This window comes from Shewanella sp. WXL01 (genome assembly GCF_012263345.1).
Lineage (GTDB): Bacteria > Pseudomonadota > Gammaproteobacteria > Enterobacterales > Shewanellaceae > Shewanella > Shewanella maritima.
Map to the genome: position 1 here is coordinate 230686 of NZ_JAAIKQ010000003.1, position 57671 is coordinate 288356.

Genomic DNA, 57671 nt, shown 5'->3' on the forward strand with positions numbered 1-57671 from the left:
GTGAATAGGGATGTAACTGCAAAAAATGGTGCAGCTTGGCGCGCTCAATACTGCTCCAATCGTTACCGTCGTATAGCTTACTTAGGTTAGTTGCTAGCAGCTCTAGACGCTGACGCTCAAGATTGTTGGTATATTCTAAAAAGCCGCGCTCGAAACTCCAGCGAGCCAATGACAGGGTTGCAAGGAGCACAACAAGCGTTAAGCCTAAAAAGGCTAAAATGAGTTTTTTAGACAGATTCACGTCATTGGCTCCATGGGCTTAGTGCTTGACTAAGCTTGCGTATCAATTAAGCCGTTTTCTGGCGCGGCATCAGCAAGAATTTGCTTGATATTCGCCAAAGTTGAGGCCTTGTCTTCATCAGACTGGTTATCGCTATAATACTCATTAATAAGACTATTTAAACTTTCTAACATCTCATCTGTGATATTCATTTCGCTCATGCCACTATCTTTAGGTGGCGGCGGAGGTGGTGTTACTCCAGCAAGATCGCCAATGGCTTTGGCATCAAACCCATATTCTTCCATTGTCGTTGCCAATGCCTTTGATGGGTTAATCCCTGCCTCTTTAAAGGTCTCTGTGATGGCGAGGGCATCATCTTGGCTTAGATTGTCAGCATCGTACTCACTTAGCGTTGCCTCAATGAGAGACTTTTGATCTTCGCTGAGGCTAGCCGTTTGCATGGTTGGCATTGCATAGTTATTACTGGGGAAGTTGACATTCATTGCAGGCTCCTTATTCGCGTAGTGTCAGTGGGGCTATGTTATAAGCTTGAGGGCAAAGCTTGAGAAAGCAGACCAAGATTAGCAGGCAAATGTGGAGTAAATGTGCAGAGAGTGTGTTGAAACTGCAAAGATTATTGCCGTGACAATGAATGTTTGACTGATGTTTGACTAAGGTCTAATCAGAGATTGATCGCATTTTTGATCAAATTTTTATATTTTTATAGACGCACAGTCTAAAATCATTCGAGTTAAGGGGAATGCAGGTTATGTTGAGGTTTAATGATGGCGAAAGTTGATGAACAAGCACAATCTGCAGGGCAATCTAGTTTGGTTAACGATCTGAGCAATAACACTCAGAGCAAGCCTAAGCCACGCAGGGGCAGACCACCAAAGGTTAACCGTGAGCTTGAGGATACCAAGGCTGAATTGATCCGCAGCGGCCTTGCTCAGCTTACCGAAAAGGGCTTCGCACAGTCTGGGATTGACCCGATTTTAAAGCAAGTCGGTGTGCCAAAAGGCTCGTTCTATTACTACTTTGCTAGTAAAGAAGCGTTTGGTCAGGCTGTGCTAGATAGTTATGCCAGTTACTTCGCTTACAAGCTAGATAAGCACTTGCTTGATGATACAAATCCGCCGTTAATGAGAATTTCTCTTTTTGTACACAGTGCGATTGACGGCATGGCAAGGTTTGATTTTAAACGAGGTTGTTTAGTTGGCAACCTAGGGCAAGAGGTCGATCAATTGCCTGAGAGTTTTCGCCCCAAACTTATTGCGATTTTTGAGAGTTGGCAGCAACGCCTGCAAGCTTGTCTTGAACTGGCTAAGCAGCAAGGTGAGATTGCGCCAGCAACCAATTGTAAGCTTTACGCTGAACACTTTTGGGTGGGTTGGGAAGGTGCAGTAAGCCGCGCAAGACTTGTACAACGTGCGCAACCTCTGCGGCATTATCTGGATTGTTTTTTAGCGGGGTTACCTCGCTAAATTTTTTACTATTTTATAGACGCTCAGTCTAAATTGTGTGACTTGAACTCGGGATAAGGGCTCAGGTTATTTAACACCGAGGAGAAGATATGTTTAATGGGCTACTAATTGAAAAAGATGATCAGGGCTATCGCGCTTCATTGCAGCAGCTAGACAAGGCACAGCTACCTGAAGGTGATGTGACGGTTAAAGTGCAATACAGCAGTATTAACTATAAAGATGGCCTGGCGATTACTGGCAAAAGCCCTGTGGTGCGTCAGTTTCCTATGGTACCTGGTATCGACTTTGTTGGTGTTGTTGAGCATAGCGAGTCTGACAAGTGGCAGGTTGGTGACAAGGTATTGCTAAATGGCTTTGGTGTCGGTGAAACCCATTGGGGCGGGCTGGCACAATACGCCAAAGTGAAAAGTGATTGGTTAATTGCACTGCCTGAGTCGATGGATGGTTTCAGTGCAATGGCAGTGGGCACTGCCGGTTACACAGCTATGTTATGTGTGATGGCGTTAGAGAGTAACGGCGTAACCCCAGCAAAAGGGCCTATTCTGGTCACAGGTGCGAATGGCGGTGTTGGCAGCTTTGCCATTGCAATGCTAGCAAAACTCGGTTTTGACGTAGTGGCATCAACCGGACGTGTTGACCAAGCTGCATACCTAAGTGAGCTAGGTGCAAGCGAAGTGATTGACCGCAATACATTGTCAGAGCCAGGTCGACCGCTTGCTAAAGAGCGCTGGGCTGGCGTAGTCGACAGTGTTGGTAGCCATACGCTTGCTAATGCCTGCGCGTCGACACAATACGGCGGAACAGTAGCTGCTTGTGGTTTGGCGCAGGGGTTTGATTTACCAGCGACTGTGATGCCTTTTATTTTGCGCGGTGTGAATCTTGCCGGTGTTGACAGTGTGATGCGCCCAATTGCAGATCGTGAAATTGCCTGGAATCGTATTGCTGACTTAATCGATGCAGAGCTAATCAGCAAAATCGCCACTGAGATCAGCTTAGATAAGGTGATTGAAACTGCAGATGCTTTACTCTCGGGGACAGTACAAGGCCGAGTGGTGGTTAAACTAGATTAGTCACTTTTTTTGCAAAGCGTCAGTATCAAGCTGGCGCTTTTTTCTGCTCGTTTTATTCTCAATCCCGCCAACCTATTGGCTTTATATATAGAACCTAATTAAATCAATTCGATTTTAAGTCTTACCATGAGTATCAATCCAATGAATTAACAGGTAAGAGAGGGTGCTATGTTAAGTCAAAGAAATCGTTTTAAAGTGGCGGCTCTTGTGGCGTTATTAGCGGGGACTTTTGCTTTTGAAGTATTCGCTGATGATGTGCAAGTTGATACCTTGAGCATAGGTAGTTCGATGGTGACTAGTGCTGCAATTGGCGCAAGCGTTGACGGTGATTCTTGCGTGACAATTTCGCAAGCGCAATTGATGGATGCGATGCAGCAGTTTGACAGTCGCGAGCATTTTAATGCAGATGTCGCACTTGCTGAGCAATCAAATACAACTGCGGTTGACTCAGCGTATATTAGCGGTGGCAGCGCGGGTATGAGCTTTACTCAAGTTATGCAGCCACCAATTGCATACTAATGTACTAACTTGTTGGCTAGAACTGATTTGAAAATGCCAGTCGAGGTTGACCCTGTTACAGGGGCGTCTTGGCTGGCATTTTTTGTTTTGCTAGCTATCAGCTAATTGCCTACTTACTGCTAATAGCTTGTTTACAAAGCGCGTCAAGCTTTTCTGCTGCCGCTTCAAAGCTCTTTGCCTTAAAGGTTAATGGGATTTTTGCACCATCGCTTTTAGCAATTGCCAGTTCGCCAGTGTTTGCTATCAATTGTTTTGTGAGCTCAGCTGTTAGTTTGATCCTTGGGCTCGCTTTAACTTTCACGCCTTGCTCGCCAATGAATAATTTGTAGTTACCCGCAACGGCTTTGTGCTTGTGATAGCCATCGTAAGGCCAATTAGCACTTCCTGATTTCATCGCCAGACTAAACTGCGCTTGGTAGTTTTGGCATTGACCTATGATGTCGACATAGGTGTGATCGCTATAACCATCTTCTGACAATAGCATCGACATGCGAGCGCTTTTTACGCCACTACGCTCGCCATATTCCAGTAAATAGTCAGTATAAATTGTGGCATTGTTAACCCCTTGGCCAAAGGTTGCGTGACGTGAATTTGGCGAGTCATAGTTAATGACTTCTGTAGTTGGGTTTTCCATGTAGGCACGAATGTTCTTGTCTGAAGTAATGAAGTACAGTTTGCCATCAAGTTTCCAGCAGTTTTTACGTGCGCCTTTGTAGCCATCAGCTTTACATTGAATGGTGTTTTTGTAATCAAAAGTAAGGTTTAACTCACCGCGAGTATAGATTGCTTTGAAAGCGTCAAAATAGCTTCTAAAGCTGTTACCTTCCTGATTGTATTCAAGGTATTCGTCCCATGCTTGCTCTTTTGCTGTGCGGCCATTTGCGGCGCTAAAGCCAGTGCGCACTTTGTCTGCCGAGTTATCCGGTGTTGTGGCGAATGAGCCTGGGGAGTACAGGCATAGCGAAGCTGTAGCAAGGACGAAGGCAAGATTTACGCGTGTGAGCATGGTGACCTCATGAAATGATTTATGCGGTGATCGACTCCATGATCGCTTTGTTAGCTAAGCAATAAATTAGAAGCTGATTATACAGCTGTGCAATCTAGTGTCAATTTGAGCGTTTAGCTTGTTTACGCGGGGTTATCACTAAGATATAAGGCTGTGAAACCAATTGGTATTAAACCATGATGGAGCCAATAAAAAAATCCACCTTGTTCAAGGTGGATTTTTTGTTGTTTTACTTGCAATTAACCTACTGGTTAGTCAGTTAAGCGATTAAGGCTAACTACCAGATGCGTACGCGCTGATCTTCAGGAAGATATAGCTTATCGCCTGGTTTTACGTCAAACGCCTTGTACCATGCATCGTGGTTACGTGGCGCGAGTGCGCGGTAACGACCAGGTGCGTGAGTACCAGCTCGTAGCTGACTTAGCATGCTTTGCTCGGTGCGCTTTTCTTTCCAAACCTGAGCCCAGGCCAGGAAGAAGCGTTGGTCGCCCGTTAACCCGTCGATGATAGGTGCTTCTTTACCGTTTAGGCTTAACTTGTATGCATGGTAAGCCATTGCTAGACCACCAACGTCACCGATGTTTTCGCCTAAGCTGTTGCGACCATTTACAAAGTTATCTGGAATTGGCTCATATTGGCTGTACTGAGCAGCAAGCATATCAGCTTTAGCTTCAAATGCTGCCCGGTCAGCGTCTGTCCACCAGTTGCGCTGAATACCGTTGGCATCAGACTTAGAGCCTTGATCGTCGAAACCATGGCCCATTTCGTGACCAATTACCGCACCAATGCCGCCGTAGTTAACAGCAGGGTCAGCATTTGGGTCGAAAAACGGAGGTTGTAAAATCGCCGCTGGGAACACAATTTCGTTAAATGAGCTATTGTAGTAAGCGTTGACGCGCTGTGGCGTCATGCCCCAACGGTTACGGTCAGTCTTTTGCAATTCACGCTCGACACTTTGGTCGTGGAAGTATTTACGTAGGTTTTGAATATTACCTACTAAATCATCATTTGAAAGCTCAAGGCCATCAAACTCTTGCCATACATCTGGGTAGCCAATTTTTGGGGTAAACGCTGCCAGTTTAGCGCGGGCGTTTACCTTAGTTTCATCACTCATCCAGTCAAGGCCATCGATACGTTGACCTAGTGCAGTACGTAGGTTTTCAACTAATTCTGCCATCTGCTGTTTAGACGACTCAGGGAAGTAACGCGCAACGTACACTTTACCAATGGCGAATCCAAGAGATTGAGTACCAGACATTTCTGTCACGGCGCGCTTCCAACGTGGGCGAGGCTGTTCTTGACCACTCAGAGTTTTACCAAAGAAGGCAAAGCTTTCGTTATATACATCTTCAGATAATAAGCCCGCGTTGTTGCTTAAGGTATGGAAAGTGAGGTAATCCTGCCAAACGTTTAGCGGCTCGTTATTGATTAAGCTGATCATCGCCTTAATCGGTTCAGGTTGAGCAACATTGACTTGCGGTACTTTATACCCGGTTTGCTCAAAGAACAGATCCCAGTTAAAGCCAGCGTATTGTGTATTAAGTTGCTCGCGCTTGATTTGATTCAAGGTGAGGTCGCGGTTACGGCGTTTTTCACGTGGCCAGTGGCCTTCAGCGATTTTGATTTCAAGATCAAGGATGGCTTGAGCGCGCTCTTTACCATCTTTAATACCTGCAAAAGCAAGCATAGCGGCAATGTGGTCGACATAGGCTTTGCGGATGTCAACGAAGCGCTCACTGTCATCTAGATAGTACGAGCGGTCTGGCATACCAAGGCCGCCAGCGCCAAGTGACAATTCATATTTGTTCGGGTCTAAACGGTTGAACCACATGCACCACCGATAGGTGATTCTGCATTGGTTAACCATGATTGACCGAATATGCGGGTTAGATCGTCAATTGACTTAATGTTATTGATGTCACTTAGAATTGGCTTAACTGGGGTAATACCTAGCTTATTGATGGTGTCTGTGTCCATGTAAGCGTGGTAAAAGTCAGCAATTAATTGTTCTTCGGCGTTTAAATCTTTGCGATTGGTGATGTCGTTGATAATCTCTTTAACACGCTCTTCGCTGCGCTCAGCCAGGGCGTTAAATGCACCGTAGCGAGTCTTATCCGCTGGCATTTCGAAATTGTCGTACCATGTACCACTGGCATACATAAAGAAGTCATCACCAGGTTTGACTGATTCGTTGCGCGCGCTTAAATCCACACCAAAGCTACCGAGTTCGGCTTTACCTTTTACTTGTTGTGTTGTGGTATCTGCGGCTGGTTGAGTGCTAACATCTGAGCTACCGCATGCGCTTAAAAAGCTAGTAGCTAAAGCAATGGCAATTAACGATTTTTTCATTGTTGCTTCCTTGATTTCCCTTCCATTTGAGTCAGGTTTTTATTGTCTGAATCTACCAAGTGTTGCCTAGCTTCAACGGTGTTGGTGTATCGTTTGAGCGCGAGAGGTAGATGTCATTTATGCAATTAAACTCTGACATATTGTGGATATGAGCAAAAATGTCAACGAACAAATTGTTAACGCAAGTTGCGGCTAGCTGAGAACGCTATTTTTATTTTTAATTTTCACACACTTGGGTTGGGGTGTTGGTGGAGTGTCTGTTGCGAAATTGTACAGTTCGCTGCTTCGTTAACTGAGGTTTATCAAGGTATTTTTAATATAAGGCACGCTTAACGCTGAGTAAGAAGCCAATGGATAGAAAGAAGAGAGCGTTTTGGTGTTCACGTATGGAGTGAGGAAACGGTAATTGAACACCAAAACGGGAGTCGGTTATTGGTTGCTTTAAATTGGCAAAGCGTTAGGCCCAGAATTCGTCGGTAGCCTGTTTAAGTTGTTGTCGCTCGAGATAATCATCAAGGCGTCGTTTAACATTTTTGCGTCTAGCAAGCTCTTCAGCTGCTTGTTGATTTTTAGGTTGGGCGATTGCGTTAATTTCAGCATCGTTTGGAATGACGTTAATTACTTGTGCCATATAAATACCCTCAAACTTTTGTCAGCTGCTATCAATACATGTGCAGCTACATATCTGATAATAAAGTCAAAATAACACTGTCCACTCACTGTTGGCTGAAAAATATACGAAATATTAGTGAGTGCTTAATTGGCAATTTAGCAGGGTAAATTTAATAAAAAAGCGATCTAGTTAACAATTGTGAGTGCATCATGGGGTAGATAGATGCACTAAGTTTGAAACTGTGATTTTGTTAACTGAACTTCTTGTAAGTGTTTTGTTGATGTGATCTGCTGGTTGTTATTTTGTTAAGTTTTAAGGTTGTTTTTGTATATGTAACAAAACATTTGTCATTTTTTGAGCAAGGGTGCTACTCATTGAATAGCGATAAACATAAACAAAAGGACTGTATATGACTAATCACTCAAGCTGTTTTGCCGCTCAAAGCGTTACCTCAACATCAGTTAGCCAAACTCCATTTGTACAATGGCTTATTAGCCGCTCAGTTATTTCCTCCATTGGCGCATTTGTGACCTTTGGATTGTTTGTGTTTATGGCGCAGCTTATTAAAACTGATCATATCTATGTGGACTCGCCATCGAATGCGCCGCAGTTTGACATTGGGTTTGTAGCTAAACCTGAGCCAAAGGTGACAAAAAAGTCATATATTGAGCCTCAACCTCTGCCAGTAAAGGTAGATAGAATTGCGCCGCCAGCAGTGGATACCTCAGGTGCTGATGCCTTAATTACTAACGTGCCTGCTCCTGTGATTGAAAATAACCCTGAAGTTTTTGGTCAAACAAAGGCTAATTCAGATGCGATACCTGTGGTTCAGGTAGAGCCGCAGTATCCAGTTATTGCCGCGCGTGATGGTAAAGAAGGCTATGTAGTGGTGATGTTTGATATCAGCGCTGCGGGCGGTGTATTAAATGCCAAGGTAGTTGAAGCTGAGCCCAAGCGCACTTTTAACCGCGCAGCACTGCAAGCCATTAGTAACTGGAAGTACAAGCCGAAGTTAATTGACGGCAAAGCCGTTGCGCAGACTGGACTACAAGTAAGGTTAGATTTCGCGCTTGATAAATAGCGCCTTTATTATAGAACTACTTGATAAGGTACGGCTTACACTTTTTTATCAGTACTTTATCATCAGCCAGAAGCTGTCGCTAACTTGGGCGGCTTCTTACTTTCTGCCCTATACAGCTTGAATAAGCTGTTTTACTTTTGCCCGCAACTCCTTGTGAGCCTTGTTGTTAAGGTTTGCTCGGTGAAATAGCAGTTGAAACTCGACGTTTATTAGTTTGATTGGCGGCTCAACAAAACGCAGGCCTAACGCTTGGACATACTTTTTCATGCGCTCTGTAGTTAATCCTAGCGCTTCACTGTTTGCCACATAGGTAAGCTGTGCACTCATGGAGCCAGCATTAAACACAATATCTCGTGGAGCTGGATTTTCTGCCAGAATAGTAAAGGTGTCTATGTCCTGACGGCGGGTTTTAATGGTGACATGTTGCTCATTGTAGTATTGCTCCTCGGTTAGCTCATCACCAATACGAGGGTGATCATTAGCTAGGGCAATGATCATCTTGTCGCTACATAATGGTTCACTCACTATACTTGGGTCATTTGCAGTGACGAAGTCGATAGCCAAATCGACTTTGCGATTGCGCAAGTCTTCAAATATCTGCATTTGGCTATGGGGCGCATCAACTAGGTGTAGCCCAGAGTTAGCAAGATCGTAAGCAAACTGCTCTTGCACATATACCTTGTAGCCTACTTCATAGAGTGCTTCGCGTACCAGGTTTTCCGCTGGAGCCAGCTTAGTCATCATATAGTTGGCTTGAGAAGTTGGCTCAATGGAGCGACCTTTACGAATAAACAGCGCAGCCCCGAGTTGCTGCTCAAGCTGCTTGATTCGTTGCGATACTGCCGCTTGGCTAATGCCTATCTCAACTGATGCTTTTGTATAAGACTTGCAGTTGTAGACCTGAATGAAGGTGCTGAGTAGGTTTAAGTCCATATCTTCCCCATTGTCGTGCACATTAGCGTTTTAGTCGTCGCGTGACTCAGTAATTTTTGTGTTTTGCCTACTGGCATTAAACCAGGGCTTAAGCACTGTTAATGCCAGAAAAGGTACCTTAAGTATAAGCTCAGCTTATAACGCATACAATTACCAGCTTATGTTTTTACCTGCATGGTGACCATAAAATGACCTCATCAACTGTTAGTTACCAACTAAAAGTTACCAATTTCCAAACTTTCAACGCATTGATGAGGTGTTTATGAACAAGTCAATTATTGCTTTAACAGTACTTACTGCTTTTTCAGGTATGGTTAGCGCTGCCCAGCACCAACACGCGGGTCACCATGCCCATCATGAAGATGAACACTTATGTGAGCTTGAGCATTTCACGCCAGATCAGCTTAGAAATATGGACGGTAAACCTGCAACGCTGCCAACCATTGAGGCAAATAAGCAAGTGGCGAAAACCCTCAACTATGCTGACACTCAAGCATTTGAAGACACTAATCGTGGCCTGATTGCAGTCCTTGATAGTGCCAGCGGTAAGATTATTCGCGACAAGTTTACTGATTTTATTGAGGTTACCCCTGAGGCCGCAGTTGATTATCCAGACAGTGTCAACCCATCTTTGTGGCGTCAGGCTGTGGCTAATCAGGCAGCCAATGGCCTTTATGAAGTCATTCCGGGAGAGGTTTACCAGGTGCGCGGTGTCGATCTTGCCTCAGCCACCTTTATTCGTGGTGAAACCGGCTGGATCGTGTATGACGTGCTGACGACCAAAGAGTCGATGGCTGCCGCGTTAAACTTTTTCTTGTCTGAAGTGCCTGAAGGTGGCGATTTGAAAGTGGTTGCCATGCTTTACTCGCACTCACATGGTGATCACTTCGGTGGTTCACGCGCAGTATATGAACACAATCCTGACGTGAAAGTATATGGTTCACGTAACATCACCAAAGAGATTGTCGATGAGAACGTACTTGCAGGTAACGCCATGTCACGTCGCGTGACTTACCAATACGGTAACTCACTCGGCCGTCATGCCCACGGCATTGTTGATGCTGCGCTAGCAAAAGGTGTCGCCAACGGTGAGTTATCGTACGTGTTGCCCCACAAAGAAATGAACTGGGACAACGAATATGAGGTGCATACCATTGATGGTGTTGAAATGCACTTTGTCGATGCATCAGGTACCGAAGCCGCCTCAGAAATGGTGACATATATTCCTAAACACAAGGCGTTATGGACAGGTGAGCTGACTTATCAAGGCATGCACAATATTTACACTTTGCGCGGAGCAAAAGTGCGCGACTCACTCAAGTGGTCAAAGAAAATCAATGAGATGTTGATGCTTTGGGGTCATGAGGCTGAGTACCTGTTTGGCTCGCATTCAGCACCGATTTGGGAAAATGACAATATCCAAGAATACTTAAAGATGCAGCGTGATGCTTATGGCTTTACCCATAATCAAACTCTGCGCTTAGCCAATAACGGCATGGTAATGCAGGACATTGGCGATGCGATTTATACGGTAATGCCAGAGTCGATTCAGCAGTCTTGGCACACCAATGGTTACCACGGTAGCTATAGCCATAACGCCAGAGCGGTATACAACATGTATCTGGGTTATTTTGATATGAATCCATCTAACTTAAACCCGCTACCTGTTGCCGCAGAAGCACAAAAGTTTGTCGAGTACATGGGTGGCTGTGAAGCAGTGACTGAAAAAGCCAAAGCCGATTTTATTAAAGGTGAGTATCGCTTTGTGGCAACAGCGATGGATAAGGTTGTCAACGTTTGCCCTGATAATCAACAGGCGCGCAGTTTACTGGCTGACACCTATGAGCAACTTGGCTATCAAGCAGAAAGTGCCGGCTGGCGTAACGTATACCTAACTGGCGCGCAGGAAACACGCGTGGGTATTCAACCTGGCTCGATTAAAGCCGCAAGTGCTGATGTACTCGCCAATATGGGCATTGACAATCTGCTGGATTATATTGCTGTAAAAGTCGACTCAACTGTGGCCCAGCATACGCCGTTTACTATGAACATTGAGGTAACAGACACCAAGGCGTTTTACGTCACCGAAATGGCTAATGGTAACTTCAACAACTTTGAGTGGAGCAAGTATGCAGACGAGTTAGCTAATACGCCTAAACCAAAGGCTGATGCAACGCTGCGTATTGAGCATGGTGATGTGGCGAAAATCTTGATGGGACAAGTGACGCTTGAGCAATTACTAAAAGCGGGCAAAGCAAGTATTGTAGGTGATGCGAGTGTGCTAGCTAAGCTGCAAGCAGCCCAAGTCGAATTTGATGACAAGTTTGAGATTGTGCCACAACCTGCGAAAGGCCAGGAAGTCGATGCCGAGCTTTACTTGAAATAGCCTGAAACAGCTTAGTCAGAAATAGTTTTCATCCCCCAATCAGCTCTGGTACACCTTGCTAGTTTAATAATTAGTGAAGCGTGCCAGGGCTGATTTCCTGTTGTTTTGCTTAAATCTTGCGAGCCCTAACTTCCTGTCTCTGAATATCTGATTTCAAATTCCTGTTTTTAGCTGGAATGAAGGCCAATTTGCTGCTGTACGAACTCAATAAACAGCTTTAATCTTGCTGATTGATGAATAAGCTGAGGATGCAGTAAATAGCTACTCGATTGCATGGTGTCACAACCCGTTAGCACTGTTTGCAGTTGCCCAGAATTTAGCTCTTTATCGACAAGGTACTCTGCTACCAGAATGATGCCTTGAGCATCCAGAGCCAATGATTTAAGCATATGATTATCGTTAATCGCGATGGCGCCAGAAACGTTAATTGCTTCTTCATCAAGCTGCCAGTTAGCTTGATCACTAGTGGTTAGGCACTGATGATTTACTAAGTCATCGACTGATTGCGGGGCTCCGTGCTTGGCAATATAGGCCGGTGATGCGCAGCATACGTGACGATAGTCAAACAGCTTTTTAGCTACCATATTTTGCGGCGGTGTAGTGGTGGCGCGAAAGGCGATATCAAAGTCGGATTGGTTAAGGTCGTGCTGAGTGTAACTGGTATCAATTTTAAAATTAACCAGCGAATACTGGCGATGAAATTGCTGGCAAATCGGCAATAAAAAACGGGCGGTAAACTGACTTGGTGCGGTAATGCTAATGTCACCTGCTATGGTTTGATGATCGTGACGGATCTGCCTTTCTAGGTCTATCAGCTGAGATTTTACCTGCCCCATGCTGGATAACACCTGTTGTCCTTGCTCGGTAAGCTTGACGCTGCGAGTTGAGCGAACAAGTAATGGTCTGCCAAAGTCTTGCTCAAGTTGCTTAATCTGCTCAGATAAGTAACCGCGAGAGATCCCTAAGTTTGCTGCAGCCTCAGTAAAACTGAGTTGCTTGGCGACTTCGCTAAATAGAAATAAGCGCTCAAATTTCTTATGTTCTCTGGATTGGCTCATAGCTGCTCTCTTGCTCAGGGCTGTCTATTGTTTGCTGCTATTAGCTCACAGCAGCAAACTTAAATCAATAATTGCTCGCTATAACAAATAATGATTTTGCTTTTTGCTCTTTCATCACAATCTAGCTTGATTACACTGATAACAAATAAATAAGCAGATTAACTGAGCAAACTATGTCGACATTGCCAATTCAAACTTTATTTCCTCACGCATCAAGCCTGGTATACGGCTGCATGGGGCTTGGGGGCTCATGGAGTGATGAGCCTTATCAAAGCACTCATGTAAAGCAAGCCCAGCAGGTGATTGATTGTGCCTTAGATAATGGCATCAACTTTTTCGACCACGCTGATATTTATACCTTTGGCAAAGCAGAGCAAGTATTCGGTCATGCACTCGCGCAGCGAAATGACCGCGAGCAGATGATTATTCAAAGCAAATGCGGCATCCGTTTTGATGATAACCTTGGCCCAAAACGTTATGACCTATCAGCGAAATGGATTAAGCACAGCGTCGACAACAGTCTGGCTCAGCTTAATTGTGATTACCTCGATATCTTACTGCTGCATCGCCCAGATCCTTTAATGGACGTTAATGAAATTGCGCAAACTTATTTATCGCTCAAGCAGGCGGGTAAGGTGAAACACCTTGGGGTGTCGAATATGCAGCAATATCAAATGCAGGCATTGGTGAATGCGATAGGCGAACCGTTAGCGGTTAATCAAATAGAGATGAGTTTGCAACAACACAGCTTTGTTGATGAAGGTGTCTATGCCGGTAATCAAGCGGGCAGTGACATTAACTTTGCTCCAGGCATGCTTGAATATTGCCAGGCTGAAAAGGTGCAAATTCAGTCGTGGGGTAGCTTGTGTCAGGGGCAATATACAGGCGCTGCCACAGAGCAAGCGAGCCAAGCTATTCACCAAACATCCAAGCTTGTAGCTAAATTGGCAAGCGAGTACGGCGTAAGTGCTGAGGCGATATTGCTCGCCTGGTTAATGCGCCACCCTAGCAATATTCAACCCGTTATTGGTACAACGAACCTAGCACGAATTAAAGCGTGTACTGAGGTGAATAAGCTTCAGCTTAGCCGCGAACACTGGTATGCCTTGTATGTTAGCGGTAAAGGCGTCGAGTTACCCTAATATTGCCCACCGGAAAAAGGATTTAATCAATGAGCGTATGTAATCGAACCGCAGCTGCGTTAGGAGCTAGCCTTGTATTAAGCATTGGCCTATTGGGCTGCCAGAGCCAGGATGCAGAACTTGGCAAGCTGTTAGGTGAACAATCAAGCCCGGATGCCACCGAAAAGCAACAAGCGACTGTGCCTGCTATCTATCAAGACTATCTCAACCGTGATGTACGAGATGACATTTTTTATTTTGTATTGCCCGACAGGTTCAATAATGGAAACCCGGCGAATGACAATGGCGCGGCGCCGGGTTATGCCAAGGGTATTTCCTACGGCGGTTTAGATGTGACTACTGAGCGCGGCTTTCATGGCGGCGATATTAAAGGCATTGAGCAAAAGCTAGATTACTTGCAGCAGCTGGGTGTTACCGCCATTTGGATGACGCCGATTTTGCGCAACAAAGCGGTGCAGAAAGACGGTGTAGCACATCATGGTTACTGGATTGTCGACTTTACCGAAATTGACCCACACTTTGGTACCAATGATGAGTTGAAACAACTGATTGCCGCCGCGCATACCAAGGGAATTAAGGTATTTTTCGACATTATTACCAATCATACTGCGGACGTAATTAAGTTTACAGAGTGCCACAATGCTGATGGCAGCTTTAAGGCAGGCAACACCCACTGTGAATACAAGTCGCTTGAGCAAGTTGCCGCAGGTGATAAGTACACGCCGTTTGTGCCTGAGCGTGAACAAGGATTAAAGGTGCCAGAATGGTTGAATGACCCTCAGTATTATCATAATCAAGGCGATAGCACTTTTCGTGGTGAGAGTTCGTTAAATGGCGATTTTAATGGCCTTGACGATCTTGATACCAGTCATCCACAGGTATTAGCGGGAATGACTGAAATCTATAAAAATCTCATCACAGAATTTAAACCAGATGGTTTTAGAATCGATACCGTGCGCCATGTAGACCTTGAGTTTTGGCAAAGCTTTAGCCCGGCAATTGTCGCCCATGCGAAATCAATCGGTATTCCTCAGTTCCATGTTTTTGGCGAGGTTTATGACTCTGATCCTAAGGCGCTAAGCCTTTATACCACCCAAGGTAAATTGCCCTCGGTATTAGATTTTGGTTTTCAGCGCGTGGCCGCCGATATTTTCTATCGTGGTAAAAGTCCTGTGCATGCTAAGGCGCTGTTTGCTCAAGATGACTTGTATCAAGACCATGACAGCGGCGCAGATTTATTGATGACGTTTCTAGGCAACCATGACATGGGCCGTAGCGGTTATTTCATTAATCAACATGACGCTCAGCAAAGTGATGCTGACAAGCTTAAACGCAGTATTTTATCTCATGCTTATATGTTTTTATCCCGCGGTATTCCGGTAATTTACTATGGCGATGAGCAGGGTTTTACTGGCGACGGTAACGATATTTATGCCAGAGAAGATATGTTTGCGTCACAGGTGGCTAGCTACAATGACAATGCGCTTTTAGGCACAGATAAGTCGACCGCTGATGATAACTTTGATACAGAGCACCCTATATTTAACGCAATTGCGCAGCTAAGTGAGTTGCGCAAGCGTAATACAGTCATGCGCCGCGGTGAGTATCAGCCAAGATTTTACCAGCAAGATAACCCAGTGTTCGCGTTTGCTAGAGTTTATGGTGATACAGAGTGGTTAATGGTGTTTAACTCAGGTAGACAAGCAGGGAAAATAAGTCTAGATAAAGCAGATTACCAGTTAATTAGCGCGCCAGATGGAGTGGATATGAATGTTGAAGGGCAAAGCATTAGTGTACAACTCCCAAGACTAAGTTATGCCATTCTAGAGAAGCGATAACATAAGGTTGAGGTTGTAGCTAGAGATTAGCTGCAGGCAGAAATAACAAAGGGGCGATTAAGCCCCTTTCGTTTATAAGCAATTTAAATGCTTATATTACTTGCTTAGTTCGTGGCAGTCTGCACACTCAGTGATAGTTAGCTCTTCAGAGTGCATTTCCATGTCAACGTCATGCGCGTCAGCTAGGCCGTGACAGTCGTTACAAGTACCTAGAGTAGCTTCCATCTCTACGTGCTCTTCTAAGTTAACTTCGTGGCATTCCACACAATCAGTCGCGTAAGCTGAACCAGTAAAAGCAAGTGCAGCAATTAGGGCTAAATATTTCATCGTCGCTCCAGTCTCATCGTTTTAGCTAAGTAACATCACCTAGCTTGAAGGTTGTGTACTACCATGAAGCCAGTCTACATTCGACAATCATCCATTTGCGAATCATTAGATAGTTCATTGAAAGCACATTTGTTGTTAGGCTGACATCACAGCCTGTGTTTCTCACTCAAAGTTAATTTTAAACTGATTTGCACTCGAAATCCTGAAATTTGTGGTCGTTTCTGAGAACTTTCACCAACAATTGTTAAAAAAATTAGATCTTGATCATGTTTATTTGTCGGATAAGGTGTAAGTCAAATACCTAATTTTCAGTAGTTTTTTGCAAAAACAACAAAGTTTCTACCCGTCTTGGTTTGAGTACTTTGCTACCTTTGACTGATAATTAATCTTTGCTCATGTTGTTATCTACAACTGAGCAAAGAGGTTTTCTCCACTGTTATTTTAGCGCTGTACCTGCGCTCGAATCTGCATTTGCCGCATTAGCCGTTGAAATTGTACAGCTTGCGCCTTGTGGCTCAGCAATCATGTCTGAACTGATATTAGTATCGCACTCCCAGTCAATTAGGCTGGTGTTACCTGATACATTTGGCACAAAGGTAATTTGCTTTTGACTACCAAAATCATCTGCTAGCTCAACGACTAAATGGCTGCGCTCTGACAGGTAAATACTGTCTACCATAGGGTGAGCTTTAAAGTAGTTTACTGGTAGTACAATCTTATCTGCTGGTTTAGGTAAGCGGTTCTTAAACAGATAAAACTCAGATACTGACATCTTTGCTAGCTCAGCCATATCAACGATAGCGTCGAGCTGTTCAGTCATATCAATTGCATTTGGGTTTACTTCAGGAATAGCTGCAATTTGAGGATTGGCATTGGTTGCAGCTGTTTCGATAGCAAGAAGGTTATCGATTGCATCCGGCTGTTGTTCAGTGCCATTTTCTGCATTAGCAATAATCTGGGTTACCGGCTCTTCGAATGCTACCGGTGCAGTTGAGATAGGAGCGAGCTGACTGGCATCTTCTGTTGTCACCTGGGTATTGTCTACTAGCACTTCATCAGAGGTTTGATTGGCAGACTCGTCAGTCTCTGGTGCTTGGGCAACGAGCGTTTCAGTATTCTCAGCTACGCTAGTTTCAACTTCTGTTCCAACGTTAGCCTCGATATCTGCTATCTGTGTATCAACAACGTCCTGTGTATCAACAACCTCAGCTTGGATGGTTTGAGTATCAACAACAGTATTTGTACTGGTTTCTTCTAGTGCTTGACCCGTTACCTCAGCCTTCGTAACTAGTGCTGGCTCGTCAATTGGAGTTGCTACAGCAGAGGCTCCAACGGTCTCTGAAGGTGTTTGGGAAGCTAATTCTAATTGATCTTGTGTGTCATTAGAATCCATGCTTTCTGGAGTCGCTTGTGCATCAACTTTAACTGGGTTGATATTGGTACTAGCCGCCGTAACAAGTTGTTCTTCTTGCTTAGCTGATTGCTCTGCGACTGCAATGTTTGACTGTTTTTCAGCAGGTTGTGTGGCTTGTGTCGCTATTTCTGTTTCATCAACGTTTATTAATTCAACTTGGTTGTTATTGGCGACTAGCTCATCAGTAGCTAACTCTTTTACAGCATCGGTTTGCATATCTGTTTGCGTAGTTTGAGCCACGCTTTCTTGAGCACTGATTGCCTCCGTTGAGTTAACAATTTCTGTGGTGTCAGCGAGTACGACTGGCTCATTAGAAACAGTCGCTTCAACAGATTGCATATCTAAGCTAGGCGACTCTTTTGCAACCTTGCTATCTGCATTGAGGTCAGCGACTTGTTGTGCGTCATCATCTAGCTGTGGAGGTTGCGCCATAGCAATAGCATTTTGAGTAATGTCATCAACATTGTCTTGTTCAGTAATTGCAATCTGAATCACTTCACTACTTGTATCTGGTTCCTGCGAATTTACAGTATGCTCAGATGCTATCGCCGCGGCATTGTCTCCATTATTTATGACCTTTGAAACATCACTAGCCACTGAAATGTCATTAACCTCAGCAAGTGTATTTGACTTATCTAAATGTACTTGAACGTCGTTGAACTGAGCATCTGCAGGGTTATTACTGTTACTAGCCGTACTAGCTTGCTTGTTAGTTGCTGCTAATTGCGATGAAGCGGGCTCATCGTCAGCCATAAAATCATTAAATGCGATAACTAGCTTGTCAAAAAATCCAGGCTCTTTAACCTGAGCGCGTGCTTGTGTTGATACTTCTTCGATGCTCTGAGTTGTAGCTTTGGCGACAACTTGATCTTGTTCAGGCTCCACGTCTGCAGCAGTCTGTTGATTTATAAGTGATTCAATTGAAGTTTCAGGAACGTTTAATTCATTCGCTGCGACTAACTCTGTTGCTTGCTCTGGGATAAGTTTTTCAGGGGTAGCGGGTTCAGTAGTGGCTAGTTCGGTCGCCACTAGTTCAGTAGCTAGCTCAAGATTCTCTGTATCGACGCCTTTCGCTGAAGCTTGTATGGCTGCTACCTTGGCCGTAGGGGCTTCATCTGCACTTTGTGGGATTGTTGCGTCAGTTATTAGAGAATCGTTAGCCAACAGAGTGTTGTCTAATTGCTTGTCAGTTATTTGCGTGCCTTCTGCAGTAACTTCAATCGAGGTGTCTTCTGATAAGGTTGCTTTAGCGGTTGTTGAGGCTAGCTCTGCTTCGGACTCTGTTGCTAGGAGCTCTGTTGCTACTGGCTTAGTATCATTGCTACCAGTAACACTGTTAGTGAGATTATTAGCTGAATCAACCTTGTTTTCAATCGTCGCGGCTTCGGCTAACAGTGTTTGCGTTTCTTGTTGTGCTTCGATTTGGTTGTCGCTAACTTCTGTGGCTGTTTGATTCGCACTGGCCTCAGCAATCAAAGTTTCTGCAACAGGAGCTACAACTGTTTCTTGCTCAGCAATGGCAGGTTCAGTATCTTTGATTTCAGTATCTGGCTTGTTATTTTCGTCGGCTTCAACCGCGCTTTGTGCTGTTGATGCTAACTCTGTGACTAGTTCAGGTTGTAGCTCTGGGGTTAGCTCGCTCGCAGCGGCTTCATTTAGGGTTTGAGTTTCACTTACTGCTTGAGCTTTATTTGCTACTGAATTTGATTGCGCAGCAATAACGTTAACTTGCTCATTGTCATTTTGATTGGCAGTAAGTTCACGTGCGTCTTGGTATTCAAATTCGAGGCTTTGCTCTGGCGTATCTGCAGTGCTCGCCAGCTGCGCTTCTTCAGTTGCAGTCGCATGCGGCTCTGGTGTAGCTTCTGGAATGAGTTCTGCTACTGTAGTGTAAGCCGATTCAACGCCATCAACAATTGAGTCTTTAATACCCGCGTAATCGACTTTGGCAATACGAGTAAATAGCGAAGGCTCATTAAGATCACGCGGCTCTTCATCTTCTACGAAGGCGACTTTGACTACCACAACGACTATTAACACACCGGAAATGTTAATTAGCCACTCGTTGATACCACGCTCTTTGGTTTTTGGTTTTTTCTTTGGCGCAGGGGTGCGGACGATGTTTTTGTGCTTGGCGATAACGCTGCGAGCAATCTCTTCGATCTCTTGACGCTCTAGGATAGTGATTTCATCAAGTGCTTCGATGTAATCAAGGGGGAGCTCGATATTGTCAGGATGTTTGTTGCCATGACGTAGTGCGTCAATTTCCAAGACGCGATTTTTAATCTCTTCAACTATCAAATTTTGTTGATTAGTTGTGTTGGCACTAGTTGCATTCATTTGTTTTTCCGGCAAATGTTGTCGAATTCTCAGGCGATGTTCGAGTTAGGGTTATCGTCTTAAAAAAACGGCTTTGCAAAGACTCAACTTGGGCATGATTACTTATCCCTAAGCAATGATTGTTGCTGGTCATTTTCATAACAGCTATGCAGCGAGTTGCTGTTTTTATGCCGTTATTTCAAACTCTAGAATGCTAAATGCAATGTCAAAATTGGTGCGTAACACCTGATATTGTTATTTGTTGTTATAGCAGACAAAGTAAATGATTTTCTTATGTCTTTGATTCCCAATAAAAGGACAAGATACATTAGTTTTGTTCAATTTATCAAATTTTTTTAACAACTTGTTATCATTTGTGTATCACCAGGGTTTTCATCAAGTAATTCAATATATTGCGTTTGTGATATTTATACAGGCAAACAGTCAAAGCTGGCTGGTGTTAACTTGGTCTTACGAAGTGCTGTTTGAGTAAATTTATGCCGCGAACAAAAAAGCATGCAGACTAAAAAATGACTACGGGAGGGTTGTACAAGATAATTTGAAAAGGTTGCTTGTGAGTATGCTAAATGCTAAATGCTAAATACTAAAGGTAAAAAGGATAGAGCGTTCAGGCTGGGTTATATGTAAGCAACAGCCTAAACGCAATAACTTAATCTGTGGTTAGCGTTTCAGCCAAGGGTTAAAACTACCATCACCATTTGGTGTAGCCTTGGTGTTGCCGTTGTCAGTGTTTTCGCGCTTAGTTGGCTTGTCAGATCTTTGTCGTTCAAGCTGGGTGCGCTTAGCTTTATTCGATTTCGACTTTTTACCTATTTGAGTAACACTGTGGCCTTTAGCTCCATGACTTTTTGACATACGCTCGGGCTTGGAAGGTTTTGTGTCATCAAGTTTGCTTGCAGGCTTTTTCTTAGGCACAAAATTTAAGTCAGACTTTGGCAGAGGCTTTTTGGGCTCAAATTCAGCTTCGACTCTACGTTCGATGATCTGTTGTAGCTTACGTTCAATCGCGCAGAAGTTCTTAAAGTCATCTTTAGACAGCAGCGACACTGCTTGACCTTGATTACCCGCACGGCCGGTGCGACCGATGCGATGAATGTATTCATCAGCTGGGTAGGGCAGGTCGTAGTTGATGACCAGATTAAGATTGTCAATATCAATACCACGAGCGACCACACCCGTAGCAACAATATATTTGACCTTGCCAGATTTAAAGTCTTGAAGAACCTGCTCACGCACTGCTTGGCTGCGACCGCTATGAAAACTTTCGGCTTGAATACCACGCTTTTCTAGCTGGCTGACAAGTTTTGCTGCGCCATGTTTAGTGCCGATAAAAATAAGTGCCTGCAGCCAGTTATTTTGGTTGATAAGGTGGCTTAATAGGGCTGATTTTTTATCTTTATCTACAGGGATTGCCCACTGCTTGATAAGTGGTTTACTGTTTTTACTTATCAGTGATATTTCTGTGGCTTTTTTGATATTGGTTTTAGCTAGGCTGCGAACCGCATTATTTAAGGTCGCTGAGAACAACATGCTTTGACGGCGCTCAGGTAAACGCTCAACAATACGATTGATATCATCAATAAACCCCATGTCGAGCATACGGTCGGCTTCATCAAGTACCAACACTTCAAGCTCATCAAAATGCAATGCTCGCTGGGTGTACATGTCTAAGAGCCTGCCGGGTGTGGCTATCAGAATATGTACCCCTTCAATCAATGTTTGCTTTTGTGGTTTGCTGTCAACGCCGCCGTACATGGCTAACGCATTAATGTTAAGGTTTTTGCTATAGGCTTTAATGTTGCTTTGGACCTGCAATACCAGTTCACGGGTTGGGGCTAGAATCAGTGCTTTAATGCGTTTTGGTCTAACGCCTTGGGTTGCTGCGCCGCTTGCTACTAATCGCTGTAAAATAGGTAAGACAAAGCTAGCAGTTTTACCGGTACCGGTTTGTGCCGCTGCGATAATGTTATTGCCTGATAGCGCCACTGGAATCGCTTTAGCTTGAATAGGCGTTGGCTGCTGATAATTCAGCTCATCTAAGGCGTTGACGATAGGTTGGGATAGTCCAAGCTTGGCAAATGACATGAATGAATCTCGATTTATGGGAGTGATATTGACTAAGCAGTACCTAGCGCTGCTCATAGAGGTCAATTGTATCAGCAATCACGGTGCTGGCGTAGTGAATGCACGTCGTTATTCATTTCGATGGTAAGTTTTGCGTAAGCAGTGGCTGATAAATTCTTGTTTGCTTAACGGTCGATAGAACAAGAAACCTTGGAAAAAATCACACTCAAGATCTTTGAGTGTTTGATATTGAGCCTGATTTTCTATCCCTTCTGCCACTACTTTTAAACCAATATTGTGTGCCATGGTAACTATGGCTCGTATTAACGCGTGACTTGATGGTGTTGTTTCTAGATTGGCGACAAACGAATGGTCGATTTTTATGATATCGATTTCAAGCTGCTGTAAGTATGAAAGCGATGAGTAGCCTACTCCAAAATCGTCGATAGCAAATTTAATTCCCTGCTGGCTAAGCAATTGCATTTGTTGCTGGATAGAAGTGCCTGGTGTCATTAAGGTGTTTTCGGTAACCTCGATTAAAATAGAGCCAGGCTTAATCGGGTTATTTGCCAAGGTTTGCAGCCAATTTCTTGCCCACTTTCCGCGTTCGTCAATTTCAAGTGGTGATGTATTGAGGCTAATTTGAATGTCGGTGTTTATTTGCTGCAGCTCTAAAGCATCGTTGACCACCTGATTAACGACCCATTGACCAATCTCTTTAATCAGCCCATATTCTTCCGCTAGAGGGATAAACTCGCTGGGACCCAACAATCCTTTGTCTGGGTGTTGCCACCTAAGCAGAGCTTCAGCTTTGGTGATTAGTGGCTCATTAGCTTTTAAGATTGGCTGATAATGCAGCGTTAGTTGTGAGTCGTAAATAGCTGTCTTTAAGTCTTCCACTAGCTGGCGTTTTTTAATAGCTTGTTCTTCAATGGAATAGCAAAAAAACTCAAAGCGGTTACGACCTTTGTTTTTCGCCAAATACATAGCTTGGTCTGCATGTTTGATTAATTCTTCTAGCGTATCGCCATCTTTTGGCGCAATGGTGATGCCGGTGCTACCTGTAATCTGAATCCGTTCGCTTTTAATAACTATGGGATCCATCAGTGTTGTTTTTATCTGGTTCGCAATTTTAGTTAGCTGCTGCTTATTACAAACATCTTCGAGAATGATGGTAAATTCATCGCCGCCCAGTCGAGCTACAGTGTCATGCTCACGGACACAGTTCTTTAAACGTTTAGAAACCTGCTGCAACAATAAGTCGCCATAGTCATGGCCTAAGGTATCGTTAACTTCTTTAAAGCCGTCTAAATCAAGAAAGATAAGTGCGAAAAACTTGTCTTTGATGAGTAGCAACCCTTGTAATTTTTCATAAAAGTAACGCCGGTTCGGTAGACCTGTTAAACCGTCTTTGTAGGCTAATTCGAGTAACTGTTCATTAGCGGTTTCTAACTCTTCTGTACGCCTTTTCACCTTGGTTTCAAGGATATTATCCCTCTGTTCAATGGTTTTAAGCATGTCGTTAAATCGATTACTTAGCTGGCCGACCTCATCGTTGGGTAGCTCTTTGGCGCGCAGGCTGTAGTCATTTGAATGACTTACATCGTCAGCTACTTTAGCAAGGTGTAAAATTGGTTTGAGGAATCTACGTCGCAAAATTAACGACAGTAACAAACTCATCGCGAGCGTAAATATCAACAATCCCACCACAAAATAGCCATATACAGTGGCTTTATTAACGATGTAGCTGTCATCGGCAACAATAACCAAATAACCGTAGCGCCTGCCGTCGAGTACGAGCTCATGGGCGATAGTAGTCGTATCAATTAATTGATCGCGTATCGAATGACTGTCGTTACTGACGACTTTATTAGCACTGGCGAGTACATTGTGCTGAATGTCGGTGACTTGAATTGACACAATGTCGCTGCGTATAAGTATTGGGTCTATAAGTTCTTGTATAGCATCTTTATCATCGAACAATACGGCAGCGGTAATGGTTGGCGATAGAATTTCCTCAAGGGTATTCAGGCTATCAACTTGTTCTTGTTTAGCTGTGGTGTACTCATAAGCACTGAAGGTAAAGGTGATTATGACAATAGCTGTGATTGCCACACTCATTAAGATAAGCAGTAGCTTCTTGCCGATAGAGTTGAGTGCAAATATGTCTCCCATTGGCACTACCTCTCAACCACACGGCCAAGCCTAAGCACTTTTGAGCTCATGGATAGCCCTGATTGCTTGAGGTGTTTGGGGGAGATTTCGAAACGAATTTTACCACTTGCTAGAAAAAAACGTATGTGACCACCTTGCTTAATGAAATGCTCTGTTTCGCCGATGAACATAGTATTTTGGTGTTGCTGATGATTGATGGTTGGCCAATTTTCTTGAGTATTGGCGCTGACAAAAAACATGTCACACTGTTGTATCGATGCAGAAGATTGGGAAATCGTTTGGGTGGTGATCGGTTTGTGTTTTACGTTACGGTCACCGAGTACTCGGTTAGCTATAGCAATGAAGTTATGGTCCTGACTGCAAATGACAAAGTTGTCGCGCTCCGTGAATGATGAGCTCCAACGTCCATATAAGGCAAAGTTGTATAAAAAGCCTGCTTTAATAGCATATTCTTTGTCGCTGGCTTGTACTGAAGGTATGGCAGCGCCGCACATAAGGGTAATGGCCATAAGGTTGGTCACGAGCCGATTTAACTGGCGCCAAAGCATAATTTAAAAGTCCACCGCTAGTTTGCCAGTGATACTCTCGTCTATGTAGTTGGGGATGGTGTATGTCTCGTTGGTATTTTCAAATTCTAAATGGGTGTTAGCAATCAGGTTTTTGCCTATGAGAGAAAAGGTGATGTAGTCACTAATCGCCCAGTTCCAGGTAACATCTAATGCAGTGTAGTTATCAGTGTTATAGGCATTGCTTTGCTCATGTCTGAGTACGGCGAAAAGGTTTTGACCTGCAACATAGCGCCAATCTGCTTTAAAAAAGGTTTGTTTGCTGGTGGAGTTGCGCCCGATGGCGGGGAAGGTGTTAGCTTGCAGATCGTATTCAAAGTGGTTGTAGCTGTAGCCAAGTTCAGTGTTGAAGTTGTCTGATACTTGCCAGCTTACGCCAATATCGCCGCCATAGGTATTAAGTTCAGCATTAGATACCATGTCTAGGCTAATACTGGTTGAGCGCAGCGCATCAAGAGCATTCGCTAGCTGTCCTTGGTTTAAATGATTGAAAAAGCTATCGAAAAGATGAACATCCGGCTCAATCGTCAGTACCGTCGCATCAGTAGATTGAGTGCGATATAACGATAAGTCTAACTGCCACTTATGATCATTGTAGCGATAACCTAACTCGTAAGATGTGGATTTTTCAGAGTCTACTTGGTTATTGCCATTAAGAATGGTTCTGACTGCATAGTTGTCGATGAACTCAATCCCTGTTTCAGCAGGCAGAATACTCTTTACCTTAGTACCATTGATTACATAATTGTCATTGTATTCAATTAGCGCTGGGATACGGCTGGAGCGAGAAACGGAAGCCCAATATGTATGCCTAGGACTTGGGTGCCATAACATTCTCACTAATGGCTGATGCTCCCATTCGGTCAGCTCGTTATGCTCGCTACGAATACCTGCAATGAGTTTGAGTTGCTCCGGAATTATACTATATTGCGCCTGCACAAATCCGCCATATTGCTGCAGGGTGTCTAGTCTTGTATCACTAAAAATAAAAGGACTGTCGTTAAAGTTCACGTCGATAGCTCGGTAGATTAAGCCTAAATCGAATCTCAAGTCTTGGTAGAGAAAATTGAGTTGATAATCAGCATCGATGGATGTGAACTCTTCTTCTAAATAAATGTGTGAGCCTGTTTGTTCAAGCCAGGATAACTGGAGCATTTGGTTGGCTTGCGACGAGATACGGTTTTCAATTCGCCCCATCACGCGGATGTCTTTACGGTTAAATTGACCACTAAGCGGAGTGTTTAAGTTTGTTTCATCAATTACACCGCGATAATTCTGACCATAGTCAGAGCGAGTATGATCAGTTTGAATAAACCCGGACCAACTGTCATTGATATTGACGTCAAAGCGGGCGCCAAATGATGTTTGCTCTATGTTATCTACAGGCGGTAAATCAAGTGCGGTGGAAGACGGCTCACCGTCGCGCAGCTGGCCATAGACGCGATAACTCGCTTTTGATCCAATATCGCCACCATAACGAAAATTAGCTTGATAGTTCGTCAAACTACCTGTTGCCATATCCGCATATATGCCACGGGTGTCGAAACTGTTTTTGGTAATAATGTTAATCACGCCATTGGTTGCATTACTGCCCCATAATAAGCCACCTTGACCGCGAATAACTTCAATGCGTTCAATGTCATATAGAGGGACATTGAGCGCTTCCCAATAAACCGCAGAAAATTTAGGAGTGTATAAGTTTTGACCGTCAATCAGCACTAACATCTTGCTAGAAAAGCGTGAGGCAACACCACGACTCGTAATCGCCCATTGATTATTGTCGAGTTGACGTACGACTAGCCCCGGCACCATTTTGAGTGCTTCGGGTACCGATTGCGCCCCGGAGTGGGCGATGCGTTCATTGGTGAGCACGTAGATTGAGGCAGGTGTATTAAACGCTGTTTCGGCGCGTTTCATAGCTGATGTGGCTTGCACATCCATTGACATTAGCGACTCAATATCAAGATCTGGCAGCAGGTCGGCACCAACCACATTGCCATGATAACAAAGCGCTAAACTGCTTAGCGCAACGACAGTTTTAAACAATGAGCCTCCTGCTAGCTAAATCAATATCCAAAGGTTTATTTTTATCATCAATCCATACAATAAAACCTAGTACATAAGCACTAAAGAGCGAAGCTCTAGGCTAATAGATTATGCTTGCTCGTTTAAAAAGTGTACGGAAATGAAATAAGTCAGACTTTAGAATGATGGGCTTAGGAGAAGTAGTCGATCAAGTAATCTGGATATTGCTTAGTTGGGTGTCGATGTGGTTGAAGCTCCGGTGATGAAATTAGCTAAAGCCATGTTATCTATAGATATAGCATGGCCTGAACCACAGAATTATGAGAAATTATAGATCAAAGTGAGCTGCGTATGGGTCATTGTTGGCATCGTTGATCCATTGATACTCTGTCAACCTTTGGATGCGTCTTGCTTCTTTGTCACCGTGAAGTTTAGCAACCCAATATAGGGCTGCGTCAGTGCCTGCTGATACACCGGATGAGGTGAGGAACTTACCATCATCTACCCAACGTGCCTTTGGTTGCCACACAATGTGTTCGTTGAGTGAGGTAACCCAAGGGTAAGCCATTTTATTGGTGGTGGCCTTTAAGCCATTCATAACCTTGGTTTTTGCGATAAGCGCAGTGCCGGTACAAATGGTGAAAACTGACTGACTCAATGCAACCTGACGCTCCATCCAGTTAATTAGTGCTGCGTCATTAACTAAGGTTCGTGTCCCCAAGCCGCCCGGAATAATGAACAAATCACACTCATACAAGGCGTTGGTCAAACAGTCGGCAACCACGCGCGGCCCTTGATAACTTCTTACTACATCTTTTGCTGCTACTAACTTAATTTCAGCATTTGGCATATGCCCTAGCATTTCGATTGGCCCATGAAGGTCAAGTGTTTCATAATCATCAAATACTAACGCTAGAATTCGGTATTTTCCTGCTTGAAAAAGTGGGGCTTGGCTAACTAAACCTGATTGTGGCTCCGCCAGAGCCGGAGATAACATGAAAGGAGCTGCACTGAGCCCAACGAGGCTAGTTTTTAGAAAATGGCGGCGAGAAGTCATAATAAAAGCTCATGTGAGTAATTTAGCTGAGCATTATATTGCACTACTACTGTTAGAACCTTGATGTAGAGCGCTAAATCTAGAAAAAATTCGAGTTTTAAGGTTTTTTATCTGCTTCTATGTATGAAAAAGGCCAATCAACTGATTGGCCTTTGTATGTCACATGCGAACTGAGTTAGCGACGTCTTCTACGTCTTCTCATACGGCCTTCGCGATCCGCTTCAACCTCTTCCTCGTCGTGAAGTTCTTGAACGGGTTCATTTGCTGGTTGAGGGTCGTCTTCGCCAGTCGTCAACTGAGTGACATTGCTTTCGACTTGGCTATCCGACTTTTTTGCGTCACCTTTGAACACAGACTTTAAGATACCAGTAACACTAGACTTCTCTTCTTCAACTTGAGGCTCTTTAGCTTGTGGCTCTTCAGTAAATTCAATTTTGTCTATTTTAGCTTTAGCAGCTTTTTTAGGCGCTTCAGCTACAGGGTCAAGGCTAGCAGCATCTTTTGGACGCACTGCGACGTTGTCTAATGAAGCTGACTTAGGCTTTATCTCAGCGACATTGTCATGCAGGTCAGCAATATTGCTTACCGCTGATGGCGGTACAGATTGGCTTGCAAGTGATTCAGCCTCACGTTCTGCCACTCGTTTATCAAACTCTGCAACGACTTCATTAATTTCGGCCTTGGCAATACTAAGTGCGCTAGCTAACTCATCAAACGTCGCATGGAAGCCATCGTGCTTTTGCTCAAACGGCTTGATGTTACCTTTCACTTCGTCAGTTAAATTATTCGTTAGGCGCTTATAGATATTGATCTCTTGCTCAAGCTCGTACAGATAAGTTTTGGTAAACTTAACTACATCATCCATTGCTTCAAGCTTGGTAAATAATTCCTGCTTTTTCTCGGCAAAACCATCAATCATAGATTGCGGAATTTGCGCTGGTGGTGCCATTTCGGGCACTAGACCAGCAAATTCAGAAATTGAACCTACAGGTTTCCAGTGGGTAAAAGCTGGATTCCAACCGTAACAATCAGGTGCATTTTGAACAATGGCTTGTGCCTCTGCTTCAGAAATGGGACCTGTTACTTCACCATTTTTTGAAATAAACCATTTAGTCATAATCGTGACTCTTATATCAGGTTAACCAACATGAGCTAACTCAAGTGGTAAAAATATGTTCGAACTAATTATCTGAAACGCCAGCAAGGTTTTTCTGTAATGCCGCATACTGCTCATTTACACTGCGGAGGGTATTCTTCACTTGCTCGTTCAAGTTTTGCGTTGTGGTTTTACACTTGTTGGTATCACGGTCTAGATCGTTCAGAGAACCGTGAATAACCTGAAGTGTGCCTTCAATACGATTCAACGCAGAGTTTAGTTCTTGCTCTTTTGCCAACATTTTTTCAATCAGCTCTTGTGGCACATCGATTGGCGGAGGCGGTGGAGATACAGCGATATCGAATTCTTCGACGTCGCAAACTGGGATCCAATGAGCGTAAGATGGGTGCCATGCATAACTTTGAGGATTGGCTTTAATAAATTCATTTGAATCAGCTAATCCAAGCGGTCCACTTACCTCACCGTTATTTGAGAAATACCACTGTTTCATTGTCGACTCTTATCCTTAACTAGCATTTAGCTAACTTATTCCTATTAAATCAGATTGTTACGGTGCACTCGAAACAATTAGATTCTAGAGGCGTAGGCTGCACTGGCAGGGTAACGCAAATAGCACCGATACAATTTCGTTACATTAACTTAAATTTGTTCACATCGCTACACTTGTCATTAATTCAATTGAAATTTTTTAATGCAGTTTAAACTGCCTTAGCCTCGATCCCTTGATTAAAGGCGATCGCGCAGATCAATTTATTGGATCAAAAAATATAAAAACAGTGTTCTAAAAATGAATAAGTTATATAAACCCCGTGTGCGGGGCATTACATAGGATGGAATTAAATTCATCACAGCTTGTTATAAAGGATTAAAGTTTGTTCGGAAGGGATTTTATCTTCACTGGCGATCTTGACGATCTGTGCTCGAGCTGATCGCAGATCATTAAGTCATTTTCGCGATGTATTTATCTGTGGGAAGTCGAATGACATTTACGTGTTTGTATCAAGCTAAAATTATGAACTACGACTCAAGTCCTAGCCGTTGTAAATTACCACTTACAAAGACTTCTGCGAAACGGGGAGGTTTGCTAGGTGCTTGGCGCTGATTTGGGGGAAATAAATAGCTATGCTACTTGCGAATATAGATAGCTCTCTTTCTGGCGCTGCGATTTTAAGCGTTTGAATTTTAACATTTTAAAGACTTGCTTACATTTTATGGGATCGGGTTTTGATAAAATGTAGACAGACGTTTGAATGCTTGCTTAAATGGTCGGAGGTGTCTTTGATGTATTTGCTCTCCCTAAGAGGGGGCGGTAGGGAAGTGAAGTTGAGACACACAGGACGTGAAGCCTTATTCGGATAACTTAGTCGCATTATTACAATCAACAGTAACTGGGTGTAATGCAGCGGCGAGTGACGAAATACATCAAGGATAATAATAATGAAACTCAACAAACTCATGCTAGCCATCGGCGTAGCAACCGGGGTGTTTATTACCGGTTGTGGCGACGACACCACCTTCGAAAAATTCACTATCGATCCAAAACCAGAGCCAGAAGTCATTCCGCCGCTACAGGCGTTTGACGCAGATGGCACGCTTAACGCGACGATTCGCCGTACCAGTTATGGTGTGCCTCATATTGAAGCTGACAATCTGGAAAGCCTAGGTTTTGGTAGCGGCTACGCACAGGCTCAAGACAACCTGTGTATTTTGGCCGACAACTTTGTCAAAGCGAACTCTGAGCGCTCAATGTACTTTGGCCCTCATGCGTCAATTGACTTCACAACAGGTATGCCAACGGCGGAAGATAACGGCAACCTTATTTCAGATTTTGGCTACAAGGCGTTGAAAATTCGTCAGCTGGCTGAAGAGCAATATTCGCAATTTAGTTATAACTCGCGCGCGTTAATGGAAGGTTTCAGTGCTGGTTACAACCAGTATCTAGCTGACGTTGCCGCTGAAAAACAAGCGGCAGACCCATTCTGTGCTGGTCAGCCTTGGGTTAAACCGATCTCCGGCGAAGATATTGCCACTTACCTATTCTCAATTGCACTGCTGCCTGGCGCATCTAACTTCCTCGATTTGATTTTCTTTGCTAATCCTGGGGATGGATATGAATATCTGCCAAGAACAGTTGGCGCAGCAACAACCGCGCAATCAACAGCCTTCTTTACCGTTATGCAGCGCGGCCTGGTTGATAGAGCATCGCGTATTACCACGCCGGAGTTAAATAAAGGCGATCTTGGCTCAAATGGTTGGGGTCTTGGTAAAGATAAAACAGAAAACGGCATGGGCATGGTGCTGGGTAATCCTCACTTCCCACACACAGGTAACCTGCGTTTCTGGCAATCACATTTAACTATTCCAAATCAGCTAGATGTTATGGGCGGCTCACTTGTAGGTATGCCTGGTTTGGTTAACATCGGCTTTAACAAAGACGTTGCCTGGACTCACACCTTCTCGACCGCAGAGCATTTTGTGATGTACAACCTCACATTGGCTGAGGGTGACCGAATGACTTATTTGGTGGACGGTAAGCCAATGCCAATCACCAAAGAGACAGTTTCAATTGTGGTTAATGGTGGCCCTGCTGGCATGTTAACGGTGGAGAAAGACATCTACACCACAGCCAAAGGTCCTATCGTTGAAGCGCCAGCGAATGTTGCGCCATTTGGTTGGGATGACAATCAAGCCTTTATGGTGCAAGACGTTAATATGGCGAACAAAGATCCACTGGATCATTGGTTAGCGATGAACCGTGCATCAAATAAAGATGAGTTCCAACAAGCTTTTAAAGACTTTGATGGGGTGATCTTCAACAACACCATGTACGCCGATAAAGAAGGTAATACTTTTTATATCGATGACTCAACTGTACCAGGCCTATCTGAAGTAGCAGTTGCTCAGTTAAAAACTAACCCTGAGATCATTGCCATTAAGCAAATGGCTGGCTTTACGGTATTGCCAGGCAGCTTGTCGATGTTTGCCTTTGATGGACCGACACCTTATGAGCGGGCACCTAAGCTTGAGCGCAGTGACTTTGTACAGAACTCAAATAATTCGTTCTGGTCGACTAACCTAGAAGCACCATTAGAAGGTTACTCACCTATGTATGGTGTGGAGCGTGGACAGCTATCAATGCGTACCCGCTTAGGTTTGAAGCTGCTTGAAGATGCTGCAGGTGACGATGGCAAGTTTAACCTTGATGAGCTTGAAGCTGCGGTGCTCAATAACCGCGCTTATTTACCAGAAATGGTACTTACTGACTTAATTGCTCAGTGTGAAGCGCAAGGCAATACACCAGTGGATGTTGCAACTGGCGTGAGCAAAGATATCAGCGGCGCATGCAACGCACTGAAAATGTGGAATGGTGTGCAAGATAATGACAGCAAAGCTGGCGCACTTATTCGAGAGTTTGCTCACCAGTTTAGTCAGTCGAGCATGCTAACTGTGCCATTTGATTACACTATGGCGGCAACGACGCCTAACACTTTAACCACAGATGGCAGTGCATTAGTGGCATTAGCGCGTGCAGCATTGAACGTTGAAGCCGCTGGCTTTGCGTTAGATGCGCCACTGGGTGAGGTGCAGTTTGTCGAGGCGTCTCTGCCAACAGGTGAAGCCTCTGGTGCCAAGTTACCTTGGCCTGGTACTCACAACGCTGAAGGTGGCTTTAACGTATTTTCAACCAGTACAAGTGGAGATGATACGCTTATTCCACAGCATGCCTATACTCGTGTAGTCGACCCTGTATCTGGCACAAATTTACGTTCAGGAATGACTGAGGAGGGCTATCACATTCGTTACGGTTCAAGCTGGATGATGGCAGTAAGCTTTACTGAAGAAGGTCCAAAAGCACGCGGTATTTTGACTTATTCTCAGTCAGGTAACGTGCTTAGCGAAAACGCTAGTGACCAGACTCAGCTGTACTCAAGCCAAAAGCAGTTCCACCCTATGTTGTTCACTGAAGCAGAAATTGCTGCAGATGTAGAATCAACAGTTGAACTGTCGATGGTTAAAGCTCAATAGGTGACTAACCTCAATAGATAGCTGAACGCCATAGATAACTAGAGTCCACAGCTGTCTGTTAGCTAAACTGACAAATGAGTGATTTGAAGCCCGCATTATGCGGGCTTTTTACTTTGAGTTACTGCTGAGCTGATTGCATGTGTTTTACAATTATCGGAAGAAATAACTGGCTACCAAACTACTTGAGCCTTTTTAAGGGTGATTAATCTACAAAAATCGCTCGATTTAGCATATTAAACAGGTCTGGTGACGGTAAAACTGTTTAACTCTTCTGGCTGCGCACTTTTGTTTTAGTCAAAAATAGTGCATAAAGATGATGCTCTACGTGTGTATTACAAACTGTTACGTTTTGCTTTTTGATAAATTACAAAGGCTTATACAGTTGTTGTTGCACTTGTATCAGTTTTTACTTGAGCGAGTTTTTAGTCTGTCTTTATTATAAATGTTACAGGCGAGTAACAGCTGCGGCTAACTATTTGTAAACGCGGCCTTTACATACTTGTCTTAGAATTTATCGGCTAGCCGGTAATTAAATGTCATAGCTTAAAATAATAACAATAATCCCAAGGAGAGCGGATGACTCTGGCTCAATACCAAATTGGCCCTTGCACCCTAGATACAAATCTTTTGCTGCTTAGCTGTAATGAGCTTCAGCAAAAACTCCCCGCAAAAGTGTGTGAACTACTCCAGCTTTTTCTGACCAGTGAAGAGAATATTGTTTCACGAGCTGATGCTATTGAGCAGATCTGGGCTGGGAATCAAGGCGTTGGCGAAAAGGGGTTTACCAACTCGGTTTGGGTTATTCGTAAAGCGTTTAAAGATCTAGGTGTCGAAGACGAAGTTTTTCTTACCTTGCCCAAAGTGGGCTATCAATTGTTGCTGAGCAACCAAGCGCTAAACAGTGTAGCAACGATTAATACTGAGACAAAACCGCAAGCAGGCCGCCAAGCGAAGCCTTGGTTATGGCCCGGTGTCGTCGCCTTGTTAATCATGGTGATTGTGGCTCAGGCTTTTTGGCCTAAGGATCCGCAAGCGCCAATAAAAGTGCAAACTAACTCGGTAAAACAAAGCAAAGTCACTAACTACGAAGGTGTTGAAGAGCATATTGCAGTTTCGCATTCTGGGCAGTATTTAGCGATGCAGTGGCGCGCTGGAGAGCAGCTAGGCAAGATCTATATTCAAGACCTTACCCAGCAACAAGCACCGCTTAATCAAATAACTTTAGGTGAACATGAAGAGGCATCACCAGCTTGGTCTTTGTCGGATAGTAAGCTGGCCTATGTGCGCATTGATGACGCTGGTAGCTGCGAGGTGAGGGTACGCCATTTACAGAATAATACCGATACCCTAGTCGCAAGCGATTGTTTTTACTTGCCGTTTAAGCGCGTATTAACCTGGTCAAGTCATGATGATGACACCTTGATTTACGCGAAGCAGTTAGCAGACAGAGTTGCACTCTTTGCCTACTCAGAGCTAACTGGGCAGTCGCAGCAGGTGAGCTTTCCTGCTGAAAACGAAGTCGATTTTGCTCCCCACGAATTAGCTAGCCAAAACCGTTTTGCATTTATACGCGAGAAAAGTGCCTCAATGCAGATGAGCCTACTAGTGCAAAATGGCGCTAAAGTAAAAACGCCAATCACTGATGATGAAAAGCAGCAAAGCCTGACGCCACTCATTCAAAATCGGGTGACCATCGTCGACTTTGATTATGACGTTAGCGAGCAAGTGTTCTACGTTAATTACTTAGATGGCGGTGAGTTATTATTGTCGAAAATCGGCCTTGATGGTGAATTGTTACAATCAATACCCCATAGCGGCATGCCAAGTAATCTGAGTTTTGACCAAGCCAAACAAACCTTGTTTAGTAGCCAGCACATTTCCAAAGAGTACATAGCTCAGGTGAAGCTCGCCGATAAACAAACCATCAATACCATTTCATCATCTTCACGTGACATGTACGCGCGTTTTTCTAAACAAACTCAAGATGTGTTGTTTTTGTCTAATCGGGCCCAGCTTTGGGCAGTATGGAAAAGCAATGGTGCCAGTAGCATTAATCTCACTAAGGATATGGGCAATGCCGGCGTGCCCAGTGTGTCACCCACATCGTCGCAATTTGCTGTCAGCATTAATAAAGATAATGACCAAACCTTGTACCTGGGTAATATCAATAGCGCGATTTTCACCCCAGTTGATACTCAAGGGGTGACAGCTGAAAACCTGTCATGGTCTAGCGACGGTAACACCTTGTATTTTAAAGGCACCAAAGCTGGCGACAATGCGATCTATGCATATGATATCGCCACCAAGCAACAAACAGTGGTGCTAGAAGGTGAGGGTAATTACGCACTGGAAGGTGAAGCACCGCATATTTTGTATTTGTCTAAATTTAACCAAAATGGCATCTGGCGTTTTGACCGCAACACTTCACAGCTTACCCGAATTACTGATGCGTTAACCAAGTACGATTTTGGCTCATTTTTCTACCAAGATGGTTATGTTTATTTTGTGATGCGAACAAATGAGCATGACAAAATTGAGCGTATTTCGTTAAGCGGCGAGCAGCAAACCGTGTTAAGTTTTTCTGCTAACACCATACGCAAGTTCTATGGCTTATCACCCGCCGATGAAGGGGCTATTTTGCTGACTTTAAAGGTGGCAAATGAGGCTGATGTAATGAAATACCGATTAGCGAACGATTAATTTAATTTTACGTAAGCTAATGATTATTATGGTAATAGATTTTTAAAAGAGGTCAAAAAGATATCTAAAGATTAAAAACTGAGTATTATCTGAGCTTTATCAGATTGAGCCCCATTTCGCTCAAGGTTATTAATTGTGACAGCTTTGTTAACGAGGCTGAAAAACAACTATAACGACAAGGAATGGAAATGAAATTCAAACACTGTACTCTCGCGATGTGCGTTTCAGCCGCACTCATGACGACCGCATTTTCCACTCAGGTTGATGCGACTGTTTCGACAGATGTAAAACCGGCATATGGCCAACAACAAGCGCTAAGAACCGCGTACACTTTTTATCTTAATGATGTGTCTATGCTTGCGAGTGAAACCCAAGCCAAGGCTAGCTTGGCGCAGGTTCAAAAGCAGCAGCAAGCCTTTTTTGATGCGGTAAACCAGATTGACGGTAATGCCAAGCTTGTGTCTAGCTCTCGCCTGTTAGCCAACATAGTTACCATTGAATTAAACCCAGAAAATCTGCCAGCAGTTCAAGCGTTAACCGACGTTAAGTACACCTTTAAAGCTGCAGAAACCGTGGTGTTGGGAAGCAGTAAAAGCACTGATTTAATGAGCAATCAGGCGGTGTTAAGTGCAACCCAATCTGCGCAAATGAGTGAAGCAGGTGATGTAGCTAAGTTAGCGCCATACACAGGTAGCGAAACCGCGGGTAATGGTGTCAGTGTTGCGATTATTTCCACTGGTATTGATTACACCTTAGCCGAGTTCGGCGGCTCCGGTGAATATGGTGATACCTCAGATCCTGAAGTGCCACCAGCAAAAGGCACCTACATGGATGCGCTAGTAAATGGCGCGATTGAATATGATGGCTTCCCGACTGCTGTTGTCACAGGTGGCTGGGATTTTGCGGGTGAAAACTGGGGTAACGATGCCAACCCAATCGATCAAAACTACCAGTATGAAAGCTGGAATGGTTGGGTGTTCCCAACGGGGTTAGGTACTGAGATTGCCAGTATCGTCCACCAGCTTGCGCCTGGCGCTGAGCTACATGCTTACAAAGTAGCAAATGTGTCTCCTGCTAGCTGGGACCCAGACACTCTTGAAGTACAAGTGCCGACCATGGAAAAAATCATCATGGCACTTGAGCATGCACTTGACCCTAACCAAGATGGCGATATGTCAGACCGTTTGGATATCAGTTTGATTGATGCGGGCGGTGCAGGAGCGTTTTTTGATATTGACGGTAACGCTGGTCCTGGCCTGATGCAGCTGATGATTGAAAAAGCCGCGGGTCAAGGTATGACTATCGTGACTCACGCGGGTAATGGTGCTGAGTACTCAACATTTGGGATGGCTGAAGCCAAACACCGCAGCTGGATTTCATACGAAGGTAGCCCAACATCAGCCATTACGGTTGGTGGCGTTGAGCTGCAAGATGGCAATACAGTCGTCCCAGCCTGGGCACCAATGGGGCCAGTACGCGGCTCACAAGCTTTAAAGCCTGAAATTGTCACTCACACCAATGATGTGCCTGTGGTCAAAATCTCTAATGAAGACCCAGATGCGCCGCGCATGAGCACTCGCTCAGATATTCTATCGGGCGCTGCGAAAATTGCGGCGGCTGCGGCAGTGATTAAGAGTCATCACCCATCATTTGGCCCAACTGAAATCAAGGCCATGCTGGCTAATACTGCGGTAAATGACGGTATTTTACGTACAGACGGTGCCACTACCGCTGAGCTGCTATCTGTGGGTCATGGTGTAGAAGATGTGGCGGCTGCCGTGGCGTCGCCGGTAGTGATGTGGGAGTCAAGCAGTCATCAGCCATACATTCAATTTGGTATGCACGAAGTGGATGAGCAAAAAGTCATTCATAAGAAATTGACCATTAAGAATGTGTCAGATACTGCGCAAACCTACGCCGTTGAATTTAATCCATTTGGTGATAAAGCCGCGCAAGATGCGATTACCGTTAATCTGCCTCAATCTGTAAGCATTCCTGCAAATGCGACTGTGGTTGTGGATGTAACTTTGACCATTGATGGCACCATGCTCCCGCGCTGGCCGCTATTTATGACTCAAGATCACACAGATGAAAACCTGACGGCGACAGAGCTAAACGGTTACTTACAGTTTACCGCTGAAGGTAAACCTCCGCTAAAACTTGGCTGGATGGTGCAAGCGCGTAACAGCACTAAAATCAGCAAAAAGCCGATGGCTAAAGAGTTTCCTGAGTACTTAGGTTGGAATTCGGATCTTGGACAAACTGAGTGGTCACACTTTGACTGGGCTCGCAGCCTATACCCTGACAACCAGTATGGTGACCCACATTATCAGGCGTTTGCTGCCTCTTTTACCAACAACTCTCAAACGGAAACGACCTTTCAAGCTTTCCCACTTTGGATTAAGAAAGACATGGAACCAGAGGGAAAAGAAGAGGTCGCTGGTCATAAAATCCGCGCAGTAGGTGGCGGTATTTATGATGATGCTATGTGTGGCGAAACCGGTAAGAAACTCGTGGTTGCAGTTAACTTTTTTCAGCCTGCACAAATGGCGACAGCTAATTACAGCGATAAAATCGGCCCGTTGCTGTTCTTCTACGACTTATTTTATGAGCAGTTAGTGCGCGATAATGGCTGGGATGAGAGCTTTCTAGGCGCTTACATTTACGATGAAGCAATGATAGTTAACCAACCTTTTGTTGCCCTAAATGACAGTGGTCAGCCAACGACTTTCTTTATCGACTACAACAAGGCGTTTGACCCGGCAAACCGCAATGGTCGTTACACTGAATCAAGCGTGCCGACTTACTTTACCAACAATGGCCGCAACATTGTGTCTCAGTTATGTGTTGAAGACTTATTCCACCATGACCTAGACAGCGTGGAAGACTTTGACCAAAACTTTGGTTTCCATATCGAGACTGACCGTGATGCGGGTATCGATAAAGGTGACGGCCTGATTATGGTTAACCCACTACGCAAAGGTTACTACACCTCAGAAACTCAGTGCTTCACTGACTGGTTTGGTAACGAATACTGTGAAGATGTGGTGACTGATAAGTCAGTTAATGTTGGTTTCGCCAGAAAGTCAGACGGTGATGATGTATCAAGCTTAACCTTCTCGCATCAAATTACCGTGGCACCAGGTGAGGAAGTGTATATTGCATCAGCTTCTGCACCAGAGGTTTGGGGTGGCCCAGTCGGTGAGCCCGATAAAGCCTTTATGGTGATGAGTAGCAATGATGACTTCTTCCAGTTTGGTGTTAATGGCTATCGTGATGCAGACGGTAACGTGATCGCTAAAGTAGTCGACAACCAAATGTTTATGGTTGAGGAAAACGCCGCCGCTGGCACTGTGGTTGGTGAACTTGAGTTAGAAACATCAGGTTTCTTTGCTATTAACGGTGATTCGACCGAAGACTTCGAGTTAATGATTGTTAACTCACTTCCGGGTACACCATTTGCGATTAACCAGGAAACCCATGAGCTATATGTGGTTAACCCGGACGCGTTGGATTATGAAGCCCTGCAAAGCTATGACATCAAGTTGCTAGCTAAGAGTGGTAATACTATTGGTGAAACTGCAGTCGTCACAGTAAACGTTGGTAACATCAATGATGTTATGCCAACTCTAAACTCTGCGGTTGCTGATGCGATTAGCGTCCCTGCGCTTAGCTTTAATCAAGGCGAGAGCGCAAGCTTTAGTGTTGATATTGCAGGCCTGTTTACTGACGTTGAAGGTGATGCGCTGAGTTATTCGGTAATGGGTGATGGCTTTAAGTCATTGAGCCTAGACGGGATGATGGTCATGGGTGAAGTGGAAGCGTCTGGTAACTATCAATTTACTGTTACCGCTTCTGATGGCGAGCATGAAGTGAGCCATAGCGTTGATGTGGCAGCAGAAATGATTGCCACTGACGATGACTCAGGCAGTAGCCTAGGTTGGTTGTCATTGTTAATTGCAGGCTTTATTGGTCTACGTCGCCGCGCCTAGCGCTTATTGGGAAAGTCCGTATGGGCTTTCCCTTTTTATTCGGGTCTGTTGGTCTTTCAAGATTATTTTTGCAGCTGCTTGTTGGAAATTTATACAAGGCAACGACTTTGATGTGTGGTTATTCCACATGAGTAAGTCGTTAACACAGTAGAAATGACAACAAGCGCTGCCTGAAAGGTTCGTTTAAAAGTACTGTTCTCATTGTTATGAGCCCTGTTGTTAAAATCAATAGGTGTAGGTGACTAGACGTCATCGCTCGCGTCGCGATTAAAGTGCTTTTAATTCGAACAAATTCTAATCAGCAAAGATCAACAGGCCCTAAGGAAATCAAATGAAATTAAGTCGCATTAATTTGGTTATGGGCCTTGCTATGTCAGCGATGTCGGCAAATGTGATTGCCGATGACGCCAGCCCAATCCACACAGTTATTCCGGGTAAAGAAAAACTAAAACAAGTACAAAACGATAAAACCCGCAGTGACAATTTATATTTTATTCGCTTTAACGATGAGCCGTTAGCTACTTATCGCGGCGATATTATGGGTCTAGCCGCCACGCAAATGAGCAAAGGCAGTAACACCACTAAAGCAGGCACATTGGATGTAAAATCTGCTGCTAGCGTAAGTTACAGCCGTTATTTAACTAATAAGCAGCAAACTATTTCTTCTCGATTAGGCAAAAAACTAAAGCGTAGTTTAGACATTAAACATAGCTATCAAATTGTGCTGAATGCTGTTGCTGTTGAGCTAAGCGCTGAAGAAGCGCTGCTTATTGCCAACGATGCTGATGTCGCCAGCGTAGAGCCTGTGGGTATGCATCAGCTACATACTTCATCAGGGCCAGAATTTATTGGTGCTAAGCAGGTTTGGCAAGGCGCTAATGGCAACTTAGCCACCCAAGGTGAAGGTGTAATTGTGGGTATTATTGATACCGGCATTAACGCAACCCATCCCTCTTTTGCCGCCGTTGGTGTTGATGGTTATGAGCACGTTAACCCATTAGGTGAAGGTCAATATCTGGGAGATTGCCAAACCTTCGCTAAGTTTTGTAACGATAAACTGATTGGTATTGTCAGCTACCCAGAGATTGTCGATAACCGCCCTGAAATTGTCGGTCAAGGTTACGCCGATATTGAAGAAAAAGTACAAATGGGCTATGACTTCAATGGTCACGGCTCTCACGTTGCTTCAACCGCTGCGGGTAACATAGTTAAAGACGTTAATTATTATCTTGCAGTGGAAGACGAGCAAGGCGTTATCTCTGGGCCTAGTGGCTTTGTATTTGATGACATTAGCGGCGTTGCACCTCACGCCAATATTGTGTCATATCAGGTATGTACTTATAACGGTGCTTGTTATCCAGAGCTTGCCATTCGCGCTGTTGAACATGCAATTACCCATGGCGTTAACGTACTTAACTACTCAGTGGGTGGCTCTGCGAGAGACCCTTGGAGCTCAGCTGACAGCGTAGCGTTTTTAAATGCACGTGAAGCAGGGATTCATGTGGCAACCTCAGCTGGTAACTCTGGCCCAAATGCACAGACGATTGGCTCGCCGGGTAACTCGCCTTGGATCACCACAGTTGCCGCTTATACTCACGATCGTGGCTTTAGCGAAAAGCAATTATCTGACTTTGTCGGCGGCGATACTACACCAGCAGCATTAACGGGTAAGGGCGCAACAGCGGCCTATACTGCAAGCGTTGTTAATGCTGCTGATTTTGGCGATGGTCAGTGTTTAACACCGTTCGAAGCGGGCACCTTTGATGGTGAAATCGTGGTGTGTGAGCGCGGCGATATTGCCAGGGTTCGTAAAGGTAAAAACGTGCTCGATGGCGGCGCAGGCGGCCTTATCTTAATCAATGTGGCTGGCGGCGCTGAGTCAATTGATTCAGATCACCATTTGCTGCCGGCAATCCATCTATCGGCAACTGATGGCCAAACTCTAGTTGACTGGCTAGCTGCCGGTGAAGGTCATCAGGCTACCATTGGCGATTCGCAGCTGATTAAAGATCCAGAGCTAGGAGATATCGCTGGTGTGTTTACATCACGTGGCCCTAACTTGCCTTATCCAAACATCTTTGCGCCAGATATCGCCGCGCCAGGTGTCGATATTTATGCTGCTAATGCTGAAGATAGACCATTTACTGAAGCAGGTGGCGGCACGCCTTATGTCACTATGTCTGGTACTTCTATGTCTAGTCCTCATGTTGCGGGTGCACTAGCGCTGATTCATGCGTCTCAACCTGATTGGAGCCCAGCGCAAGTGCAGTCAGCGGTCATGTCGACTGCGCATCAGATGACATATAAGGATGATGAATATTCTGGCACAAAACAGCGCTCAGATTTCTTCGACCAAGGTGCGGGTAGTATCCGTATTGCCGATGCCATTAACGCAGGTTTAGTACTTGATATCAGCAAGCAAGAATACGTTGATGCCAACCCAGAAGATGGCGGTGATCCAAGTGCACTAAATAGTACATCTATGGTGCAAAGTGAGTGTGTTTCTAGCTGCACATGGACACGTACAGTGACGGCAGTTAAAGCAAGTAGCTGGAGTGCAAGTTATGAGTACCTCACACCTGGCTTTGACCTAACTGTATCGCCAGCAAGCTTTAGTTTGGCCGCAGGTGAGTCGCAAGAGTTAACCATTACCGCAGCGGCAAACATTGAGTTAGCTGATGAGTGGGTACATGGCTATGTAAAGCTCACGAATGCTGATACGTCTATGAGTGACACTCATCTGCAAGCTACCGTTGGTTTTAAAGCGGGCAAGCTAGTTGAGATAATGACGGCTGAGCTTAACAATGTAGACAATCAAGTAGTGATTAAAGATGTGACTACATCGGGTACCAATGACTTACAAACTAAAGGTTTCGGTTTCTTCCCTGCGGTTGAATATCCGGGCGACGCTGTTGCATCAAGTACCAGTGATGAGCGTGAGTCGCCATGGAATAACCTAGACACCATTCACTCTGTGGGTGTTGTGGTTAAGCCTTACACTAAGCGCCTGATTGCTGAAATTACGTCATCTACCGCGCCAGATATGGATTTATATGTCGGTATTGATGAAAACGGTGATGGTCAGCCAGATGCATGGGAAGTCTACTACTCATTACTGTGTATCAGTGGTCAGGTGGACTCTAATGAATTGTGCGTGATAGAAACGCCTGCTACGGGTAACTACTGGATTTTCGCCCATAACTATCAAGGTAGTGTTGATGGTGAGAGTGACGATGTGACACTGCGTATCACTCAGGTCGCATACACCTACAATGAAAGCTTTGATATCGACGCGCCAACCAGTGTTGCTCAAGATGAAGCTTTTGACGTCACCCTTACGGTGAATGGTTATTTAGATGACAACGAGCAGCTCGAAGTAATGCAAGAAGGTGAGGTGTATTACGGCTTACTAGAGCTAGGCACCACAGCAAATCTTAAGCGCAACGTGGGTGCAACGTTAATCAAAGTGGAAGCTAAAGCCCCAGTTCAAGTCACACCAAATCAAGCACCTGTGTTGGCAAATGCCATTGCCGATGCCGAGCTTGAGTTAGATGATAATGGCGCTGCGACCATGACTATGGATCTGACTAACGTGTTTAGCGATCCTGACGGTGATGCGTTAACGCTTTCAGTCACTGGACATGACGGCGCAAGCATTGATGGCACCATGTTGAGTTTATCTGTTGACGCCGCTGCGACTGTTACCCTGACAGTGACCGCATCAGATGGCGAATTAACGGTAAGTGAAAGCTTTGATGTGGTGGTGAGTGAAGCGCCAGCGCCTGCTGACCCAACACCTGAACCGGAGCCAACACCATCTTCAGACAGTGGTGGTGCGCTAGGCTATTTCGCTGCGCTATTGATGCTAGTCGCTGCGAGTCGCAGACGCTTACTAAAGGTTGCAATGGCTAGCTAATTTAGCTGTTTGCTCAATTAGCGCTTGTTACAAAGCAGCTTTCAATAGAGAGCTGTTTTCAATAAAAAAGTGTTCAGTCCATTTGGATGTGTTTGGCCCGCCTAGCGGGCCTTTTTTGTTTTCAGCCCTAAACCACCTACTTCAGTAGGTGGTTATCATCGAATAGGCCTTGCCTGTAAATTCTAGTGTTCTTCAGTTCTGACTATTTTAGTAATTAGCTTACGTAGCAATGACATTTAAAGCTCGCAGCAAGCACATCCTGTGGGCTCGACGAAAACATCCATGTTTTCAACGGCTTTAAATGTCATCGCAACTGTATGCTTCAACTTTAGCTAGTTAGGCTAGGCTCCCTTTTAGGGAACTCACACAAAGTTACCTTCTTCAGAAGGTGGTAATTCACTTAATCAACCGTCACTTGCGCATTTTTAACTGTGATATTGCCGCTAATGGTTTCTACGCTTAGCTTGCCATCTCCGCTGCCGGCAACAAAGTTAAGCTCTGAACTTGGCATATACTTAGGCTTAACTGGCTTATCTTCTGTCAGCTTGTTACGGATCTTTCCACCTGGGCCGCCAGCAATAGACACTTGCATGGATGGCATAGTCGAAAAGCCGATACTAAGGTTACCGCTGACGCTTTCAATATGGCCTTTACGCAAGCTGTCTGAGAAACCAAGTTCAACATCGCCGCTAACTGTCACCACCTTCACTTTTCCCACATCGCTAAATTGGCCGCGAATATCGCCTGATACCGTTTCAACACTGGCTTTGGTGGCCTTGCTGCTGGCTCTAAGGTCACCACTGACTAGGCGATAGCTAATTTTGCCCATGCTATTTATGTCTTTGATATTGCCAGACACACTTTCTAGCTCGAGCTTGCCCTGGGTATTTTGGCTATTTATGTGCCCAGATACTGTGGTTAACTCGGTATCGCCACTGATTTTTTTCGCCTCGATGTTGCCGCTCACCACCTCTAGTTCCACTTTACCTTGTAGATCATGAAGTGAATAATTTGCCGATACGCCTTCGGCTTCAAGCTGCAATTCATTGGGCACTTTAATGATCAGATTTGAGCCTTGCTTGTTATTGCCTTGATACTGCTTTGGCATTTTATCTTCAATTTCAATGTTGTTGCCGCGTTGCTTAAATATCAGACCTTCTGATAGCTCATCTAGGGTGCCGGTTACTGATACTTCATTTTTGTCCCAACCGATAATTTGCACACTGCCGCGCTGTACTTGCACATCAATATTCGGTGAGCCACTGACAGCAACTTGCTTTGAAACCTGCTCTGCGCTGTAAGCGTTGAAGCTTAGAGTTACTGCGATGAGTAGGGCTGCTTTGATTACGCCCGGTAGATTATTGGCAAGCGGTATAGCCTTATTTGCTAGTAAGTGAGTGCTTAGCTTCATATTGAGGTTCCTTGAGTCTGTTGCTGAAAGTAATGTTGAGATTGTTGTCTTTGTTGTTTGAGTAGTCGTAATTCTCTTTGTTGTAACCAAAGCCACAGTTGCCACAACTGTTGATTAGCAGGGCTTTGTTCTAGTGCCTTTTGAGTTTGCTCAGCGGCGAGTCTTAACTCACTAAGCCCCTGTATCAATGCGCTATCTTGCCAACTTACACTTTTAATATAATGCTCCAGCGTGCTGACCTGCTGTTGGTGCGTCTTAGCAATGGCGTGGATTTCATCGACTAGCTCTGCATGATTAACTGGCTCAACATAATTAACAGGTTCGGAAATAACAGCAGTTGAGTCTTCCACTGGTGCAGGTGCATTGGTATCAATCAACTGCCAGGTGAGTAAACACACACAAGCAAAGCTGGCGGCGATAGCCAGTGGTCGCCAAAACTGACTGTCGCTATTGTCTGTTTGCGTATGGCTGGTTTGTCTACAATCAGTGAGCTCGGGCTCAATAGCGCGCCATAAATCGCGTTGGGGTTTAATGTCGCTCGGTGCCGAGTCAATAAGCGACTGCAAATCGATTTGACCATTGTTGCCATTTGTTGGTGACGTGCTGGAGTCATTGCTGCTAACGTTGTTTTCATTCGTGACAGTCTTTTCATTTATGACAGGGTTTTCACTCATGACAGCATCTCCTGTAATAGTTGTTTGGCTTTAAAATACTGGTTTTTACTGGTGCCCACGGCTATTCCAAGCAGCTTGGCAATTTCATCGTGCTGGTAGCCCTCAAGCGCGGCTAGCACAAACACCATGCGCATGCGCTCAGGCAGTCGCACAATCAACTTATCTAGTTGGTGGTACTCAGTGCTACTAGTGTGTTCATCAGCAAAAGCTTGATCTTGCTGATTTAACTGCTCATGGGATACAAACCGTTGCCAAAAGCTCTTTTGTGCCTTAATGCTGTTGATCGCCTGACGCACACACAAACGATGCAGCCAGGTACTAAACTCACTGTTACCCTCAAACTGCGCCAGCTTATGCCAAAGGCGAACAAAGCACTCCTGCGTAATATCTTCAGCCACACTTGCTTGCCCTGCCATGCGCAAGCTGATGGCATACACCCGGCCATGATGGCGCAAGTACAAGCTATGGAATGCGTTTTTGTCTCCTTGGCGTGCCAGCGCGACAAGCTCAGGGTCTGACATTGGGCTGTTAATAGTGGTGTCCTTTTTGATAACGGGTTCCTTGTTTAACTAATTAGACACAAGCAGATTTAAAATGGTTTATGCAAAAAATTTGTTTTTGATTTTTTTCGTAAAATTGAAAGCCAACTATAATTTACATGCTGGGTTTAACACTAACGAATAGCGATGGCAGATAGTGCTTGCCGCCAGCTAAGGTTTTGATATTGTGTTGAGTAGCAACTCATTAACATATCATTAGTAAATACCTGATTTTACTATTTAGAAATCTAAATAGTTGCCGTTATAAAGGCTAACCCTTTTTATCGCAGCACCTGTAAGGAGCTAAGAATGCTGATAAGAACAAAACTAATAGCTAACGCAACAGTGTCTTTAGTGGCCGTACTAGCAATGTTTTTTCTGCAAACCTTCACCACTTCGACTTTAGAAGATCTTGGCACAGTGACTGAAGACATCCTAAGTATCGAAAAAGAAGTATTGGAACTGCGTAAAGAAGAAAAAGACTTTCTTGCACGCTTAGATATGGAATATGTCGAGGCCCACCAAAAGAACTTTGACGATATTATGGGCTTTATTGGGCATGTAGATGAGGCGATGGAAGATCGCGGTATGCCGACTAATGAGCTCAAGAGCTTAGCGCAAAGCGTGCGGGTTTATCATACCTACTTTAACGAATTGGTCGCCATGAAGCAGGTGATCGGCTTCACCCCTAAAACCGGCCTTTATGGCACTCTACGCTCAGCAGTACACGGAGTTGAGGAAATACTAAAGCAGCATCAGCAAGACGGTTTGTCAGTGATGATGTTGCAGCTAAGACGTAACGAAAAAGATTTTATGTTGCGCCGTGATGCTAAATACATTCAGCGCTTTAATGGCAATATTGAGGCTTTTAGTGCAGCGGTTGATGCATCAGACTTAGATTACAGCGTTAAAAACAATCTCAAAGTAAAAATAGCCCAGTATCGTACTGACTTTAATAACTTAACGGATAATGAAATCAAGCTAGGGTTAACCGAAAATGACGGCAAGCTGGGTCAGCTACGTGAGGCCATTTTCCAAACCGATGCTGTTATTAAGAGTCTGCGTGAAAAAACTATCGTTGAGGTTGACTCGGCGATTGATAGCGCATTTTATACGAGTCTTATTGCCTTCTTGTTAATTGCGATTACCTTAGGCTCAGTGACCTATTACATTATTCTCAATATCATTCGTCCAGTTGAAGATATTACCGAGGTGATAACGCAAATCGAAATCGACAAAGATTTGTCTCTGCGTTGCGATGAGAGCGGCAACGATGAACTTTCACGCATTGCTCAGCATTTTAATGCTATGGTCGCCTCGTTCCAGCACCTTATTGAGCAGGTGAATGATTCTGTAGTAGCCATGAACCATTCTTGTCATGAGCTTTCTGACAATGCGAATCAAGCGTCAGAAGGTGTGTTACGTCAGCTAAATGAAACCGATATGGTGGCCACTGCGGTAACCGAAATGGGGGCAACTATTGAGGAAATTGCTAAAAATACTGAGCTTGCTGCGCAAAAGGCTGGGCAAACCCATGACAACGCTCAGGTTGGTCAAACAGGCGTTAAGCAAACAATTGATAAGATTGAACTGTTAGCCAAACAGCTTAATGACTCATCGCAAGTGGTGTCTGATCTTGAAAGCGACAGTGAAACCATTGGTAGTGTGTTAGATGTGATCCGTGGTATCGCCGAACAAACCAACTTGTTAGCGCTAAATGCGGCAATTGAGGCCGCCCGTGCGGGTGAGCAGGGGCGTGGTTTTGCGGTGGTTGCTGATGAAGTTCGTAATCTTGCAATGCGCACTCAAGAGTCTACAGAAGAGATCTCAGGCATTATTAGTAATTTGCAAAGCCGCACCCAAGCCATTGTGCGTTTGATGGAAACAAGTCAGCAGCAGGGCACCGAGAGTGCACAAGAGGCGGCTAGTGCCGGTGATTTACTGCAGCAGATTAACGAAGACGTGACCAATATTATGGACATGAGCACTCAGATTGCCGCAGCGATTGAAGAGCAGTCAGCGGTGGCTGCTGAGGTAAATAAGAACGTGGTGGTGATCCGTGATATTGCAGAGGCGTCATCACATGCTGCTGAAGAAAATGCCGCATCTTCTGATGATGTGCGTCAGCGTGCAGATGGTCTGCAGCAGGCAGTTAGCCAGTTTAAGGTGTAGCTTTATTAGTCTTTAACTCGGTAATATTTACCCATTAAAAAAGCCTAACGTAAGTTAGGCTTTTTTGTGTCGGCAACTTTAGGCCTATCACGCAAAGATAGACGATAAAGCCCAATTAGCTCTTAATGGTTTTTACCCCTTCAGGCGTACCAACAAGCAGTACATCTGCGCCGCGATGAGCGAATAAACCGTTAGTTACCACACCTACAATCGCGTTTATTTTTTCTTCTAGTGCTTTCGGGTCCATGATTTTCATGTTGTAAACATCTAAAATCACATTGCCATTGTCAGTCACCACACCTTCACGGTACACCGGGTCACCACCAAGTTTTACTAGTTCACGAGCTACATAAGAGCGCGCCATAGGGATAACTTCAACTGGTAGTGGGAACTCGCCAAGAATGTCGACTTGTTTAGTGTTGTCGACAATACAAACGAACTTCTTGGCCACAGCGGCAACAATTTTTTCGCGGGTTAGCGCCGCGCCACCGCCCTTGATCATGTCCATGTGACCGTTGATTTCATCAGCGCCATCAACATAAACATCGAACTCAGGCACGCTGTTTAAGTCGAACACTTCGATGCCAAGAGACTTCATCTTTTCAGTTGAAGCTTCAGAGCTAGATACTGCGCCTTCAATATCATCTTTGATCGTTGCTAATGCGTCGATAAAGTGATTCACAGTCGAGCCTGTGCCTACGCCAACAATCGCACCTTGTTCAACGTATTCTAGTGCAGCCCAGCCTGCGGCTTTTTTCATTTCGTCTTGAGTCATGGCCTGAATTCCATAGGGTATGATTAAATTGGCGAGATTATAGCAAAACTTGCTTCAAATAAGAGGGAGAACTTGAGGTATTTTTTGCTCTAGAGATTGTGCTTGTGATAAACCATTTAGGTTAGCAATTGCTTAAACTTTCGGCGAGTGTTTTCGCTTAGGTTAAATTCCTATGTAATTGTCGTATACTCGGGTGGGTTTGGTTAATTATCATAATAATATGTCTCGTTTTTGTTTTTCATCCGCATTAGTTGCTGGGTGTTTGTTGGCATTAAGCCATTTCAATGCGTTTGCTCAGTCAGATGTACTTTCTAAACAACCGCTTGCCGCTAACAGCGTGATGGTGGTGGATTTAAAGACCAATAAAGTTTTGCATGCTGAAAATGCCGATGAGGTGAGCCCAATAGCCTCGGTATCTAAGCTAATGGCGGCAATGGTCGTGCTTGATGCTAAGTTACCGTTAAAAGAAAAGATTGCCGTTGATGTATCGCAATCGCCTATTATGCGCAACGTGCACTCACGTATTCGTATCGGCAGTAAAGTTACCCGCGAAAATATGCTGATCATGACGCTTATCGCCTCAGAAAATCGCGCGGCAACGTCACTTGCCCATCATTACCCCGGCGGCTTTAAAGCATTTGTTAAAGCAATGAATGCGAAAGCGAAAGCGCTGTCGATGAATTCAACCCATTTTGATGAGCCAAGTGGTTTGTCGGAGAGCAATGTATCTAGCGCCAGCGATCTGATTAAGCTGTTAAAAGCCAGCCAGAGTTACCCAGAGCTAAAGCGTTTGAGCTCAATGCCAAAGCGCCATGTTATTTTTTCTAAACCACGTTACAAGCTCGATTTTCACAATACCAATAAGTTGGTTTTCAAGGATAGCTGGGATATAGCGCTAACCAAGACGGGTTACACCAGTAAAGCTGGGCAATGTTTAGTGATGCTGGCTGAAATGAATAAGCGCGAAGTTGCGTTTGTGGTGCTAGACGCATTTGGTAAATACACTCACCTAGCTGACGCCAATCGCTTTAAGCGGTATCTTGAAACTGGCAAGGTATCCAAGGTGCCAAAAGAGGCGCAAAAATACAAACAGCAGAAGCAAACTCAGTAGTTACTAATATCAGTCGTTTGCGATTTCAGCACTTCACCGAATAGATGTTTGCTGTTGTTAGCAACGAAAATAGGAGGCTAAATCTAGCCTCCTTTTTTATACCTGAGTTTGTATTGCTAACTGCTAAAGCACGTTAATCAATTAGCAAGGCTAAACCAAGGAGTGCGATGGAGGCAATTGCCGCTACCTTGTACATCCAAGAGTTGTCTCTTAGCTGCTTGTTACGCTCTGTTTGTTCAGTATCGTTAATGCTAGCAACAAGGCTACTTGCTTGTTTTACCTTAGTATCAACTTCAGCAAATGAAGCATCTTGTTGAGACTGCTCACTGCACGGTGACAGCTCTGTCACAATTGATATATCAGCTTTAAATGCATACATAGTGATGCGCTGGCTACCCTTGGCAAACATTTCTTTTTCACTACGTAGATTTAATATGGCATTACAGCCCATCTTATCTGCGATTTGACGTAAATGCTCACGCCCTTGATTAGGGTCTTTAAAGAAGCGGGTAGTAACACTGTGTCCAACTTCAATTGCCCCCGATTTTGGCGTCTTATGTTTAGTGGTAATAAAGTCAGAAAGTGACTTAACAAAATATGAGCGACAAATGCTGACCTCTTTTGCTGCAATACCTTTTGGTGTTGGGGTAGGGGTAAAGTCTACCTGAACGCCTGGTACAAGCTGAGGTTCTAATTCTGGATTGCCTAGGCTCGAAATATGGAGGAAGTAACTCTCGCCGTCTTCACCTCTTACAAAACCATATTTCTTGCTCGACATATACGAGATGATTTCACCTTTCACGTGCTTTCCTTAGTTACTTTATATAGTGGACTAGGAGCCAGGTAGGGTGATGTTTAAACAAAGCTTTATCACCGCTTAACCCCTAAAGGGACGTTGAGCGGTGATGCGCAAATAGGCAAAAGTACGGTATATATGCGTACTTAGGCAATCATAGTAACTTCATTAAACAAATGGTCCGTTGGGCCCACTACTACAAATATTAATGAATCTGTAACATGTTGTTTTAAAATATGATAATTACTGGGAAAGCAAAGAGTAAAGACAAACTATTTTTCAATTTGTATCTTTGAGAGGGCGGCACAGTTGTCACTTTTTTATACACTTAGTCGACATTTAATCATGTTTACCGTATTTACATCCAATTACGTGTCACACTTTTGCTATCTAAGCAGTCAAAAAAGTCATACAAATTGAGCGTTAGCGCTTAACCTACCACCTCTATCGAATTAATCAGTGACTAAGGTCATGTTTTTATTATCTAATCTCTAGATAGACTTAATCTATTTATGTTGATTTACCCATAAACAGTGACTAATTACTCTGTATCCAAATCCACATAGTTTATAAGGTTTAAACATGACCAAGTCACTTACGTCTTTGAGTTTATCGACTCTCGCTGTTAGCTGTGCATTATCCTTTGGGGTTGCTAATGCCGAGGAGCCTATCAGCATTATTGAGCCTGCAAAAATTACTGAGCCTGAGAAAGTTGAGCTAGGCAAAATGCTGTTCTTTGAGCCAAGACTGTCTATGTCGGGTTTTATCTCTTGTAACTCTTGCCATAACTTATCGCTAGGCGGTGTTGATGCACTACCTACATCCATCGGCCACGAGTGGCAACAAGGACCGATTAATTCTCCAACTGTGCTTAATGCCGACTTTATGCTGGCACAGTTTTGGGACGGCCGCGCTAAGGACTTAAAAGAGCAAGCGGCGGGACCTATCGCGAATCCAAAAGAGATGGGTTATACCCATGACCTAGCAGTAGACACTATTCGCTCAATGCCAGCTTATGTTGCTCGTTTTGAAAAAATCTATGGCTCAGAAGAGGTGAACATCGACCGTATTACCGATGCGATTGCCACCTTTGAGAAAACCTTGGTAACGCCACACAGTGACTTTGATAAGTATCTTCAAGGCGACGAAAATGCCATTAGTGCAGATGCGAAAGCTGGCTATCAGGTGTTTAAAGATCAAGGCTGTACTGCATGCCACAATGGCCCAGCAGTAGGCGGTACCATGTATATGAAGATGGGCTTAGTGAAACCTTTCCACACCGATAACCCATCAGAGGGGCGCAAAGCGGTAACGGGTTTAGAAGCCGACAAATTTGTGTTTAAGGTGCCAACGCTGAGAAACATTGAGCTAACCTACCCATACTTCCATGATGGTAGCGTATGGACCTTAGAAGAAGCCGTAAACACCATGGCTGACATTCAGTTAGGGCAGGCGTTAACCGAGCAAGAAACTAAGCAAATGGTTGAGTTCTTAAAAACATTAACTGGCGAGCAACCACAAATAACCTTGCCAATCTTACCGCCATCAAATGCTAATACACCTCGCCCAGTGCCGTTTAAGTAATCATTTTTTGCTTGAGTAACCAAGTTAGGTTAAAAGCGTGTCAGATACTCTGGCGCGCTTTTTAGTTTTAGATTTTGTTATGTTTAAAGCTACCAGTGATGGAATTTAATGCAAATTATCCTACTTAATACTGACTGCGAGGGTTATGTTTATCACCGATACTGAAATGCTTTGCCTGAATCGGTATAGTGGTAAAACCCTTATGTTGTAAATAATCTCTCGAGTGACAAGCAATGGACGCTTACACCCTACAAGTCTCGACAGCGATGGCCAGTGCCATTATGTTCCTTACGCTGTTATCGCTATACCTATCAAGCAACCGCAACCGCTGCCTTGTAGATTGGTCGTTATCTGGATTGTTCTTTTTTATCAGTAACTGTATTGGTTTGCTCAGCTACTATGGTCCTGTACCGTATATTCTTGGCCCAGCTCTAGCCAATATGTTGTACCTGCTGGCTCATCTTGCGATTTGGGTTGGCATTCGTCGTCACCTTGGGTTATTACCAAGATGGGACGTGGCAATTCTCGCGTCACTGGCACTGTTTATTTGTCATTATGTACCAGGGTTGCTTGATACCATTACCAATCGCTTATTAATTATTTACCCGCTATTGATGGTGATAAACCTGTCGGTGCTGTGGGTGCTTATCCGCGCTGTATCTAAGGCGCCGGATTATCACATTGCTTATTTTCCTTTAATGTTTGCTGAGGTGATTTTCTTCACTCAGCAGTTTGTGCGCTTTTTGGTGGTGGTATTTGATCAGCAACTACCATTAACCAAAGCAGGTGATGAGTTCTTGCAAACTTCTGGCTCCCTAGCGGTATTAGCATTTTTGTCTTTGGTGAACATGGCTTGTGGTTTGATTGTGTTCCGCAAGCAAGAAATAGCCCTGCGAAAGGCTTCGCATACAGATCAGCTGACCGGCTGGATGAATCGCGGCGCACTTGATACCGTGGCATCGGAAGCATTTGATGCGGGCAAACAAGGTAATAGCGATTTTTGTATTGTGATGATCGACATCGACCACTTTAAGAAGATTAATGATGACTTTGGGCATCAGTTTGGTGATATGGCGCTTAAGCATGTAACCAAATTAGCCCAGGAGTCGATGCGAACCAGTGATCATTTGTTCCGCTACGGTGGTGAGGAGTTTTTGCTGTTGTTTAGCGGTGAAGATGTGGTGAACTTGCACCTGTTATCACAGCGGCTTAAGCAGCGGATTGAGAACTCGCCGCTGGAGTTTAAAGGGCATTCAATTCCGCTGACTGTATCCATTGGTATTGCCAAGCAAGAGCGGGACGACCCTCATTGGGAAGAGCTATTACACCGAGCAGATCTTGCCCTGTACCACTCAAAGCGCCAGGGACGCAATCAGGTGAGCTTCCATGATGGTGATGCGCCTATTTTATTGGAAGCCAGACCGTCATTTTAATTTGCTGAGGGGCAAAGCCCCTCATTGTCTAGGGTTACTCAACATTATCTAGCGCATTGAGATGAATTTGATAAAGGTTGCCGCGACCATTTTCTACTCGGGTAAAGAATAGGTATTTGCCATCTGGCGATATAATTGGGGTGAATTCATGGTTAGCGGTATTCACTTTATCACCTAAGCTTTTGGCCTTGGTCCACTCGCCATTGACCTTACGGGCAATGTACAAGTCACCTTTACCTAAACTGTCTGCACGTCCCTTAATGCTCAGCAACATTACCGTGCCATCGCGGCTCACCATAGAGTCGCCAATACTGGCATTTTTACCAAAGATAGCTTCATCTAAGGCGACAGGTTTAGCAAAGCTATTTTCCCCCTGTTTTTTAGCTACATACATGGTGCGGCGGTTATCTCTAAATGAAGGGAAGTACAAGTCACCACTATCTGTAATCGATGGATATAAATCATCAGCATTTGAGCTTAGCTCCGCTAGGTATTCTGGCGCCTCCCAGCTTGAGCTATCCCCTGAGCCACTATCTCCAGAAACACCGTCTGCTGAAACAATAAGCTTAGTCCGCCAAATGTTGACAGTCTCTGCCAGCGCCTCGCCTTGATTAATTGGCCTTTTTGATACGAAGTAGACCTGACTATAGTCGGCATTGTAATAAGGGTCGGCTTCAAGGTATTTACCGGAAAAGGGCAGGGCTTTTGGCGTTTGCCATTGGCCATTTTTGTAGTCAGATTCCATCATGGTGCAGCGGCTAAAATCATCACTGCAGCGCGCAAATAACACCTTATCGCCAGTTTTATTAAACACAGTGTTGATCTCAAAATGCGCTTGGGTTGAGATGATGCCAGGAGCGAACTCGACTGCTTTATCGTAAGCCGCAGGGTTGTAATATGGAGCCTTGCTAGCCTTTTTGATATTAGTCGTATCTGCCGCACAGGCTATTTGGCTGCTAATTAGCGCACTTCCGGTGAGTAATAGTGTTGCTGCAAATGTCAGTTTACTTTTCAGCTGAGTCGATGCTTTGTGGTGAATGTCGGTCATGATGTTTCCTGTTAGGGGCTGCTCTTGGTCATAAACACAAGGCTTGCGATACAAAACCAGCAACTTACGGCATAGCGAAGAACCTGCCGAATACAGGCACTGGTTAAATTGTCGACATCATAACCTGATTAAATACCAATGTGAATCAAAGTTCGCATTTATCAGTGTGGCTGCAATTGTTGACTGGCAAGCTTTGGTGTAAACAACAATGTTCGCCGATTGGTTTTATCTTGCGTCACGGTCATTTCAATTTGCTGTTCATTTGCCTCGGTGCCAAATGTGTCTACAGCGAATTCAAGGCTGGCGTGCCGATAATTTTGGTTATCGAGTTGATTACTCTTAAGCGTAAATTGACCCAGCACAATGAGCTGTTTTGAGGGCGATTTACCATGGGAAGCCAGTGATAGCATGATGCCGCGAAGTGGCAGTTGATCTTTGTGGGCTGCACTTTTAGCTGTACTTACCGCCGCACCTTCCTCTGTGATATCCACACTAGACAGTTGCACTCGCGATAAGACTTGCTGCTTAATGAATTGGCGATGACGCTCAAGTTCCGCACTTGATAACAGTTCATCCTGGTCATCATCAATTCCATTAAAGGCTGACACCGGTAGAGATAACACCATATACACTTGGTTATTGACTATGTTCAGCGTGCCTTTTTGTGCCACCATCATGTGAGCGTTACTCTGGCCGCTAACAAACGCTGCTACTAGCGTTAACACGAGCCAAAGGGAAGAGGTCTTTAGTGACATTATATCGCCCCTTTGATGCAACGTTGAAAGTAAGGGTAGGTGTCAGTGGCATAATAATGATAGATGCCTTGCGGAAACTCGGGTGTAACACCAAAGCGGCCATTGCATTCATCTAAATCGCCGCTGCCAGCGACGTATTGCCAGTCCTGAGCAAAGGTACCTAAAGGGTAGATATCAACACTGGGGCGATTGCTACTTGTAGAGCTAACGAGTTGATAACTGCCCAGCATGGGGCGAATGCTTGAACTAGCATTTTCAGCCTGGTCATAGCCATAGCGCGCATAGATAGGAAAACCATCAGCCGCCCAGGCAATTAAGGTGATACGACCTTCGCCGCCACCTTGTAATTCGATAAACCCTTCTGGCATGCCATGGTAATGATATTGACCGTCAGGTTGTACATGCGCGTTATTGTCATCGGTGCCAAAATTAAAGTTCGATTGACCGAGGGCTTCGATGTTCCAGTTGCCTTCATTGCCAATCAAGCTACAGTTATTGCCCGAGTCATCGCAGGTACCTGCTGTACTGGCATCGATTTTTACACCATTAAGTACGTAACCCAGCACGCCTCGTGGGCCACCAAGTGTGGTGGCATTATCGGTTTGCACCGGGTCTAAGCTGTAGCTAGCAGTTACATCATATTCATAGATGTAGTTTGGGTTGCCAGAGTTGGGAAACTCGCCAGTTGCATGATCAGGTATGCCGTTGGCATCTAGCAGCCTAGCGTTGCTATCGCATGTCCATTTGGCATTACTGGTATTCATTACCGATGGCGACTCGTTGTAGCTGCTATTTTCATAGTCACAAAGCACATTAGCGGTCAGCCCCGAACTACCTGTGTCTCCCGAATTATCGCCTGAGTCGCCACTCGAATCTTCTCCAGAGTTGTCCTCGGAGCCGTCAGAGACAGGTGTTTCGCTCGCAGCTTGATTATCAGAGTCACCGCCGCAGCCGACTAGCGTTAGGCTAGCCATTAATATGATTGCAAGGTGAGTACATTGAAGGTTGAACAAGCGGGTAAATGTCATAACCAGGCTCCAGTTAACAGTTTGTTAATTGTAGCCTAGTAGGTAAATGTGCATCGTTGATGTAGAAAATGTGCAGAGATCGTGCAGATTTGTCTGTCCAATAGTTTAATAAGCTAACCGCTGGGTGATTGGAGGTGTTTTTGAGCTTACTGTTATTTCGAGATGTGAGTTGCGGCTGATAATTGCTGTTGAATCTCGGTTGTACTCAGCCGCGTCTTTAACATCAAAAGCTACTCAGGATCATAATCCAACACAGGTGCTAACCATTTCTCGGTTTCAGCAACTGTCATCCCTTTACGTTTAGCGTAGTCTTCTACCTGATCTTTACCGACATTAGTCACACCAAAATAGCGCGATTGTGGATGAGCAAAGTACCAGCCAGACACTGCTGCCGTTGGGTACATGGCGTAACTTTCTGTGATATTCAGGTCAATGCACTCATCGGGCTTAAGTAAATCCCATAGCAGGCCTTTTTCTGTATGATCTGGGCAAGCAGGGTAGCCTGGGGCTGGGCGAATGCCTTTATACTTCTCGCGAATCAGCGCTTCATTGTCTAAGGCTTCATCAGACGCGTAGCCCCAAAACTCTTTACGTACACGTTCATGCATACGCTCAGCAAAGGCTTCAGCTAAGCGGTCCGCTAAGCATTTGAGCATAATCGCGTTGTAGTCATCGTGAGCGGCTTCAAAACGTGCGATATGCTCATCAATGCCATGCCCCGCGGTTACTGCAAATCCACCCATGTAATCCGCAACGCCACTAGTTTTTGGTGCGACAAAATCACTTAAACAGAAGTTGTCGTTACCTACGCGCTCAAGTTGCATCCGTAGATGGTGAGTCGTCATCAGTACTTGCTCGCGGCTTTCATCGGTATATAGCTCAATATCGTCATGGTTAACTGTATTGGCAGGGAACAAGCCAATGACG

39 protein-coding genes and 1 pseudogene (2 of these 40 only partly in view) are annotated in these 57671 nt (G+C 44.6%); 15 read left to right on the forward strand and 25 right to left on the reverse strand.

The window, feature by feature from the left end; genetic code table 11:
- Both G3R49_RS09840 and G3R49_RS09845 read right to left on the reverse strand, forming a co-directional pair.
- Nucleotides 1-241, reverse strand: partial view of an ATP-binding protein gene (locus tag G3R49_RS09840; RefSeq protein ID WP_130601337.1) — the beginning only. 1262 nt of this gene lie to the left of the window's left edge; the window shows 241 of its 1503 coding nt (coding positions 1-241); the start codon lies at nucleotides 239-241; the stop codon falls past the left edge of the window.
- A gap of 29 nt (nucleotides 242-270) precedes the next feature.
- Complete coding sequence (locus G3R49_RS09845) at nucleotides 271-723, reverse strand: hypothetical protein (protein ID WP_130601339.1); 453 nt, start codon at nucleotides 721-723, stop codon at nucleotides 271-273.
- A gap of 279 nt (nucleotides 724-1002) precedes the next feature.
- On the opposite strand from G3R49_RS09845, the gene G3R49_RS09850 reads away from it, so the two are divergent.
- The 3 genes from G3R49_RS09850 (at nucleotide 1003) to G3R49_RS09860 (ending at nucleotide 3293) form a co-directional block, all read left to right on the forward strand.
- Complete coding sequence (locus tag G3R49_RS09850; protein ID WP_245335326.1) at nucleotides 1003-1704, forward strand: TetR/AcrR family transcriptional regulator; 702 nt, start codon at nucleotides 1003-1005, stop codon at nucleotides 1702-1704.
- Nucleotides 1705-1793: 89 nt separating this feature from the next.
- The gene (locus G3R49_RS09855; RefSeq protein ID WP_167869541.1) at nucleotides 1794-2774 is read left to right on the forward strand and encodes an MDR family oxidoreductase; all 981 of its coding nucleotides are present in this window, start codon (nucleotides 1794-1796) and stop codon (nucleotides 2772-2774) included.
- Between the two features lie 168 nt (nucleotides 2775-2942).
- Nucleotides 2943-3293 (forward strand): hypothetical protein, encoded by a 351-nt coding sequence (locus G3R49_RS09860; RefSeq protein WP_167869542.1) that lies wholly within the window; start codon nucleotides 2943-2945, stop codon nucleotides 3291-3293.
- Nucleotides 3294-3402: 109 nt separating this feature from the next.
- On the opposite strand, the gene G3R49_RS09865 is transcribed toward G3R49_RS09860, so the two are convergent.
- The 3 genes and pseudogenes from G3R49_RS09865 to G3R49_RS09875 all read right to left on the reverse strand — a co-directional run bounded on the left by G3R49_RS09865 (nucleotide 3403) and on the right by G3R49_RS09875 (nucleotide 7279).
- The gene (locus G3R49_RS09865) at nucleotides 3403-4299 is read right to left on the reverse strand and encodes a hypothetical protein (RefSeq protein ID WP_167869543.1); all 897 of its coding nucleotides are present in this window, start codon (nucleotides 4297-4299) and stop codon (nucleotides 3403-3405) included.
- Nucleotides 4300-4576: 277 nt separating this feature from the next.
- Nucleotides 4577-6648: pseudogene (locus G3R49_RS09870) on the reverse strand (M13 family metallopeptidase).
- A 457-nt stretch (nucleotides 6649-7105) separates the two neighbouring features.
- On the reverse strand, nucleotides 7106-7279 hold the full coding sequence (locus G3R49_RS09875) for a hypothetical protein (RefSeq protein WP_165399028.1): 174 nt from the start codon (nucleotides 7277-7279) through the stop codon (nucleotides 7106-7108).
- A 391-nt stretch (nucleotides 7280-7670) separates the two neighbouring features.
- Between G3R49_RS09875 and G3R49_RS09880 the strand changes: the two genes are divergently transcribed.
- The gene (locus G3R49_RS09880; RefSeq protein ID WP_167869544.1) at nucleotides 7671-8342 is read left to right on the forward strand and encodes an energy transducer TonB; all 672 of its coding nucleotides are present in this window, start codon (nucleotides 7671-7673) and stop codon (nucleotides 8340-8342) included.
- 108 nt (nucleotides 8343-8450) lie between these two features.
- On the opposite strand, the gene G3R49_RS09885 is transcribed toward G3R49_RS09880, so the two are convergent.
- Nucleotides 8451-9275: a LysR family transcriptional regulator gene (locus G3R49_RS09885; RefSeq protein WP_167869545.1), complete on the reverse strand. Its 825-nt coding sequence runs from the start codon at nucleotides 9273-9275 to the stop codon at nucleotides 8451-8453.
- Between the two features lie 262 nt (nucleotides 9276-9537).
- On the opposite strand from G3R49_RS09885, the gene G3R49_RS09890 reads away from it, so the two are divergent.
- Nucleotides 9538-11661: an alkyl/aryl-sulfatase gene (locus tag G3R49_RS09890; RefSeq protein ID WP_167869546.1), complete on the forward strand. Its 2124-nt coding sequence runs from the start codon at nucleotides 9538-9540 to the stop codon at nucleotides 11659-11661.
- Between the two features lie 167 nt (nucleotides 11662-11828).
- Here the strand turns inward: G3R49_RS09890 and G3R49_RS09895 are convergent, their stop codons facing one another.
- On the reverse strand, nucleotides 11829-12719 hold the full coding sequence (locus G3R49_RS09895; protein WP_167869547.1) for a LysR family transcriptional regulator: 891 nt from the start codon (nucleotides 12717-12719) through the stop codon (nucleotides 11829-11831).
- A 173-nt stretch (nucleotides 12720-12892) separates the two neighbouring features.
- Here G3R49_RS09895 and G3R49_RS09900 point away from each other — a divergent pair, with 173 nt between their 5' ends.
- Both G3R49_RS09900 and G3R49_RS09905 read left to right on the forward strand, forming a co-directional pair.
- Entirely contained in the window at nucleotides 12893-13861 is a 969-nt protein-coding gene (locus G3R49_RS09900) for an aldo/keto reductase family oxidoreductase (protein ID WP_167869548.1), read from the forward strand.
- A gap of 29 nt (nucleotides 13862-13890) precedes the next feature.
- Nucleotides 13891-15699 carry an alpha-amylase family glycosyl hydrolase gene (locus tag G3R49_RS09905; RefSeq protein WP_167869549.1) on the forward strand — a complete coding sequence of 603 codons (1809 nt, stop codon included), beginning with the start codon at nucleotides 13891-13893 and terminating at the stop codon, nucleotides 15697-15699.
- Between the two features lie 96 nt (nucleotides 15700-15795).
- On the opposite strand, the gene G3R49_RS09910 is transcribed toward G3R49_RS09905, so the two are convergent.
- The 9 genes from G3R49_RS09910 to G3R49_RS09950 form a co-directional block, all read right to left on the reverse strand.
- Nucleotides 15796-16026, reverse strand: coding sequence for a cytochrome c3 family protein (locus G3R49_RS09910; protein WP_130601361.1), 231 nt, complete (start codon nucleotides 16024-16026; stop codon nucleotides 15796-15798).
- A 436-nt stretch (nucleotides 16027-16462) separates the two neighbouring features.
- Complete coding sequence (locus tag G3R49_RS09915) at nucleotides 16463-19780, reverse strand: hypothetical protein (protein WP_167869550.1); 3318 nt, start codon at nucleotides 19778-19780, stop codon at nucleotides 16463-16465.
- Between the two features lie 660 nt (nucleotides 19781-20440).
- Nucleotides 20441-21865: a DEAD/DEAH box helicase gene (locus G3R49_RS09920; RefSeq protein ID WP_167869551.1), complete on the reverse strand. Its 1425-nt coding sequence runs from the start codon at nucleotides 21863-21865 to the stop codon at nucleotides 20441-20443.
- Nucleotides 21866-21973: 108 nt separating this feature from the next.
- Complete coding sequence (locus G3R49_RS09925) at nucleotides 21974-24019, reverse strand: bifunctional diguanylate cyclase/phosphodiesterase (protein ID WP_167869552.1); 2046 nt, start codon at nucleotides 24017-24019, stop codon at nucleotides 21974-21976.
- 5 nt (nucleotides 24020-24024) lie between these two features.
- A complete protein-coding gene (locus G3R49_RS09930; protein ID WP_245335327.1) occupies nucleotides 24025-24528 on the reverse strand; it encodes a YfiR family protein in 504 nt (167 codons plus the stop codon).
- A gap of 42 nt (nucleotides 24529-24570) precedes the next feature.
- Nucleotides 24571-26631, reverse strand: a complete 2061-nt coding sequence (locus G3R49_RS09935) for a TonB-dependent siderophore receptor (RefSeq protein WP_245335328.1) — start codon at nucleotides 26629-26631, stop codon at nucleotides 24571-24573.
- A gap of 307 nt (nucleotides 26632-26938) precedes the next feature.
- Entirely contained in the window at nucleotides 26939-27607 is a 669-nt protein-coding gene (locus tag G3R49_RS09940; RefSeq protein WP_130601369.1) for a DJ-1/PfpI family protein, read from the reverse strand.
- 235 nt (nucleotides 27608-27842) lie between these two features.
- Nucleotides 27843-28784 (reverse strand): DUF4339 domain-containing protein, encoded by a 942-nt coding sequence (locus tag G3R49_RS09945; protein ID WP_130601371.1) that lies wholly within the window; start codon nucleotides 28782-28784, stop codon nucleotides 27843-27845.
- A gap of 64 nt (nucleotides 28785-28848) precedes the next feature.
- Nucleotides 28849-29274 (reverse strand): DUF4339 domain-containing protein, encoded by a 426-nt coding sequence (locus G3R49_RS09950; RefSeq protein WP_130601373.1) that lies wholly within the window; start codon nucleotides 29272-29274, stop codon nucleotides 28849-28851.
- A gap of 947 nt (nucleotides 29275-30221) precedes the next feature.
- On the opposite strand from G3R49_RS09950, the gene G3R49_RS09955 reads away from it, so the two are divergent.
- From G3R49_RS09955 to G3R49_RS09970, 4 genes are all read left to right on the forward strand, one after another.
- The gene (locus G3R49_RS09955; protein WP_167869554.1) at nucleotides 30222-32810 is read left to right on the forward strand and encodes an acylase; all 2589 of its coding nucleotides are present in this window, start codon (nucleotides 30222-30224) and stop codon (nucleotides 32808-32810) included.
- A 576-nt stretch (nucleotides 32811-33386) separates the two neighbouring features.
- On the forward strand, nucleotides 33387-35510 hold the full coding sequence (locus G3R49_RS09960) for a DUF5050 domain-containing protein (RefSeq protein ID WP_167869555.1): 2124 nt from the start codon (nucleotides 33387-33389) through the stop codon (nucleotides 35508-35510).
- A gap of 188 nt (nucleotides 35511-35698) precedes the next feature.
- Nucleotides 35699-39502, forward strand: coding sequence for a S8 family serine peptidase (locus G3R49_RS09965; protein ID WP_167869556.1), 3804 nt, complete (start codon nucleotides 35699-35701; stop codon nucleotides 39500-39502).
- Between the two features lie 331 nt (nucleotides 39503-39833).
- Nucleotides 39834-43418 carry a S8 family peptidase gene (locus G3R49_RS09970; RefSeq protein ID WP_167869557.1) on the forward strand — a complete coding sequence of 1195 codons (3585 nt, stop codon included), beginning with the start codon at nucleotides 39834-39836 and terminating at the stop codon, nucleotides 43416-43418.
- Nucleotides 43419-43818: 400 nt separating this feature from the next.
- Here G3R49_RS09970 and G3R49_RS09975 read toward each other — a convergent pair whose 3' ends face one another.
- The 3 genes from G3R49_RS09975 to G3R49_RS09985 are packed head-to-tail and all read right to left on the reverse strand — an operon-like array spanning nucleotide 43819 to nucleotide 46024.
- Nucleotides 43819-44829, reverse strand: a complete 1011-nt coding sequence (locus G3R49_RS09975) for a DUF4097 family beta strand repeat-containing protein (protein ID WP_167869558.1) — start codon at nucleotides 44827-44829, stop codon at nucleotides 43819-43821.
- Nucleotides 44826-45503 (reverse strand): hypothetical protein, encoded by a 678-nt coding sequence (locus G3R49_RS09980; protein ID WP_167869559.1) that lies wholly within the window; start codon nucleotides 45501-45503, stop codon nucleotides 44826-44828. The genes G3R49_RS09975 and G3R49_RS09980 overlap by 4 nt, the downstream gene beginning before the upstream one ends.
- Nucleotides 45500-46024 carry an RNA polymerase sigma factor gene (locus G3R49_RS09985; RefSeq protein WP_167869560.1) on the reverse strand — a complete coding sequence of 175 codons (525 nt, stop codon included), beginning with the start codon at nucleotides 46022-46024 and terminating at the stop codon, nucleotides 45500-45502. The genes G3R49_RS09980 and G3R49_RS09985 overlap by 4 nt, the downstream gene beginning before the upstream one ends.
- Nucleotides 46025-46351: 327 nt before the next feature.
- On the opposite strand from G3R49_RS09985, the gene G3R49_RS09990 reads away from it, so the two are divergent.
- Complete coding sequence (locus G3R49_RS09990; RefSeq protein ID WP_167869561.1) at nucleotides 46352-48214, forward strand: methyl-accepting chemotaxis protein; 1863 nt, start codon at nucleotides 46352-46354, stop codon at nucleotides 48212-48214.
- A gap of 115 nt (nucleotides 48215-48329) precedes the next feature.
- Here the strand turns inward: G3R49_RS09990 and rpiA are convergent, their stop codons facing one another.
- A complete protein-coding gene (gene rpiA / locus G3R49_RS09995) occupies nucleotides 48330-48989 on the reverse strand; it encodes a ribose-5-phosphate isomerase RpiA (RefSeq protein WP_130601389.1) in 660 nt (219 codons plus the stop codon).
- Nucleotides 48990-49209: 220 nt separating this feature from the next.
- Between rpiA and pbpG the strand changes: the two genes are divergently transcribed.
- Entirely contained in the window at nucleotides 49210-50100 is an 891-nt protein-coding gene (gene pbpG / locus G3R49_RS10000; RefSeq protein WP_167869562.1) for a D-alanyl-D-alanine endopeptidase, read from the forward strand.
- A gap of 133 nt (nucleotides 50101-50233) precedes the next feature.
- On the opposite strand, the gene G3R49_RS10005 is transcribed toward pbpG, so the two are convergent.
- Entirely contained in the window at nucleotides 50234-50902 is a 669-nt protein-coding gene (locus tag G3R49_RS10005) for a cold shock domain-containing protein (RefSeq protein WP_130601393.1), read from the reverse strand.
- 576 nt (nucleotides 50903-51478) lie between these two features.
- On the opposite strand from G3R49_RS10005, the gene G3R49_RS10010 reads away from it, so the two are divergent.
- Entirely contained in the window at nucleotides 51479-52480 is a 1002-nt protein-coding gene (locus tag G3R49_RS10010; protein WP_167869563.1) for a cytochrome-c peroxidase, read from the forward strand.
- 233 nt (nucleotides 52481-52713) lie between these two features.
- Entirely contained in the window at nucleotides 52714-53913 is a 1200-nt protein-coding gene (locus G3R49_RS10015) for a GGDEF domain-containing protein (protein WP_130601397.1), read from the forward strand.
- A 34-nt stretch (nucleotides 53914-53947) separates the two neighbouring features.
- Here the strand turns inward: G3R49_RS10015 and G3R49_RS10020 are convergent, their stop codons facing one another.
- From G3R49_RS10020 to metH, 4 genes are all read right to left on the reverse strand, one after another.
- Nucleotides 53948-54961 (reverse strand): PD40 domain-containing protein, encoded by a 1014-nt coding sequence (locus tag G3R49_RS10020; RefSeq protein WP_167869564.1) that lies wholly within the window; start codon nucleotides 54959-54961, stop codon nucleotides 53948-53950.
- A gap of 161 nt (nucleotides 54962-55122) precedes the next feature.
- Complete coding sequence (locus tag G3R49_RS10025) at nucleotides 55123-55716, reverse strand: hypothetical protein (RefSeq protein ID WP_167869565.1); 594 nt, start codon at nucleotides 55714-55716, stop codon at nucleotides 55123-55125.
- Nucleotides 55716-56744: a YHYH protein gene (locus G3R49_RS10030; RefSeq protein ID WP_245335329.1), complete on the reverse strand. Its 1029-nt coding sequence runs from the start codon at nucleotides 56742-56744 to the stop codon at nucleotides 55716-55718. Before G3R49_RS10030 ends, G3R49_RS10025 begins: the two co-directional genes overlap by 1 nt.
- 230 nt (nucleotides 56745-56974) lie before the next feature.
- A protein-coding gene (gene metH / locus G3R49_RS10035; RefSeq protein ID WP_167869566.1) for a methionine synthase crosses the window boundary here: on the reverse strand, nucleotides 56975-57671 show its final stretch. The gene runs 3020 nt beyond the window's last position; the window shows 697 of its 3717 coding nt (coding positions 3021-3717); the start codon falls outside the window, past its right edge — the gene reads right to left on this strand; its stop codon occupies nucleotides 56975-56977.

Coding starts and splice junctions, on each gene's coding strand:
- G3R49_RS09975 (WP_167869558.1), bottom strand. CDS start 44,829: ATGAAGCTAAGCACTCACTTACTAGCAAATAAGGCTATACCGCTTGCC.
- G3R49_RS09980 (WP_167869559.1), bottom strand. CDS start 45,503: ATGAGTGAAAACCCTGTCATAAATGAAAAGACTGTCACGAATGAAAAC.
- G3R49_RS09970 (WP_167869557.1), top strand. CDS start 39,834: ATGAAATTAAGTCGCATTAATTTGGTTATGGGCCTTGCTATGTCAGCG.
- G3R49_RS09855 (WP_167869541.1), top strand. CDS start 1,794: ATGTTTAATGGGCTACTAATTGAAAAAGATGATCAGGGCTATCGCGCT.
- G3R49_RS09860 (WP_167869542.1), top strand. CDS start 2,943: ATGTTAAGTCAAAGAAATCGTTTTAAAGTGGCGGCTCTTGTGGCGTTA.
- G3R49_RS09850 (WP_245335326.1), top strand. CDS start 1,003: ATGATGGCGAAAGTTGATGAACAAGCACAATCTGCAGGGCAATCTAGT.
- G3R49_RS09940 (WP_130601369.1), bottom strand. CDS start 27,607: ATGTTATCTCCGGCTCTGGCGGAGCCACAATCAGGTTTAGTTAGCCAA.
- G3R49_RS09965 (WP_167869556.1), top strand. CDS start 35,699: ATGAAATTCAAACACTGTACTCTCGCGATGTGCGTTTCAGCCGCACTC.
- G3R49_RS09960 (WP_167869555.1), top strand. CDS start 33,387: ATGACTCTGGCTCAATACCAAATTGGCCCTTGCACCCTAGATACAAAT.
- G3R49_RS09930 (WP_245335327.1), bottom strand. CDS start 24,528: ATGGCCATTACCCTTATGTGCGGCGCTGCCATACCTTCAGTACAAGCC.
- G3R49_RS10015 (WP_130601397.1), top strand. CDS start 52,714: ATGGACGCTTACACCCTACAAGTCTCGACAGCGATGGCCAGTGCCATT.
- pbpG (WP_167869562.1), top strand. CDS start 49,210: ATGTCTCGTTTTTGTTTTTCATCCGCATTAGTTGCTGGGTGTTTGTTG.
- G3R49_RS09915 (WP_167869550.1), bottom strand. CDS start 19,780: ATGAATGCAACTAGTGCCAACACAACTAATCAACAAAATTTGATAGTT.
- G3R49_RS10010 (WP_167869563.1), top strand. CDS start 51,479: ATGACCAAGTCACTTACGTCTTTGAGTTTATCGACTCTCGCTGTTAGC.
- G3R49_RS09895 (WP_167869547.1), bottom strand. CDS start 12,719: ATGAGCCAATCCAGAGAACATAAGAAATTTGAGCGCTTATTTCTATTT.
- G3R49_RS09955 (WP_167869554.1), top strand. CDS start 30,222: ATGAAACTCAACAAACTCATGCTAGCCATCGGCGTAGCAACCGGGGTG.
- rpiA (WP_130601389.1), bottom strand. CDS start 48,989: ATGACTCAAGACGAAATGAAAAAAGCCGCAGGCTGGGCTGCACTAGAA.
- G3R49_RS10030 (WP_245335329.1), bottom strand. CDS start 56,744: ATGACATTTACCCGCTTGTTCAACCTTCAATGTACTCACCTTGCAATC.
- G3R49_RS10025 (WP_167869565.1), bottom strand. CDS start 55,716: ATGTCACTAAAGACCTCTTCCCTTTGGCTCGTGTTAACGCTAGTAGCA.
- G3R49_RS09900 (WP_167869548.1), top strand. CDS start 12,893: ATGTCGACATTGCCAATTCAAACTTTATTTCCTCACGCATCAAGCCTG.
- G3R49_RS09925 (WP_167869552.1), bottom strand. CDS start 24,019: ATGGGAGACATATTTGCACTCAACTCTATCGGCAAGAAGCTACTGCTT.
- G3R49_RS09990 (WP_167869561.1), top strand. CDS start 46,352: ATGCTGATAAGAACAAAACTAATAGCTAACGCAACAGTGTCTTTAGTG.
- G3R49_RS09920 (WP_167869551.1), bottom strand. CDS start 21,865: ATGTCATTTGCCAAGCTTGGACTATCCCAACCTATCGTCAACGCCTTA.
- G3R49_RS09890 (WP_167869546.1), top strand. CDS start 9,538: ATGAACAAGTCAATTATTGCTTTAACAGTACTTACTGCTTTTTCAGGT.
- G3R49_RS10020 (WP_167869564.1), bottom strand. CDS start 54,961: ATGACCGACATTCACCACAAAGCATCGACTCAGCTGAAAAGTAAACTG.
- G3R49_RS09880 (WP_167869544.1), top strand. CDS start 7,671: ATGACTAATCACTCAAGCTGTTTTGCCGCTCAAAGCGTTACCTCAACA.
- G3R49_RS09905 (WP_167869549.1), top strand. CDS start 13,891: ATGAGCGTATGTAATCGAACCGCAGCTGCGTTAGGAGCTAGCCTTGTA.
- G3R49_RS09985 (WP_167869560.1), bottom strand. CDS start 46,024: ATGTCAGACCCTGAGCTTGTCGCGCTGGCACGCCAAGGAGACAAAAAC.
- G3R49_RS09950 (WP_130601373.1), bottom strand. CDS start 29,274: ATGAAACAGTGGTATTTCTCAAATAACGGTGAGGTAAGTGGACCGCTT.
- G3R49_RS09845 (WP_130601339.1), bottom strand. CDS start 723: ATGAATGTCAACTTCCCCAGTAATAACTATGCAATGCCAACCATGCAA.
- G3R49_RS09910 (WP_130601361.1), bottom strand. CDS start 16,026: ATGAAATATTTAGCCCTAATTGCTGCACTTGCTTTTACTGGTTCAGCT.
- G3R49_RS09865 (WP_167869543.1), bottom strand. CDS start 4,299: ATGCTCACACGCGTAAATCTTGCCTTCGTCCTTGCTACAGCTTCGCTA.
- G3R49_RS09885 (WP_167869545.1), bottom strand. CDS start 9,275: ATGGACTTAAACCTACTCAGCACCTTCATTCAGGTCTACAACTGCAAG.
- G3R49_RS09875 (WP_165399028.1), bottom strand. CDS start 7,279: ATGGCACAAGTAATTAACGTCATTCCAAACGATGCTGAAATTAACGCA.
- G3R49_RS09945 (WP_130601371.1), bottom strand. CDS start 28,784: ATGACTAAATGGTTTATTTCAAAAAATGGTGAAGTAACAGGTCCCATT.